This window comes from Thermovenabulum sp., from assembly GCF_049701175.1.
In the GTDB taxonomy this organism is placed as follows: Bacteria; Bacillota; Thermosediminibacteria; order Thermosediminibacterales; family Thermosediminibacteraceae; genus Thermovenabulum.
Window position 1 is genome coordinate 57,672 of sequence record NZ_JBNATW010000002.1, and the last position, 57,671, is coordinate 115,342.

Consider the following 57,671-nt stretch of genomic DNA (forward strand, 5'->3'; position numbering starts at 1 on the left):
GATAATGGCAAAAAGTTCGAAATCCCCCTTAAAAATAGCGAATTTACCCATGTTTTTATCCATTCTATACAAAAGACCCCTGTTTTTGAAGATTTCAAGATAGAAAAAAGTGATGATCTGCATTTAGTTAAGACAAGGTATTATTCCCTTGGAATAGGTCTTCCTTGTTATGAAGAAGGAAAATTTGAAAATAAAAACGGCGAATTCATTATGGAGATGAACAGAACCTTTAAAACTCTCCAAATAAGGGTTTCTCCTCTTAAGGGGCATGGGATAATTATCGACGGAATTATGTACAATTTTCTCGATTTTTCCAAACCTAATGATTTAATCGAAATCAGTGCAAAAAAACACTGGACTATAAGAAAAATAAATTAATCTAAAAGGAGGGAAACTTTAGATGACTGAAAAGTTGCACGAAGAAGCTGCAGTTGATAGCCAGGAGATATTAAGAAAATTTGATAAAGAATCGGACTACAGGGTTCTAAAAGGTTTTGCTGCAAAGATTATAAGCGCTATTGCCATCACTTTTTCCCTTTTTCAGCTTTACACGGCAATGTTTGGCGTGCTTGATGCTATGATTCAGCGCTCCATACACGTTGCCTTTGGACTTTGCTTGATTTTCCTTTTATACCCCGCAAAAAGCGACTGGCCAAGGGACAGAATACATCCTGTTGATCTAATACTTTCTGTATTAGGTGCAGCAGTGTCCCTTTACATCACTGTTTTTTACAAGCAGCTGGTTTTAAGGGCTGGAACAGTCACAACTACAGACTTTATAATAGGTGCAATCGGTGTTCTGCTCGTTCTTGAAGCTGCAAGAAGGGTTGTAGGAATCCCCATGGTCACAATTGCTACCTTATTTATAATTTACGCCCTTGTAGGTCCTTATATTCCGGGTCAGCTTGCCCACAGGGGTGCAGATCTGCCAACACTTGTTCAGCATCTTTTCTACACAACGGAGGGAATTTTCGGCATACCCATAGGAGTTTCATCGACCTTCATCTTCCTTTTCATACTGTTTGGCGCTTACCTTGAAAAAACAGGTCTCGGGCAGCTTTTCATTGACCTTGCCAATGCAATAGCAGGTTGGGCTTCCGGCGGTCCTGCAAAGGTAGCGGTATTATCCAGCGGCCTTATGGGTACAGTTTCGGGAAGCTCTGTAGCAAACGTAGTAGGTACCGGAAGTTTCACCATCCCCATGATGAAGAGGTTGGGCTACAAACCCGAATTTGCAGGAGCCGTTGAAGCAACGGCTTCCACCGGCGGACAGCTAATGCCACCTATAATGGGTGCAGCAGCTTTCTTAATGGCAGAATTCACAAAAATCCCTTATTCAAGGATTATCGGTGCTGCTGCTATACCTGCACTGCTTTATTACTTTGGCGTATGGACGGGTGTGCATCTTGAAGCAAAACGCTTGGGGCTTCGCGGCTTAAGCAGGGAAGAACTTCCGAGATTTAAAGATATAATCTTCGAAAGAGGTCATCTCATAATACCTTTAGTCGCAATTGTCTATCTTTTAGTTACTGGGTTTACTCCCATGAAGGCAGCTTTGTACGCCATTTTCCTTTCCATTATTTCAGCTATGCTAAGGAAAAACACGAGAATAAGCTTCAAAGATATTGTAAACGGCCTTGAACAGGGTGCAAGGAGTGCCCTTGGAGTTATTGCTGCAACAGCCTGTGCAGGTATTATCATAGGTGTTGTTACCCTAACAGGGCTTGGGCTTAAACTCGGCACATCCTTAGTTAGCCTTGCAAATGGCAAATTGTTCCTGACATTGTTCTTTACAATGATTACATCATTAATCCTCGGAATGGGCGTCCCCACAACGGCAAACTACGTTATAACTTCAACGATAGCAGCACCCGCGCTTTTGATGCTCAATGTCCCTGTACTTGCTGCCCATATGTTTGCCTTCTATTTCGGAATTATTGCTGACGTTACACCGCCTGTTGCCCTCGCGGCATTTGCAGGCGCGGGTATTGCCAAGGCAAATCCGTTAAAAACAGGTTTAAATGCTTCAAAGCTTGCAATAGCAGCCTTCTTGGTCCCATACATTTTCGTATACAACCCGGCTCTTCTTTTGATTAACGTAAAACCCCTTGAGATAATTTGGATTATTATAACTTCAGTAATAGGAATTATCGGTGTTTCCTCTGCAGTTTCGGGATTTTTGTTAACAAATCAGAACTTCCTTGAGAGAATTATCTTCTTCGTGGGAGGCATCCTCCTAGTTACACCGGGATTGAAAACGGATATTATAGGTGCTGTACTGCTCGCCATTGGATATTTAATGCAGAGGAGCAGATATTCCAAAGCTAAAGCTTTAAAAGCCCAATAAAAGTTAAATTAAGTAAGTAGGAGGTAAAAACTTTCCTCCTACTTTTTTTCTCACATTAACAAAAATATATATCATCAACGCTTTTATTTTATAAAAAAATTTATTAAAATGTTTTTTGAGAAAGGAGGAGGTCTTTTGAACGAAATTATTAATGTCATAAAAACCCGCAGAAGCATCAGACGGTTCTTGCCGGAACAGATAAAAGATGAGGAAATACAAACGATTATCGAAGCGGCAATTCATGCCCCAAGCGGCCATAACGAGCAACCCTGGCATTTTACCGTAATACAAAACAAGGAGCTTATAGACCATTTCAGCAATGTTATTAAAAAGCTAATGGCTGAATCCGAAGTAGAATGGATAGCATCTATGGGGCGCAATGAGAAACTGCACATATTTTACAATGCACCAACGGTAATCGTGGTATCAGGGAGGAAAAACGCCTATTCTGCCCTAATCGACTGCAGCGCTGCTACGCAAAATATGCTGCTGGCTGCCCACAGCATTGGACTTGGTTCGTGTTGGATAGGCTTGATAAGATTCCTATTTAAAATAGAAGAGGAAGTGCGAAAGCTTGCTCTTCCCGAAGGTTACGAACCTTTTTTTGCCGTAGCCTTAGGCTATCCTGACCCTACAAAACAGCCTCGCCCCATAGAAAGAAAAAGAGATGTAGTTAATTACATAAAATAATAACGAAAAAATAATATTGCCCGGGAAAACCCGGGCTTCATTCATTCAAAATAAGCAAAAGGCCTTCTAAAAACTTTTTTACATTGACCTTTCCTCTCTCCTTTGACTTACCACGTAAAAAGTCCATTTCCTTTTTAACCTCTTTGTATTCAAATAAGATATTGGCGTACCTGAGGAGCTGTTCATTGTCGTAATTTTCGATGCTCTGCATGGCAAGGGTGCTTAATGCTTTGGATATTGCCCTCCTCATCCTCATTTCTATTGCTTTTAAATCGCTTGATTTTTTAGAACCCATCTTTTCGTAGTAGTCGCTTAAAAACTGATATATCTCCTGCATTCCCAGATTGTTTCTTTTAATAAAATCGTAATTTTCTATAAGTGTCTTTATATCCTCAGCCCCAGTTTCAGCAAGTATACCGATATCGGCTAATATATAATCTATTTTTTTAGTGGAAGGGCATTTCCCCTGTTCAATCTTTTTATTATCTACAATAGCCATGGTCTCTTTTATTTTATCAAGGGTGTTTCTCATTTTTATCAATTCTTCAATCTTTGAAATAACTTTTACCGTTTCTATCACATTTATCGGTTTTTTTATGAAGAATTCTATTCCGCTTTCGTAGGCCTTGCCTACCATGCTTTTTGTTTCCACCTGGGAAATCATTATAAAATAGGTATTAAGGCCCCTTTCCTTTACTTCTTTGACAATTTCCACTCCATCTTTCCCTGGAAGCAAAAGGTCAATAAGGACAATATCGGGCTTTAATAGAAGGATTTTCCCAAAAGCCTCATCACCATCTTCCGCTTCCGCTACGACCTCTCCCAAATGGTAATTTTCTACAATACCTGATAATATCCTCCTTACGGCTTTGTCATCATCAACCACCATTATCCTAAATTCCAATATAAACACTCTCCCCCCTGCATTTTCCCAAAATATTTTTCGTCAAAAGGAATTTCTATTATAAAACGGGTACCTTTTCGAGGATATGTTTTTACATTCACCCTGCCTTCCATTTCTTCTACAAGATTTTTTACATGGGTCAAACCAAGGCCTGTTGAAAGTTCTCCATTTCCCAGCACTTTTGTGGAAAAACCGGGATCGAATATATAAGGCAGGTCCTTTTTATCTATCCCGTATCCGTTATCGGAGACAATAAGATAAATTTTGTTTTTGTTATCATCTAAATTCACTGTCACTTCTATAATGCCCGTCTCATTGTCAACCGCATCTAAGGCGTTTGAAATCAAGTTCCCGATAATGGACAAAAAAGCAAAATAGTTTTTAATTATAAAATTTTTATTGTACTTTAATTTTAATGAAACCCTCTTATTGTTGGTTTTCATCCACCTTTCGGTATTTATTTTAACCACATCAAAAAGGGAACTTAAAGATATGCCTTCCTTTTCTTCATCAGGGATTATCTGAGAAAAACCTGAGCTTATCCTGAGGTAGTCCTTTTTTATTTCATGTATTTCCTTCGCAAGGTTTAAAGCCCTTTTTTTTATCTTGCTAATTTCTTCTTTCCCAATCTCCTCATGGAGGCTGTTGTATATCTCGTACCCTTCTTTCATCGCGTTCTCTAAATCCTTAGTAGACTTTTTTAAAAATATAAGTTCTGCTTTAAGCTGTGAAAGCAGATCCAAAAGCTCCGCATACCTTCTCTCGTGTTCTTCTTTTAAAACGATATTTTTATACCTTTCCAAAAGCCAGTAAAGGGAAAAGGTAATTACAGCCCTTAAAACCCCTACTCCCACCAAAAAGGTAAAAATATCCTGAAAATACTTTAGATTAAGCTCCCTTCTTATTAAAAGCTCCACAATGTTCCCCGTTATGTCAGCCAAGCTCATAGCAGCAATAAAGTTGACCGGTAATGTCAAAAGGTCTTTTATCTTTAATAACTTTAAAAATACGCCATAGGCAAAATAAAACATCATTGCTGGGAAATGGATTTTAACCGCTAACATAAAGGGTATGCTCTTAAATATAAAGCTTAATAACACCCTGAATATAAATACAGTCAAACCTGCGAAACAAACAAGTAATGTTTCATCTATTTCTTTAAAATAAAGCATTAAAAAGGAGACACCCACAACCCCTATGGTAAACCGGAACGCAGTGCCAAAGGGGTAAAAATAAACTTCCCCGAGGATTGCGGTGAGCCAGCCAACTATCAAAAGTTCCTTTTTATACTGCTTAATAGAATTTATAATTTTTTTATAGCCTTTACGTTGGAACAAATTTTTCAACAGTTTTTATCCCCCTATGCACATAATACTGATAGGATTTTTTGCACGCCCTTATTAAATTATACTGCAATTTCTATTTTTAAAAAATAATAAAAAATACCGGCATTATGCCGGTTATACCCATGACTTTAAAAGTTTTTGGTTTACATTACTTATTACCGCATGGGATACTAATAAACCTTCTTCTACCGCTTGAATACCACTATTAACTGCGGATTTTACCGCACTTACTTCACCTAAAATAATGACAACGGATTTTCCACCCATCCCCCTCGCAAGTCTTACTTCAGAAACTACTACATTTCCACCTTTTGCTGCTGCATCTGCGGCTTTAATCGCCGAAGCAACACTAAATGTTTCTATAAGCCCTAAGGATTGTTTTTCTAAATTTATTTCTGATGTACCGGATAAAGCTGAAAATAATGATTCGTGTGGATTTGGAATTAAAAGTTCATCTATTACTCCATCTTTAAACTCTTCTTTGCCCGCTTGCAAAGCATTTTTTACAGCACCAACTTCACCAGTGATTAAAATAACAAATTTTCCAGGGCAAACACTTGTTGCAGTAATAAGTTCTACAGGTGCTGATTTTAGCATGATATCGGAGGCAACAAGTCCCCTTGTAATTTCTCTGAATTCTAAAAGCCCTAAAGCTTTCATATATTAATTTCCTCCTTATTCACTTTTAATTACTATAGAGGTTTCGTCTATTTTTACTACAGTGCCATCGATACTGGCATGAATATTTGCACCAAGCTGCCCCTCTTGAACTTTAGCAATGACATCATTTTTATTTACTCTATCCCCTAATTTTACTACAGGTGTTGCGGGGCTTCCTGCATGTTGTTTTAATAATAATTTAACTTCCCTTATTTTTATTTTTATATCAGTATAATCCACATGTTGATAATAATCCGATAAACCTAACCGTATAAGTAGTTTTTTGGCTGAAAATTTTCTACTTTCCCTTTCGGGTCTTTCTACTTCAACTGATGTTTTATTATACCTTACTTTTTTCTCTGAAAGTATTTTCTTGATAGTTGCATTTATACTCCTTGGACTTAGCCCCATTGGACATGTTACTTCACAAAGTCCACATTCTGAGCACAGCAAAGAATTTGTCACAGATTCTGCATCCATAAGTCCAAAAGAAACAGTGCGCATTATTTTATGGGGTTCCAGTTTATGGCCCAATAAGTATCTTGGGCACAAGTCAGTACATATCCTGCACTGGCAACAAGCGGTTCTTGCTCTTTTCAGCTGTACATCTATTTTAATTCTTCTTGAATTGTAAGGTAGGGTATTAACGGGTACAACCAGAAGGGCTGATGTTGTTTTTGTTACTATATCATCAAGCCCTACTTCTTTCCCCATCATCGGGCCGCCGTCTATCAATACAAAATCCTTTGTTATAGGCCCTCCCGATAAATCGAGAAGTTCATTAAACTTCATTCCTATAGGTACTTTTAATGCCATAGGGTATTTAACTGCTCCACCTACGGTAACAAATTTTTCAGTTACAGGTAATTTATCATAGTAAGCTTTTTTAATGTTAAATAGAGTTTCCACGTTGTGAACAACAACTCCTACATCTAAGGGTATACCAGCCATCGGAATTTTTTTCCCTAAAACTTCATTCACGATTACATGTTCATCCCCTGCAGGATAAAAATCGCTTAACTCAAAAATTTCCATATTATCGTAGTTTTTGATTTTATCCAAAAGCACTTTTCTACAATCTTCATACTTCTTTTTTAATGCAATTACCCCTTTTTTTGCTCCAGTAGCTTGCATTGCCAATTGTAAACCTTTTAATACTTCATCAGCATACGTCAAAATTAATGCCTGGTTTGTAAAAAGCATGGGTTCGCATTCAGCAAAATTAGCAATTACCACATCACATTTACTGTTTAATTTAATATGGGCAGGGAAGCCTGCGCCCCCCGCCCCTACAACTCCAGCATTTTTTACCTGTTCAATTATTTCATTATTATTAATCATTTTCCATCAATCCCTTTTATTTAGATGATTCTAAAAGCATCTACCAATACGCATCTTCTTTGCCTTGTAAAGTTCTTCGCAGATGTAAGTCCTTCACCGGTGGGCCCTGCTATAGTAAAGGTTGTATAACCTTCTCCGCCTGAACCTATACCCGCATAGGAAGGTGCATTTTTCACAAAAATGGTTGTCTGAATGGCTCTTGCAAAATTTGTCATATTATCAATATTCTTTGAATGCATTATAGCAGTATGCCTGTTTCCTCCCTCTGCTCTAACCGCAAGTTCTATGGCTTCTTCTACATTTGGAACCCTGACAAAAGGCAGTACCGGTATTAATTGTTCATGATGCACAAGTGGATGTTCCGGATCAACGGGCATTACAGCAAGCCTTACATCATTTCCTACTTCTATTCCTATTTGTTTTAATATATAAGATGCATCTTTGCCAATGAGATCTTTATTAACGGTGCAATTTTCGTCAAAAATTAGATTGGTCATTTTATCTATATCTTTACCTCTTAATATATAAGCCCCTTCCCTTGCTAACCTTTCTAAAAGCCTGTCAGCAATGGATTCTACTGCTATCAATTCTTTCTCAGCAATGCACGGAAGGTTATTATCAAAACTTGCCCCACATAAAATGTCATGGGCTGCTTTTATAATATCTGCCGTTTCATCAACAACAACCGGTGGGTTACCCGCCCCTGCACCTATTACCTTTTTGCCTGACTTTAATGCCTCGTATACAACAGCTTTTCCTCCGGTTACGCAAATAAGATTGATCTTTGGATGAGACATTAATGCTTTAGCAGTATCAATTGTAGGCTCTGCAACTGCAGTTACTAAATTCTTTGGCCCTCCCGCCTTCATTATCGCCTCGTTTATAATTTCTACTGCTTTACTTGAACATATTTTAGCAGAAGGATGTGGGTTGAATACTACAGCATTGCCCGCTGCGAGCATACTTATTGAATTATTAATTATTGTTGCAGTAGGATTTGTGACCGGTGTTATTGAGCCTATAACTCCTATTGGAGCCATTTCAACAAGAGTTAAACCGTGATCTCCAGTCCAACAAAAAGGTTTTAAATCTTCTGTACCCGGGGTCTTTTTAGCTGCTAAAATATTTTTGACAATTTTATCTTCAACACGGCCCCTACCCGTCTCTTTTACTGCCAATTCTGCTAAAAACCTCGCGTTATTCATGCAGGCTTCCCTTATAGCCTGAATTATTTCTTCCCTTTTTTCCAAATCTAATATCGCAAACTTCTTTTGAGCCCTCGACGCTGCTTCTACAGCATCATCCAAATTGTTAAATATTCCGTATTCCTCTTTTGAATTATCCCTACTACTCAAATTTAATTCTTCAATTATCCTTTTAGCAATTGTTGCAACAATTTTTTCATCTATCATTAAAATTACCTCCTTAAAACTAAATTACTGAAATTCCAGCTTTTGCAACAATTTCATCTTCATTTACCGTGCCGCCGCTTACGCCAATTGCGCCAATCACCTTTTCATTTTTAATAATAGGAATTCCGCCCCCGAAAGTAATAATTCTTCCATTGCAAGCATTATTTATCCCAAATAATTCTCCTTCCGGCCGGGCAAGTTCTGAAAGCTTTGATGTTTCCATTTTTAGCATCACTGCTGTAAATGCCTTGTTAATAGCAATTTCTATGCTTGCAAGCAATGCTTCATCCATTCTATGAAAAGCCAATAAATTACCTCCTGAATCTACAACAGCAATACACATGGGCTTATTTATTTCTTTTGCTTTTTCTTCAGCCTTTTTCAAAATCTTTAAAGCTAAGTTTAAATCTAAATTTACAGCGATTTCTTTTTGTTCCATAGCATTTAAAACCTCACATGATATTTTCTTTTTAATTTCTTCCAAAGATTTTTTTATTACTTCTTCTTTTTCTTCATAGAGGGAAAGAGTAAATAGAAAATCAGACAACCTGTTCAAATATTTTATGACTTCAGCCCTTATATTTTCTTCTTCTGATAATCTCACAACATGCCTTTCTGCCCTTCTTACAACAGTTCTTGCAATATGCAAAGAAGCTGAAGAGGAATAAGGTCCTGGTATTACAAAATCCTTTTTAAACTCAATTTCCTCCATTAAATCATCTATTTTCTCTTCCAGCCATTTTATATCATCTTCAGTAATCTTTTCTTTTAAAATCCTTTCCGGTTCAGTACAGGCAAGTTCTGCACCTAATTTAAATAGTTCTTTCTCAATCTTTAAAAGGAACTCTTTTGCCTTTTGTGTATTTACATTTGCACGGGCAAAAGCAATTAATGCCAAAACTTCATCTATTGTCCCGTAAGCCTCTACCCTTATATCGTACTTTTTTACCCTCTTCCCTCCGAGGAGACTTGTTTCCCCTTTATCTCCTTTTTTCGTATAAATTTTCATGAACTACCCCTCTTTTTCAATATATTTCGATTTCATCAATAATCCCAATAACCGCAGCATCTACAGGGGCATTTGCATCATTCATAATTTTTGTAGCCGTACTTCCCGTCACTAAAAGAACCGTTTCCCCAATTCCTGCTCCTACGCTGTCAACAGCTACAAGGAATTTTTCTTCTTCTATTAATTTGCCATCCTCATTTTTCTTATTAATCGGTTTAACCACCAAAAGTTTTGCTCCGATAAGCCCTTCATTTTTTTTTGTAGCGACTACATTACCTACTACCTTTGCAATTATCACTTTACCACCTCAGTCTCTATAAATTTTTAAAGAATTTTCCCTTATGTAATCCACTGCAAGAGGAGTAATTACTGCATTTTTAGGAATATGTATTTCATCGTATATCCCTTTATATATGGTAAGGTCTTCTTTTGTAATTATATTTCTCTCTATATATACCTTTTTTATGGGGTTATATTCTGATTTTTCATTCTTTATTTGGCTTCCAAAAAGAGTATTTAAAATTTTATATTTTATTTCAGAGGCTTCACACAAAATTACTCCATATTTCTCTATTTTAGTTAAAATTTCACTATAAGCTTCTCTTAATCCCTTTCCCATCCAAATAAATCCCATATCCTGCCAGGGTTTTAAACACGGATCTGCAGCATCTTTAGTAGCAATGACCGGAATTCCAAGCATCAGCGCATCAATAATTATCTGAGTAGTTAAATTATCTAAAAAAAGATTTGCAACTTTTGATGCGGTATTTCTTGAAAGCACCGCAACGATTACAGCTTTAAATTCCTTTAAAAATTCCTTTACATTAATTTCTTCTTCTCCATCAACAATTACCTTTTCCGCCTCTAATTCTTTAGAAATTTTATCAACGTCATGTATTTTTGCAGCACTTTTAGTAAACAATAGGGAATATGTAAAATCATGTTCTTTTTTAAGGCTTATTAATTCTCTTATTGAAACATCTAAATTTACCTTTCCACCTGTTACAACTACCAGAATTTTTCTTTTATAATATTTCTTTAAAACTTCAATAACAATTTCCCTTATTTTTTCTTCCAAGCCCATAAAAATCATCCCCCTTTAAGGGCAAGAAAGAGCTATTCCTAAAGGAGTAATGAAAAGCGGATATTTTGGAACTACGGCTTTTATGCCAAGGGTATTTTCTACAACATCTTTTAAACCGTAAAGAGCGCTTGCACCCCCAACGAGATAAATCGTTTCCACATTGAAACCTTTTATATGTCTTCTTATAATATCCGTTACCTTTTCCATCGTAGGTTTCAATATAGGAAAAAGCTTTTTTTGATTTTTTCCCTCTAATTTCATGGTTTCTGCTTCATCAAAAGTAATATTAAAGTGTCCTGATAACACCAAAGTAAAATGAGTACCTCCTGTAGGTTCATCCGCTGTATAGATTACCTTCCCCTCTTTCAACACAGATATACCCGTAGTTCCACCGCCGATATCAACAACCGCCCCATCTGAAATCCCGAGAACCTTTGATGCAGCCGTTGGTTCATCGACAATATTTAATACTTCTAATCCTGCTGATTCAACTACATACATAGTTGCTTTTGAATCAGCTATACCAGTTCCGGGAGGTACTGCACAGGCACCACTTAAAAGTTCGGTCCCTAATTCTTCATTTAATTCCTCTATCATTTTTGCCACTATATTTCTTGCCCCAATAAAGTCCACAACGAGCCCGTCTTTTACTACTTGAGCTCTTTGCATTTTCCCGGCAACAGGCTCTCCTCCTTCATCGACAACAGCAACAACTATATTTGCTGTCCCTAAATCAACACCTACTCTGTATTTTGCAGCCTTTTTTAGTGGCCTTGAGTTTACACAGGAAGCAAACATTTCACATAACTTTTCGCCGTATAGATTATTCATAAAATTCTCCTTCCGTCTTTTGAGGAAAGCGTGAAAAATCATTCAATTATTATGAAACCTTTATTACCGCTTTTTACACCTGAAGCATTGGCTTCATCAGTATCAATATGCATTTCTAACACAAAATTAGGAGAAACCCTCGCAAGCACTTTATCAAAAATTACTTTCCTTTCTCCTTCTACTAAAACTTTTAAATAGCTTTTATCTTTGATACCATTCTCCTCTGCAAACCATGTCGGCATATGTATATGCCGCATTGCTGCTATTACACCGTTTTCTATTCTTACGCCACCCATCGGCCCTACTATAACACATCCAGAAGTTCCTTCATGATTTCCCGAATCTCTCACCAAAGGTTCTATACCTAATGCAAAACCATCAGTTTTTGAAATTTCAACCTGAGTTTTTTTCCTTACCGGCCCTAAAATTCTAACATTTTGTAGAATCCCTTTAGGTCCCACTATCATGACCGTTTCCTTTGCTGCAAATTCTCCAGGTTGCATCAATTCTCTCAAGGGAGTTAATTTATAATCCTTGCCAAATAATATTTCCACATGTTCCTGTGAAAGATGAACATGCCTTGCAGAAACATTGATTACGACTTCCTGCATTTTTTTTGATTTAAAACCTACTTCATTTTTAACTTTTTCTATCACTTTTTGAACAATTACATCAAAATCATATTCTTTAAACAATTATTTCACCTCTTCATTAATATCAGTTTTTACATTCTCCTCTCTTTCTTTGAAATGTATGCATAAACTACGCGGTTCACCTTTTTTTCTGGGGCATCTGGGATCTTTGCATAAATTGCACGTAGGTTCTTTATTTTCAAGGTCTAAAAATTCAATCTCAGTTTTTTCATTTTCCTCATCCTTTTCCTTTTCCTCATCCTCTGCATCTATTTCTTTTTCTTTTTCCCTCTTCTTTTCACTTTCTTCAAAGAAATCTTCTACCTGATTATCGGGCCTTGGTATTACATGAACCGCATATACCTTGCCAACCCTTTCAGCCGCTGCCTTGCCTGCTTCCACTGCAGCCTTTACTGCTCCTACATCCCCCGCAAATTTTACTGTAGTTAGCCCCCCACCTTTTGCAAGCTCATACCCTATTAATTTTACATTTGCAGCTTTTACGCCGGCATCGGCGGCTTCAATTGCAGCTACCAAACCTACTGTTTCAATCAACCCTAAAGCCTTTTTTTCTTGCACAATCTCCCTCCTTTATTAAAATTTCAGCGGCATATTTTTAGCAAGCCTCGCAGCATTTGTTCCTAACATTCTATATTCATCCGTAATCCCCAAATTCGGATAAATTTTCATAATAGGCATACTATAAGGCATTTTTGCATGTTGAAGTATGCAAATTCCATCTTTCCCTATGAATATTCCAATATTTATCCTTGACTCTCTTGACGCACTAATAGCCATATATTCCGGCTCTTCTCCGTGTTTTATATTAATTTCAAAAGGCACACCTTCTTCTTCTAATCCTTCACATACTTTTTTCAAAAAAGGCTTTACCGAATCATTATCTTCACAATAAATTTTCACTGCAGGCTTTATTTCTTCAAAAACTCTCATCTTAATTATCCCACCCTGAAAGTACCAGCCCCGTTGCTACCGCGTTTCTCGGGCCTTCTGTCCCTCTTATATTTCCCCTTCCAGCAACTATGCCGTAATTTGCTAAAGTATCCGAAATCATCTCTGGTATTTCAAAATCTAAAGCTGAACCACCTACCATTATTACAAAATCAATCAGTCTTATATTTCCCGAAGGAGCTACTTTAGAAAGAGCCCTAATAGCATTTGTCACAAATACTTTTTTCTTTGCATTCCTTCTTACTTCTCTTATCTTTTCCATATGTAATTCTGCTGGAAGCGGAATTAAATCTCCTTCTTTTAATAGGCATACTCTTGCAAAAGTTTGCGGATCTAAGGGCTTATCAAAAAACCTTACCGTCCCATCTTCAAGTCTTATAGAAAATAGGCTTTCAACTTTTGCTACAGGATAGCGCTTAATATCTTCGACCATTTGCTTATCGGATATTCCCAGCTCCGCCGCAATCAGCATATTTACCATTTCTCCTGCCCCTGCAAGGTGAACACTTACAACCTCTCTTTTTTTATTCATTAAAGCCGCATCAGTAGAGCCTCCACCTAAATCGAGTATTGCAACGGGAACATCGGTCCCTGGGGTGGTTAAAGCTCCTAAAATTGCCATATTAGCTTCTACTCCTGCTATTTCAACGGGAATATTCAATTCTTTTTCTACCCTTTCTGCTACCTTTTCCATAGGCAGTTTTGAACTTTTAACCATTGCCGCAATGGCTACTGCATCTTCTGAAAAAAACTCATTTGCTATTCCTCCGGTCACTTTTTGATGTACAAGGGTATCTACTGCTAAAACATCTTGAATTTTTATTTCCTTTGGATTTTGAAAAGTTACCTCGGCCATTATTTCTTTTACCCTTGAAATAAGGCCACCTACATTTGTAGAGGGAGTTCCTTCCGCATCAACTAAAGGCCAAACCTGTTCTACCGCCTTCATTACTTTTTCAGCACCCTCTTCTAAATCCACAACTGCGTTAGAATTCTGCCCCTTCAATTTTAAGCTCCCTGCAGGAATTTTTCTTTCCTGTACATCACCTTGTGGAGTTTTAATTACAACCGCTGAGCGGTTTCCTATCAGTGCTCTTGCAATTGGAACCACATTTTTAGTTTCTTCAGGGTTTAAATTAAAAACTGAAGCTATTCCATAGGGATTTGAAAGAGTCTTAATAGTAAATCCCTGTTCCGCTACTTCAACACATGCCAGCATGTTTAGCGGTACCTTTTCTATAAGGGATACTTCATCAACAATTGGAATTTTCTTAATCAACCTATTTGAAATTAAAACCCCATCATCCTTTTGTACTATAGCCCCTTGAACATCAACACCTTTTTCTAAAGCTTGGTTGATTATCCTTGCAGCATCTTCATAATCTACATTTTTAGGTACAACAGCTATCACTTTTTCACCGGGTTTTTGCGAAGTTAATTCGAATATGGGGGTAGTTTTCCCTACCCCCAATCCAACTCCCCCCGGTGTCGATGGATTATGCCCAATCATTGTCGATTCGGTAATAATTGTTTCTGTTATTGCTTCCATTGCCACATCAGCTATTACCGGTGTAGCTTCATTTAACCTCAACAGTTTTACTTCCTTCATGTCTATTTTAGCTTTTTTTACTGCATCTTCTAAAGCAAACCTTATTCCTGCAACGTTATCTGGTGTTCCTTTAATGCCTGTTGTTTTTGAAATACCACTTGCTAAAAACACTGGTTTGTTGTTAATTATCTTTGCAAGAGCAATTTCAGTGGTATTGTTTCCAATATCGACACCTGCGATAATCATTTCTATGCCCCCAAAAATTTTATTCGGATAATGATTTATTTTACTCCATACCTTTTAATCTCTTTCTTCTTTCATAGACATCTGCGGCTTCTCTTACAAAAGCAGCGCAAATCGGTGCATTATACCTCTTTTCTAATTCATCAGCTATTGCCAACAACTCTTCTTTTGTTGACCTATAAGGTCTCAACGCGTTGTATATTTCCAATATCCTTTCATCGGGAACCCTTGTGAGTTCTGCTGCCCTTCTCAGGTTATTTGCGAACTGTTTTCTCCCAACCTTTTCTGCAATTTCTGCCTGCATTAAAAGAGTTTCAGGAGAAATCCTTAAATCATCGGCTTTAACATTTCCCTTTAATACTTCTTCAAGAGTTATATTTGTAAAACTTTTTCCCGTAGCCGACTTTAAAAGTTCGGGGTGTTTCTGGGATAAGGGGTAATCTTTGTTAGGATCTAAACCATATCTTTCGCCACATTTTTTCGGTTCTGTTTTAACTTCTTCTTTTTTGCCTCCTAATTCCTTCAAAACTTGTCTTACTATTTCTTCAAGGGATTTTTCATCTATCATTAATTTACGCCTCCTTTGCCGAAGGATACCTTGAGCTCAATGGGTTTTGAACCTGGTTTTACAAACTGGGTTTCGAAGTTATGCATTACAGCAGCTTTAGCTTGGAACTTTGGCCTGGCCATTTGATCATTCATAACAGGTACCGGCGTAGGCGACTCTCCTTTTGCATAAAGTGCTGCATTTTTCCCAATGGCCCTATACGTATCAAGGGTTAAGACAGGACATTGCGGGAAAAGTTCAAGATTGTTTAAAGGCTGTAAATCTTTATGATGTATAACTGTAGTTCCCCTTGATTGAATACCTATTCCTACCCCTGAACCGGAAAGTTTTGCTGCGGTATGAGCGATGAAAGCTACATCAGCGGTATGTGTTACTCTTATTACTCTTGCTTTTAATCCTTCTTCAGCTATACCTGCCATTATTTCCCTCAATATATCCGCAAGGGGAATACCTACTATATTTTCATGGAATTTTACTCCAAAGGCAGGCGAAATTCCTATTACAACCTCATCCTCTTTGGTACCTTTTTGTGCAGGGCCTATTTCTTCTAAAATAAGTTCTCTGCCTTCTTGTTTAAAAGTAGCTGTTTTACCTGCCGAATCTGCTTTTTCAGTTGATAACCTTTTTAATACCTCTTTTACTACTTCTTCAACAAGAACTTCAGTATTTACCATTCCTTACGCCCTCCCTTCCTTTTTATCGAAATCCTCGGGTTTTAAAGCTTGCGGAATATTTTTGATTTCGTTCCATCTCTCAGGTGATAACCTGTATCCGGTTCCTGGTCCTCTATAATCATTGGGATTATTTACAGCTGAGTCAATATTGAAATTCTTATCAAGGACAGCAGAGGTATGTAGATAATCTCCAGCGATTCTTTGTTTCAACATATTGAGTATGTTTTCTGCAACATCTTTAAATCCGCTTTCAACAAGTGCTTTAACTATATCAAGCCCTGTAATTCCTCTATTCATTAGCTCTGTAGCAGCTTTAATATCTTCGTTTACATCTCTTAACGGCATATCTTTCGAACCATGTGCATAAGTAGCAGCTTCAACCTCTTCATCCGTAATAGGTGGAAGCCCAAGCTTTTTAAATACAGCCTGTAAAGCTCTTGCAGCCTTGTTTCTTACCGCAATAACCTCTTCCTCCGTTACCGGCCTTAATCCTCCATCTACCATTAAATCCCTTTGCAGAGCAAGGTAATCATCTACATCTTCAATGTCAAAGTTTGATCCAGCAAACATATTGTCGTAGTTTGGCACTGCGCTGTAGCCGGAGAAAATAAGGTCGGTACCAGGCAGCATCAAGAGCAAAGTTCTAGCAGTACGTCTAATATCAGAATGTGAGAAAGTCTGGTCGCTACCAGAAGCGACTTCAAGGTCGAGCATTGTTGTTATTAAGTTTTCTGCTGCTACTATTCTAATACCTGAAGGAACAGCTCCGGGAACTCCTATGCAGCTTATAGAACCATTCTGTAAACCTTGTACACCTGCTCCTCTTGTTATCATGATACATTTTGCTTCAAGGTAAAGCATGGATTTTCCTTCAGCATAGCCCATCTGAACTTCAGAACCTGTGCCTGAGGTAAACCTCATTTTTAAACCACGAGAAGCATAAGCTGATGCAAGAAATGCTTTAGACCAAGGTGTATCGTCTCCATCTACAAAGACTTGTTCCGTGCCATATACTGAAATGGTTTCAGCATATGATGTAAATCCTCTCATACCAATAGTCAGCTCAAAAGCTTCTTCAAGGGCGCACTGAGTTAAAACTCCCCCCCTGCCGGTTTGAGAACCTATGAGCAATGCTAAAGCGTTAAAGGGAGCATACCTCGTTATACCAACAGTGGTTTCTTCCTCATCAAAACCTCTTAAAGCACCTTCTGCAGCATCTGCTGCTATTAGCACAGGGTTATCCCTTAAATTTGTTACATGGCACTGATTGCCCGGTCTTTTTCTTGCGCGCATTTTTTGAATAGCCATCATGATTTCAACTACGTTTAATTGTTTCACTACATCTACAATCTTTGCAGGAGTCAATCCACTTGCTATTTTTATAACTTCCTCCCTCGGGACATTTATATCAACCAGCATTTTTGCTATCTCTAAACTGTCCATTTTCATTGCTTTTTCAGCCATTTCTACATCTATAGCGTAATCCGCAATAAACTGCTCTATCATATCAAAGTCTTCTCTTTTTTTGCCATCCATTTCAACGATCTTTCCGTTTTCTATCTTTATACTGGGCTTTGGATCGTTGGGGCTATCCACCGCTATTAATCCTACTTCCGGCCATTCAGCTACAAATCCATCTTTATTAACAGACCTTTCGGCTAACACTTGAAAGCGTTTGGATTTCAAGCTAAAGCCCTCCTTCCCTTTACAGTAAAATTAAATGTACGGCACTCCTAAGGATTTTGGTTCTTCTCCTAAGGTAGCAAGTAATTTTTTGCCTATTTCTCTTGCAGCTATCAATGCTTGCCTTACCGCGCCAGAATCACCAGAAATAAATAGAATGGCTTCATTTGTAAAGCTTGTCCCTTTTGCAGGGCTTGCATAACCTACTATATCTACTTCTGCTGCTTTTACTGCAGTATCGCAGCAGACAACACCGATTGCTGCTGGAGCACCTACTATTAAGCCAAATGCTTTTCCAAAGGGAGCTCCAAAAGCTTTTTCAATAGCATAGCTTGCCCTTGCGGTATACTGAAATTCAAGATGACCCGCATCGTTTGCATAAACATCGCCAAACGTCCTTGGAAGTTCCCTTAATGCCACCTCAATTGCCCTTCTTGCATCGGATACTTCCTCTGCGCCGAATATAATTAAACAACCATGACCTGCCCCACCCTTGGTATCCCTTGCAAGTTCTACAGAAATAATTTCGGTATTAGTAGCTTTTACTGCCTCATCTGCTGCCATTATTTGAGGGCCTGCCCCAGTTCTACCGCCTAAAATACCAATTGAACGAAATCTTTTATCAAGACCCATTTTTTCTTGAAGTTCAGAATCGATATTTGCTATAACAAGCCCTATGGTATCACCAATAGAAGTACCTACAAATTCCGTAACGCCAGGATTTGTGAGAGCCGGTCCAGCTGGTTTTTTATCTTCTTTACCTACTTTATCAAGTACCTCCTGCACCACTTTTTTAATCATCAATTCATCCACCTTATTTCACCTCCTGAAAAATTTTCATTAATTTATTCAGCTTTTGGAAGAATTTTCTCAACATCGCTGTGAGGACGCGGAATTACATGAACTGAAACAACTTCTCCAACTTTCCTCGCTGCCGCAGCACCAGCATCAGTAGCAGCCTTTGTAGCACCTACATCTCCGCGTACCATTACCGTTACAAGTCCTGACCCTATCTTTTCATAACCGATAAGTTTTACATTTGCAGCCTTCACCATAGCATCCGCTGCCTCGATAGCAGGAATTAAACCTTTTGTTTCCACCATACCTAATGCTTCACCATTCATTTATAAGCACCTCCAAAAAATTTTTTATTTTATTTGTTAAACTAAACTTTTCAACAATTTTTTTATTAGTCCTCTATATATAATTGACTTATAATGCTGTATTTTTTTTATAAAAAGAAATACCTGCTTTTATATAGAGCAGGTATAGTAGAACTTTTTTTGCCTTATTATAGAATTAATTTGACTTTTTAAAGAATATTTTTGAAATTTTTTGTTTATAATAATAAAAACCGTTAAGCCTACATGATTAGAGATATAAAAAGTTCAAAGTTTTCCACATGATAATGTCAATTTTTTATAGAGGATTTATATATTTTATAGAAAATATTAGAATTCATAAAATCAAAAATGGAGGGATTAAATAATGAGCATAAAAATTCTAATTTCACCATCGCGTTATGTTCAGGGGCCCGGAGCATTAAAATTTCTGGGCGAACAGATAAAGCATTTAGGACAAAAAGCCTTCGTAATTGGTGGGAAAACCGCAATATCTCAAACTCAAGATATCATAAAGAAAAGCTTGGAAGAACAGAACATTTCTTTTAAATTTGAGACATTCAGGGGAGAATGCTGTGACAGTGAGATAAATCGATTAAAGGAGATAGCTGTATCCGAAAAGTGCGATGTTGTTGTCTCCGTTGGCGGTGGAAAGGTAATTGACACAGGTAAAGCACTTTCCGCAATTCTGAAGCTGCCAATAGTTATAGCTCCTACTATTGCTGCTACCGATGCACCCTGCAGCGCTCTTTCTGTAATTTACACAGAAGATGGAGTATTTGACAGATATTTCATACTCCCGAAGAATCCCGACCTGGTGTTATTGGACACTGAAATTATCGCAAAAGCACCCGCAAGATTTCTTGTATCCGGAATGGGCGACGCCCTTGCTACCTGGTTTGAAGCAAATTCTTGTTACCAGTCAGCTTCGAAAAACATCCCCGGCGGATATTCAACGGTAACAGCTCTAAAGCTGGCAAGGCTTTGCTATGAACTGCTTATAGAATACGGTGAACAGGCAAAAATTGCTGTAGAAAAGGGTGTAGTGACCCCTGCAGTTGAAAAAATAATTGAAGCAAACACATTATTGAGCGGCATTGGTTTTGAAAGCTCAGGGCTCGCTGCTGCACATGCAGTTCACGATGGTTTTACTATATTAGAGGAAACTCATAAAATGTATCACGGAGAAAAGGTAGCATTTGGCACCCTTGTCCATTTGGTTTTAGAAGACCATCCGTGGGCAGAAATAAAAGAGGTTTTGGATTTCTGCGTTAAAGTAGGTCTGCCAATCACATTAAAGCAAATAGGTATAGAAAATCCAGACCCTGAGAAAATTATGCAGGTGGCTAAAAAGACCTGTGAGCCCGGTATGATGATACATAACATGCCCTTCCCAGTGACACCTGAAATGGTATATAATGCTATATTTGCAGCAGATGCCATTGGAACAAAATATCTAAATAAAGAATTATAAATTTTTAAGCCCAGCAAGTGCTGGGCTATTCGTTTTCAATTATGCCGATATTTTTCCTATATTCCGTAGGAGTAATCCCAACTACCTTTTTAAAAACCTTACTAAAATAATTAGGGTCCTGATAACCTACTTTTTTTGCAACATCTGCTACAGAAAAAGAGGGATTGGAAAGATATTTTCTCGCCGATTCTATCCTTACCCTTGTAAGATATTCAGCATAAGTGCATCCCACTTCTTTTTTAAATAAACGGCTAAAATATTCTGTATTTACAAATATCATCTTTGTAATATCCTTCAATTTTAAATCTTTATCATAGTTTTCATTTATATATTTTACTACTTGGTTAACTATACTATTATTCTCCTTAAATTTGATATTAAAAGAAAAAATATCGTTTAAAAAGTTTTTTCCACATAAGGTTAATGCAGATAATGATTGAGCTTTGGACAATTTCTTCAAATAGCTAAAATATAGGTGTGAATTTTTATTATCTATCCATCCCAACTGCCTTACAGTCCTCCAAATTAATAACATAATCTCGGCAAGTCTTGTCTGGCAATAAAGTATAGACCCTTTACTTTTAATCATTAGATCACTTATAATTTCTTCAAAAACTTTTACTGCTTCATGATGATTGGCCAACGTTATATAATCTAACAGTTTATCCTCCTTCTCGCTATCGACTTCTTCACAATTTTTAAGAAGTTCTTCCATTTCTTCATTTGTTATAATTTTCCCGCCCAAGAAAAATCTTCCCAATTGAGCATTAGATTTTGCTTCCTCAAAAATCTTTTTATTAACAAAACCTTCATTGTTTTCAGCTATACTTATTGTCACTAAAATTTCCGTTTTCTCATCAATACTTCTTTGAATTAATGAAGCTAACTCTAAAGGATTAGTTTTTTTATTATTTATCCCGATAATTATTGATTCGCCTAAATTCAGTAAAAAGACTTCATCATTGCCCTTTATTAAATCCTCCAGAATCTTTAAGATCTCATATCTTTCATACTCTGCCATAGGTTGAGATTCATCTAAATTAGGTTCGATAACCAAAATAGAATTTGGAAGCGAGGATATATCTAACAGTTGAGCCTGCATTTTTAAAATATTTATCTCTTCTTCAGTTTTTACTTCTCCCATAATTAAGCTTGCAAGGATACCTGCTTTTATCATTTTTTCAGCCTTTTTAATTGTTTTTTTCAACTCTTCTTCCCTTTTGATACTGCTCTTTTCTTTTTCAAATAAAGTTATTAACTTTTTTAATACAGCAACAAACTCTTCAGGCCTTATGGGCTTTAATAAATAATCTACACTTCCTATTTTCAAAGCTTCCTTTACAAATCCAAACTCATCGTAAGCTGTTATTATTATTATTTTAGTATTTGGGAGTAAGTTTTTTATTTCTTCTGAAGCTTTTAACCCGTCTTTCCCTGGCATTTTAATATCCATTAATACAACATCAGGTTTTAATCTTTCGGCCTTTTCAACAGCATCAAATCCGTTTTTAGCTTCGCCAACTGTTTTGAAAGGCAGCCCGGACCTTTCTATAATCAACGAAAGTACTTCCCTTTCTAAAGGTTCATCATCGCAAATTAAAACCTTATACTCCATAATTCCTTTCACCTTTCAACTTTTTTGGGAATTTTTACCGTTACTTTTGTTCCTTCACCTAATTTGCTTTCAATATTAAGTCCGTACATTTGGCCAAAATACCTTTTTATCCTTAAATCCACATTGTAAATTCCAAGACCAGTTGTATGCCCATCAATGGCTTCTTTTGATTGCTTTAAAATTTTTATCATTTTTTCTTCAATCCCTATGCCGTCATCGATTATTTCAATATAAATATCAGAATTTTTTTCGTAAGCATTAATTTTTACCTCCCCACCTTCTTTTTTCTTTTCCAAGCCGTGAACTATAGCATTTTCTACAAGGGGCTGAAGGCTCATAACAGGTATTAGGTATTTTTCCAGCTCTTCCGGTACATCGATGCTTGCTTTTATATGGTCTTTATACCTGATTTGCTGAATATAAAGATAATATTTAATACAGGAAATTTCCTCCTTTAATGTTACTAACTGATTTAAATTTCTCAAAGAATAATGCAAAAGGTTAGCCAAAGAATATATGATTTCAGCAGTTTTGTTCGCATTTTCTAAATATGCAAGCCTTGCCGCAGTATTCAAAGTATTAAACAAAAAGTGGGGATTTACCTGTGACTGGAGCGCCTTTAATTCTAATGATTTGATAGCATTTTCGTATTCGGAACGTCTTTTTGTTTCTTCTAAAAGCCTTTCCTGAAATAACCTATTTATACCAAGTTCAATAATGTAATTTGAAATTATATGCAACATTTCTCCCGCAGTGTATATATATTTTTCTGGTACAATTTCTATTTCAAGAAAACTTTTTAAGTACAAATCGGGATCTATTCCAAAATTAATAGCTCTTTTTCTTGCTCTTTCAATTTTTTCTTCATCGGGAGGTTTCAAAAAAACCTGGCCGCACAATATATAACCCAAGCATTGACCTTCAACAACCAAAGGAGCCGCTAAATCCACGAGTTCACAATGACAAACCGATGTTGCAGGTCCACCCTTTTGCAATGATAATTTGCCAAGTTTTGCATCGGATAAATAGCAATACTTTCTTCCTTTTTCTGTACTTCTAACTAAATTACAGTGATTTGTAAATTTACTCGGCGCAGTAATATTTACTCCATCTTTATCCGCAATAATCGCTGCAAGGCCAGTAGCTTCTGAAAATTTTTTTAATATTTCTTCAAGCTTATCTTTATTAATAACATCCTTTAGTTTATATTTTGGCAAAATCTTCACCTCTTTAATTTTTTTCTAAATATTATTAAATATTAGTTGCTATTAGTTTTTTATTCTATAACTATTATTTCAAATCCTTCTTTGTAAGAATTATTTTTTAATATTTAACACATTCTAACCATTTTAATAATACTAATTAACATAAAAATCATGCCTGCAAAAAAGTCAGCCTTTTTTTCGTCTAATTTTTTGTTACTTTTTTTACCTAATAAATGACCAAAGTAAAGGAATAAAAACTCAAAAACCGCAATTAAAAAGCTAGTCAAAATAATGGAAAATCCGGATGCCGCAGCTCCTAAACCCGCTGCAACAGCATCAATAGCTAAAGCCATACCCAAAAATACGGATTCTTTTAAGTCTATTTCTCCTGATACATTCATATCCGCCGATTCGGGCTCCTTTAATATTTTTATTATTATTCCCAAAGATTTTATGCTAAAAGTTGCTATCGTATCCTTGTGGCAGTATTTCAAGTTGGCTTTTAATAAATAACTACAAGCAATTACAAAAAAAATAAAGCTGCCCAATGTTTCTGCAAAACTTTCCGACAAAAATGACCGCAAAACGCTACCCATTACCATAGCAATAAAAAATACCGTTCCTGAAAAAAGTGCTATAACAGTTTGTGAAAACACGGGAATTTTTATGTTTCGCATGCCGTAAATTATTCCAAAACTTAAGCTGTCAATGCTCACAGCTACTGCAAGCAGCATAATAAAAGTAAATTCAAACATTCTTATGCACCCCTCTATTCTTCTCTGCTTTTTTTACCTCTTCTTCTAAAAGTTCCCATATATTCCTGTAAAGCTCATTATAACGCGAAGATGTCCTGAGTTTTAGAATTTCCCTCGGCCTTTCTATATCCACTTTTAACACTGCTTTTATTCTTCCGGGGTGAGCAGTCATCACTACTATCCTGTCCCCTAAAAAAAGGGCTTCGTCTATGCTGTGGGTTATAAAAATCGTGGTTTTTTCGCTTCCCTCCCAGATCTTTAAAAGCTCCTGCTGAAGAATAAGGCGGTTTTGCTCATCAAGGGCGCCAAAGGGCTCATCCATTAAAAGTATCTCCGGGTCGCTGACAAACGCCCTTGCTACATTCACCCTCTGCTTCATGCCGCCAGAAATCTGATGCGGATAATATTTGGCAAATTTGGTTAAACCCATTTTATCAAGAAATTCCATAGCTTTTTGACGCCTTTCCTTAGGTTCAACCCCTTTTAATTTCAATCCGTACTCCACATTTTCCAAAACGCTCATCCAGGGAAAAAGGGATTCTCCCTGAAAAACCATAGATGTAATAAGCCCGGTGCGTCTTTTTGACTTAATGTATATCTTTCCCTCCGTTTGTTTCTCAAGTCCAGCGAGAATCCTAAGAAGGGTGGTCTTGCCACAGCCTGAAGGTCCTAGCAGACATAAAAACTCACCATCCAGTACGGAAAGATTTATATCTTCAAGGGCTACCAATGTCGTATTTTTGTTTTTGAAAGTTTTTTTTAGACCTTCAATTTTGATGATCTCTTCTGGAAGCATTTTAATCTTCCTTCCTTTAACGGTTTTTCCACGGTATTGCTATCTTTTCCAAAAATTCCAATGCATATGAAAATACATAACCCAAAAAAGCAAGCACCAGTAATGCGCAGAACATCCTCTCTATGTCAAACATGTCGTACGCACGCCAGATCATCCACCCCACACCCGCCTTTGCTGCTGAAAGCTCTGCGGCAACTATAAGCAGTAGGGCGGTTCCCATTCCCAATTTGAATCCCGCAAATATCATCGGCAGTGCACCGGGAATAGCCACCGTTTTATAAATTTGCCCAGGCTTTGCCCCAAAGCTTTTTGCCACATCGATATAAATGGGTTCTATATTCATGACGCCCGCCATGGTGTTAATTAGCACTAAGAAAAATACGCCAATCGCTATAGTAAAAATTTTCGAGGCTTCGCCAAGTCCGAAGACTATCAAAATCAAAGGCATTATGGCAAGTTTTGGAATAGGGAATATTACGGAAACAAGCGGCATCAATGCAGCCCTAACCGCCGGAATAAGTCCCATAATTATACCGAGCACTACCGCAGGCAGAGAACCAACCAAAAAACCTAAAAGTATCCTTTTAATGCTAATTAAGGTATGATAAATTATTTCACCGCTCAATATTAAAGGAACAAAGGTTTTAAAAATCCTTGAAGGGCTTGAAAAAAGCCTTACATCTATCAAATGCCGTCTTGCCATAAATTCCCATATTAGTAATAAAATCAACGGTGTCACTACCGCTATTAAATTTTGTTTCTCAAGCATTATTTCATTTTTTAGGTCCTCTGCACCTTTATCCACCATTATGTTCATCGTAAATTACCTCCGCATTTTTGAAATTTGGCCGAAACGCAAGGTTTCGGCCAAATTTTTATTCATATTTTCCGAGCACTGAAAGGGCATAATCTACGAAGCTATTGTCTACGACATCTTCAGCCTTTATATCCCCTGTTAAAAGTCCGTATTTCTTGTACCAGTCGATATCTGCTTGAATTCCTTTCATCCTCACATAACCGTTGGGGTTTAAACCAACGGGGTACATCTTATTGTAAAGTTCTTTGTCCTTTACTGTAGAGTATTCAGCAAGTATAGAGATTATCTCATCTTTCCCTTTATCCTTGAAGAAAGCGTCGTTGTAGTCCCTTAAGGATTTTATATACGCAAGCATGAACCTCTTTGCCACTTCCGGTTTTTCCATCATGCTTTTACCGTAAACAAGGAGGGCAATTTGAGCATCCGGGTCGTATTCCGAAGGATCCTTCCAGGGATCTGCTATTCCCTTTTCAACAGCTGAAGTAACGAAGGGTTCTATTACCATACCTCCATCTATGCTCTTGTTGCTCATTGCAGCAACTATATCCGGAAATGCTCTGATTACTTGAAGGTCCACATCTTTTGTAGTAATTCCTGCCTTATTCAATACCCTATCAAGGCATATTTCATCCAAAGAGGCTGTGCCTACAACTGCAAGCTTTCTTCCTTTTAAGTCACTAAAATCTTTTATTTCATTCACAAGGTCCTTCCTTATAATAAGCCTGTAATAGCCCTTGCTGGGTACATTTATGCCCTTATCTGCAACTATTTTTATAGGTATTCCCCTCAGCATCGCATTAAAAAGCCCTGAAGAAGTGACTGTGCATCCAACATCCAACTGTCCCGCCCCAAGGGCGTTGATCATTTCCTGCCCCGTATTGAACTGAACCGGTTCAATTTCTATGCCGAGCTCTTTATAATATCCCTTTGCCAAACCTATTAGAACACCCGCGTCGGAAACCACCTGCTTCATACCCACCGTAACCTTAACCGCCGGAGATAAGGGAGTGACCCCCGGGAAATTTTTGTTTTTATTTTCACCGGCAGTTGTGCTGCTTGAAGTTGAAGAAGTGGTTTTACCGCACCCCCCAACCAAAACTAACACCAAAACGAAAACCAGCAAAAGCACTAAACACTTTTTCATTTTTCTATCCTCCCCTTTAACTTCAAAAAGGTTTTGCCATATAACTATAATATTTATTGGGACATGCAGTGGTTACAAAGTTATTATGTATATAAAAAAAAGTTATTTGCTTAAATAAAACTAAAATAGTATTATGTATATTGAATTTTGATTCCATTAATACTATTTTGACTGGAGGTCTTAGCTTTGGAGGATTTACTATTAGGGCTAAAGAGCCTTTCTGTTCAAAACATAATAATGTTCATCATCGGTGGAATCCTTATTTACCTTGCTATTGAAAAAGAATACGAACCCATGCTCCTTTTGCCCATAGGATTCGGCGCTATTTTAGCAAACATACCCCTTTCCTCTGCAGTAGGGCAAGACGGTTTTTTAACACTTCTTTTTAAAGCAGGTATTTTAACGGAATTATTTCCCATCCTTATTTTCATAGCCGTAGGAGCCATGATAGATTTCAAACCCCTTTTAAAACAACCTTTTATGCTGTTTTTCGGCGCTGCTGCACAGTTTGGAATCTTTTTCACAATGTCCATGGCGGCATTATTGGGATTTAGCTTAAAAGAATCCGCATCCATAGGGATAATCGGTGCTGCCGATGGCCCTACATCCATATACGTAGCCACCAAGTTCGCAAGGCACCTTTTAGCACCGATTTCTGTAGCCGCATACTCCTATATGGCTTTAGTCCCTATAATTCAGCCGCCGGTAATAAAGCTTTTGACAACACCTGCTGAGCGAAAAATAAGAATGAAACCAAATTTTGACGTACCCATATCAAGGACGGTAGAAATTTTATTTCCCATAACGGTGACAATAATTGCCGGTATTATAGCTCCAATTAGCGTTGCTTTGGTGGGTTCTTTAATGTTTGGAAATCTTATTAGGGTTTCGGGGGTTTTGGACAGGCTCACCAAAGCAGCCCAAAACGAGCTTGCAAACCTCGTAACATTATTACTGGGAATAACCATAGGCTCCACAATGTCCGCTGAACAATTTTTAAACCCAAAAACCCTGTTAATTATAGCAATGGGATTGGTTGCATTTATCTTTGACACTGCAGGTGGAGTAATTTTTGCAAAGATTTTAAACCTATTTTTAAAGGAAAAAGTAAACCCCATGATAGGTGCTGCGGGAATTTCCGCCTTTCCTATGTCCGCAAGGGTAATACAGAAAATAGCTCAAAAGGAAGACCCTTCAAACTTCATATTGATGCAGGCTGTAGGAGCCAATGTGGCAGGACAAATAGGTTCCATCATTGCTGGAAGCCTTGTGCTCTTGCTTGTAAAGTAAAGGTTTAATTGGGAGGAATAAATGATGGAGGTTTTCTATGAAACTTTGCAAATAATGGGAATCAGCATGCTTGGAATTTTTTCCTCAATAACCCTTTTTTACGTTTTAATAAAAATCTTGATAAAGGTTTTCCCGCAAAAACAAGATGAAGAATATAAACCGGAATGAAAAACAGGCCAAAAAAAATCCGGGGAAAAATCCCCGGATTTTTTTATCCTATATAACCTGCACCCTTTAATACCATTATAGCCTTTTCTAAATCTTCTTCTGCAACAAGTATCACCGGCCCTGTGCATCCCATCCCGCTTTCGGCATAAATTCCCTTTTTCCAAAGGGTTAATACCGCATTTTCTATTTCAAGAACATCAATTCCTGAAATTTCTTCGGTTACTCCTTTTTTAGGCGGTGGAGCAACCTCTTTTTCCGCTTCCTTTTCCTCCTTTTTCCCTCTTATTTCCTCTAAGATCTCTTCAAGCCCCGCTTTCTTTGCTTTTTCAAATTCTTCTTTGGCTATCCTTTTGATGTTCCCTTTTACGAGCTCTGCTGCAAACTGTATTGCTCCCTCCACTACAGGCGCACCTGACGCTCGTGAAAGTATGAGGATAAGCCTTTCGTAATTCTCCCCAATCCCCGGGCCGTAGCCCCAACCGAGGGCTTCATAATCTCCGCCTGTAGTGAAGGCCGAAAAGATTTTTATTAAGAGATTCCCCGTAAGCGTATCGGTCACCATAACATCGCAGGAACCCGATAAAAGGTCGTTCCCGCGCATAATAGTGCCGCCATCCGAACGAATGGAAGAAGCAAAATTAATATCATAACCTTTTTCCGACAGTCTTTTTAAAGCCCTTTCCACTTGCCTTGCCCCGTCCACATTCAAAATTCCAATGCTCGGATTTTCTATCCCGAGGGCTTTTGCCGTAATTATACCGTAAACAGCGTTTTTAACCATCGCCTCTACCCTGTTAGGGGAAGAAGTCCCCGTGGTTGTAGCAATAAGCATGGATTTTCCCCTTGCCGGTGTTATCACCCTGCCTACTGTTGATACACCAATAGGAAAATTGTAGTGCATGGTTACTGCTGCATCTATTTTATCGCTGTCAAGAAGACCTTCCATTACCCTATGGGCCTCTTCCAAACTTTCAGCCCTTTCAAAAGAAAGCCCCGCTTTTTTTGCAATATCTTCCGGCCCTATAGCAATTACTTTTATCCCTAAAGCCTTTTCTACCCTTTTGGAAGCAGTTGCTATCATCTCGGCAGGATGTTCGCTTCCCAATAAGGTGATTCCTATTACTGCCTCTTTTTTTTCGATTTTATTCTCCAAAGCATCGGCAAGGCTTTTAAAAAAAAGCGCCTTATCAAGTGGCATCGGCCTTCCCCCTCTTTTCTAAGTAATCGGCAAATTCTCTGAAAGCCTCTGCCACATAAGAGGTAAGGTCAATCCTATCTACATCCTTCTTAATGCCCGGGTTTTTCTCCATAATAAAGGAAATGCCGTCAAAGAGGTTGGTCATTCGGGCAAGGAACAGGCTTCCCTTGCCAATTACCATAGCCCTTGTCATCTTGCCTTCCAATATTTTATCCCTTGCATGTCCGATTACTGGAACCCCCGAAGGTATGTGCCCCTGTGTAGGCGCAAAACCAGGCACTCCGTGTTTTTCAATAAAGCTATCCATTTCTTCTCTCTTTATTTCTCCTCTTTTGACACCTATTGCAGCTATCATTTTGTAGTTGGCCTTAGGCACATCTCCCGCCCCAGCCGGTTCCGTTATTTCCGGGTTTTGAAGCTCGGGTGCGAATTTATCCACATCTGTTGCCTTAAGCCCTATCCTGTCGAGGGGGTCGTAAACCACGTACTGCATAACAGCCTGAGGTGATGCTCCTGCGGAAATAGTGTGTTTTCCGATAGAATCCAATCTTATGACAGGGTTTATGCCATCGTTTTCCGAAACAAGAATGGCAAAACCACCCAATACATCCTCCAAAAGGGGCATTCCTTTAGCTACATGGTCTCTTCCATTCATCCCAAGCTTTGCGGTGGCACCCCCTGCCACGACTGCTACCTTTTTGTAAATTCCGCAGCTCACAAGGGCAGCAGCAGCTATAAGTGCATGGGTAGGCCCTGCGCAAAAGCCCCTCATATCCGCGCCGGTTGCATTCAAGCAACCTGCTATTTCTCCGATGGCCTTTGCAAAGTTTCCTCCTCCCCTTTGGTTCATATCGCCGCAGGCTTCTTCCGAACATTCTATGATGTAGTCTATTTCCTCAGGAGCAGTGCCTGTGATTTTTAAAAGGTGCTTTAAAGCAAGAACCGCAGATGCCTTTGTGGATATGTTTTCAATCATAACGTGGGACGACAGGGTTTCATCCCTATCGTGAGCTTTTCTCACACAGCCTACCAATTCTCCATCTGATTTTAATTCTACAGCCCCTTCCTCTATATATTTTTCAATAACCTCCCTGGGCTGACCTGCCTTTAAACGTTTAAGGTCGTTTTCGTTAATAAGGGGATGTTTGGAAAGTTTTTCCCTAATCCTTTCTGCAAATTCCTTTTCCAGTATGACAAGGTCAAAAACATCCGAAATGGCCATAAGGCCGAAAAACTCATCTTCCGGCATTATTTCACCGTAGCGTCCAAATCTTTTTGCATCCGAAAGGAGATTTTCATACCAAGGCCTTTTTATATTCTTCAAATCATCAGGGTAAATATTGCCTATATAGGCTTGATTGGGCGCGTAGGCTACCGCATCCTCATACTTTCTTATATGAGAAAAAGCCCTTTTATAATATTCAGAACGGGGATTTTCCTTTTCTAAAAGCTGGGTGGTGCCAGCCACCATCATTATGTGTGGGACGTGCACCAATATGTAGCTGGCACCAGAAATAACAGCACCGGACATAAAAGCCCTCCTTACTCAAATACAGTCTGTCTTTCTACATCCACGGTCAAGGCGTTCAAAGCTTTCAAAATGAGCTTTCTTCTTAATTCCTTTTCCTGTTCCTTTGTAAGCGCAGGATTACCGAGGGGATGAGGTATTGCAACTGCCGGAACTATCCTGTTTGCCCCAACGGTAAGGGAAATGGGAACAATGGTGCACACGTGAACCGTGGGAAGCCCTGCCCTTTCCAATTCCTTTACCATCGTTGCGCCGCAACGAGTGCAGGTGCCTCAGGTGGACGTAAGTATAACCGCCTGTACTCCGTCAGCCACAAGCTCCTTTGCAATTTCCTGTGCAAACCTTTTTGCATTCGCTACGGATGTTCCGTTTCCTACAGTGGCATAGTAATACCTGTGAAGTTTTCCTATGACACCTTCCTTTTCAAGTTCCCTCATGACATCTACCGGTAATACCCTGTTGGGATCCTGATTGGCATAGGTGGGATCGTATCCGCCGTGAGCAGTCTGGAACTTATCGGGGGTTAAAACATCTACACCTTCTATATCGTATTTTCCAAATTTTGATGCGCTTGAAGCTTCAATTCTGTCGGGATTCCCCTTTGGCACAATGCCTCCAGATGTCACAAGCGCAATTTTTGCAGATTTTAAGTCTTTTATTGCAGGTGCAGGTGTCACCCTGTCAAAGTCAGGCATGGGGTATTCGGTGACAAAGGGCTCTCCCTTAAGTTTTTTTACAAGCATATCAACAGCCCTTTTGGCTCCGTTTTCCTCTACGAAAACATTTTTCCTTATACCCCTCGGGATATACCCTTCCTCTTTGGGTAAACCCACAGGTTCGCCTTTTACCAGCTTTAAAGCAAGCCTTGCCATTTTAGGGACGGCATCCCTCATACCTGCAGCTGAACCTGCTGTTTCAACAATGTAGACATCCTTTTTATAAACCTCCACACCGGGGTTTTCTGCAAACATACCTGTAACCGCAGGTATATTCAGGCTTTCCTTAACCGCTTTACAAACCCTTCCGCAGGCCATGCCGTAGCGCCCTGCATTAAAGGCAGGCCCGGCTATCACAAAATCGGGTTCGTATTTTTTTATCCTTTCTAAAACATCCTTTAAAGCAGTATCGGTATTCTCGTTAAAGTAACTGTCGCCGCAAATGACGGTACCTACTATTTCCGCTTCTCCGGCAAAAGCGGCATTAAAAGCTGTCCCCGGCCCTACAGGCCCTTCCTTATCCATAGGAGGAATATCGGCTTTTTCCTCTCCTCCTATCTGTCCAAAAAACTGATTTATATAATGAACCACTCTAAATTTTTTCATAAAGGGCAACCCCCTTTAAGCTTTATATTTGGAGTACTGCTCCCTGTACTTTTTAACTTCCCTGCAGATTCCCTCCACGTCGAGAACCATCTCCATGATGCCCACATTTTCTTCATAAACGTTCTTGTCCACAGCCTCTTTTACTTCAGGTTCAACTATATGGTAAACCGCAAGTCCCAAAGAAACCCCTGCCAAAGGCCCTGCAAAGGTGGGATCTCCATTGGTAACGGTTTCGGCTGCGATACCAGCAGCTTCGGGTTCCGCTCCTCCCAAAATTACTACTACGTTTTCCGGACCATACTTTTCTGCAAATTCTTTTATTCTTTTTTGGACCTCCAGGTCCATCGCTCCCGCAGCGGTTCAGACAAAGCATTCGGTGGTGGCAAATACCACTTCACCCTTCGTAGTCTTCATGCACGCCTCTATTGCAGGCCCCGGAACTCCGTCCCTGTCGCCAACGATTACAATCTTTTTGCCTTCAAACATATTTGTTCCTCCCTTTCCTACATGGTTTTAATTAATAAGTCACCGCACTTAACTTGGTAAATCCTACTTCTGAAGTAGCACCGGTGATGGCTTGTATCTCAATTTCGATGCTGCCATCATCCCTTAGAGATTTCTGAGAGCCTCCAGCGATTAACGTTGCAGTATCGATAAGCCCTATTATCTTCTTCATCGGCGGAAGCACTATAACTTCGTTGGCATTTCCGCTCGTTACAACCGCATCCGCTTTCGGGTCTGCGTCAGCGAGGGATTGAGATGCTCCATCCCTTCCGGCATATTCATCGGTTATAAGCACCGTTTTTACGCCTTTTTCTTCAATCTTTCTGCAGTTCATAATCAAATCCGTATCGGGGTTTCCGAATCCTTCCTCGGTAATAATTACTCCGTCAAGCCCTAAAAATTCAACCAATTTTGCCGTATAATCCGAAGACCTTTCTTTATCCGCAAGGGTGACGTTTTCATTGGTGATTATTATCCCGATAAAGTTAATATCTTTACCGTGGCGGTTGTAGAGTTCTTCCACAACCGGGTTATTCTGGTGGACGTAAGTAGTATTCTTATCACAGGCAGATACGCAGTTGCCGCTCACAATGGCTCCATCCATCAGTTCCGTCGGATAAATAAGGGTGGGAATTATCTTCTTAGCATCAACACCGTAAACATAGGTGTCATGCAGTAGCCCTTGGCTTTGAAGCTGATAAACATATGCGACTTTGGGCAGATTCGGGTATTCAGCAAGGGCTAAAGGAAGGGGTTTTGTCTCGTAAACCTTAATCTCTTCCGGAGTCTTGTCCTTTACGCATTTTGCCAAGAAAGATGCAGCCTTTAATCCCGCAAGCCTGATGGCTTCTTCATGTTCGTGCTGGGTAAGGCCTTCTACAGGGTTTGCGACAACAACCAAATTTGTCAATTTAGAATAGGGGGTATATTCCGCACCGGGCCCGGTCATGTCGATAATTCCTTCCTGAAAACCTACAATCCTACCGCAGGTAACAACCGCCATACCCTTTAAGACGTGGGTCCTGCCTTCTCCCACTGTCAAAGGCTTCCCTAAAAATCCAGGGAAAACAGTCCCTTTCCCGCTTACCTTTACACGAGGTTCAATTACATCTTTTACCGGTATAATTCTTACCTCTTCCCCGGGGCGGGCAATATCAAGGTGAACGTCTTTAATCCTTTTGTCTTCCATTAAATATTCGACAAGCCCCTTTTCATCTACCGTAAGGGTGCCGTTTTCAAATTCCGTCCTGTCGCCCAAAACCACATCCTTGACGTAAAAATAACCTAATTCCAATTTCATCCTTTCACCCCCGCAAATTAAATATTCCTCTTAATCATCTCTTCTATCATCTCAACCGTAACATCTTTTGTAACCTGATCTACCTTCTCCCCTCCTTTGTAAATAATTATTGTCGGAAGGCCCATGACTTTTTGGCTTATCGCAAGGCGCATATTTTTTGATGTATCCAATTTGCAAAATTTAACCTTGTCGCCGTATTTCTTTTCCAGCTCTTCAACGTGGGGCATCAATGCTTTGCAGGGCTCGCATTTTGGCCCCCAAAAATCCACAAGTACAGGCCCTTCGGCTTTCAACACCTCCTGTTCAAAGTTTTCCGCAGTAAGCTCGATCATCCTTACCACTCCTTTCCCCTTATATTTTATTTTTTGACAAATTCCCCCTGTTATGCCGAAAAAAATAAAAGAGGAATAAAACTCCTTTAGAGTCTTATTCCTCCCTGTAGCCTTAAAAATTTTTGTGATAATTTTCCTTTAAGGCTTCAAAATTACCCCGTTTACTGGATTAACTCCAGGGGCTGTCGGGGTGCAGTCCTTTTGCCTGAGAGTTTCGCGAATCCTCGCTTTCCCCTTCGGCGCCCCAATAGGGGTCTCTCCTACACCCTTCATCCAATTATTCAATTTTTCTTTTAAACCGGAAAAATCTATTTAAATTTCCAATAATATTATATATAAAGGTGATAACAAAATCAAGAAGATTTTTAATTGGAGCTTTTTGCTTTGTACCATTTTTTTTAATTTCTATCACAAATTTATTGCATTATTTTCCCTCTATTGAAAGTACCAAAAAGAATTTTTTGAAGCCATAAGGCAGCATGTTTTTTATTTCCATATTTTTCTAACCAAAAAAAGGCAACACTAAAGTAAACCACTGTTTTTGTGGCTTCTTTGTTTTTTTTTGCTTTTTACAGTTAATTGCTTATTTTTATGCAGCAGCCGATTTCTCTTTTCTTTGAACTGGTTTTATAAGACTACGCATTTCACCCGCTTGTTTTTCTTTTATCCTTCCTAAAGCCATTGCAAGCATTATACATAGGGCTATACCGCATTTTATTTCCATTTTCTTTTTTCCTCTGATGTAGTGTTTCTCAAACCCAAAAGATTCATCTAACCTGCTGTTTACTCTTTCTACTGCTGTCCTTTTTTTGTAATACCTTCCCCATTTGTAGCTTGAACGGTCTATCGGGGTAAATATCCTCCTGTCTGTTTTTATCGGTATCCTTATTCCATTTTTTGCTTTGCATTCTTCCATGCATTTGCATTCTATCCCATATTGTTTGGCAGGACAAAGTTTCCTTATTGTGTTCCTGTCTCTTTCAAAACCTCCAGAAGGCATTTGCCGCTTTTTACCGGTTTTTAAGCAGTAGCAGTATACTTCTCCTTTGTAATCATATACTATATTCTCTTTGCCTTCTAACTGCCGGGTCTCTTCAGAATCTTTCCACATGTTTCGTATATCTATTACCGGCTTTATTTTGTATGTATCCCATAATTCGGTTATTAATTTTGTGTCATCGTATGCTTTGTCTGCTTGTAATGTCTCGCATCTTTGTATTATTTCTCTATGCTCTTTGTTTAGTTTCTCTATTAATTTATGGGCTTGTTTTACATCTGATTGGGAGGCTGTGGTAACACAATATGCTACAGGTAGTTCATAGTTTGAATCTACTATTAGGTGAAGTTTGTAACCAAACCATTTCACTATCTTTTCCCACATGGTGCCATCTTGCCTTTGTCCTCTATATTCTTTTCTACCCCAGTCTGCTTCTGTATCTCTTCTACCATCAGGTTTTTTGTTTTTGTTTTCATGTTTTGCCAGTGATTCTATAGCTTTGCTGTCTATGGCTAAGTCTTTGCCATAATCCGGCAGTATTTTTGATATTTCTCTCACTAATTGGTTAAACATTTTTTCTATTATTTCTTCATTTACAAATAGTTTTTTTAGGAATCTCGTATATACCCAGGCCGGTGGAACGGGTGTTTCGTAAAATCCACACATTAGCCTTAGCTGCCCATTCCTTGAAAGTTCTCTTCTTAAGCTTTCTATGGATGGATGTTGATATACTACACCGGCAAGTATTGAGTTCCACATTGCTCTAACAGGATAATCGTCTCTACCTTTTCCCCTTTGTTTTTCTAATGTCTGCATCAGTTCTTCATCGGGCATATATTCTATTACGAGACGTAATCTTTCAAGATCCCCTAAATTTTCTATTTCATCCCATACAAAAAATGTTTGTTGTGGTATAATAGACATAGGTGAAACTCCTTTCTTTGGTGTGTTTTGTTTGTTTTTTTTTTGTACAATTCTAATATACACCAGAAAAGAAAGGGTTTCACCTGTTTTTTTATGTTATGGGTGTAATTTTTGATATTGTATAAATTTATTATTATGAGAGTCCCATTTTTTCGCTTTTTTATGGGAGAAATTATTTTTTCGGATGCCCTAAAATCGCTATTTCATCTGTTTCTCTGATCATCGCAATTTACTCTAATTTATTGATTTAGCAAGATAAAAATGATATTAAATCGCGTTTATTCCTCCTTTCCGTTTAAAGATAATAAATATTAAAAAGCATAACCCCATAACCCATGCATTATATATAATTATCTGCCTCCAGGTAATATTCCCGATAAAAATTCCGTAAAAACCTTTAAAGGACCAATAGACAGGAATCCAGTAAAGGAAAATCTGCTTACCTTCGGGAAGCATCAAAGCCCCTACCACGGAACCGGATAAAATTATACCGAGCACCTTTAAATTTGCAATCCCCGCAATTTGATTACTACTTAAAGAACCCACTATAAAACCTACTAAAACGGCTATTATGGTTCCGCATAAAGTCATTACAAAAAGTTTCCCTGAATCTACATTTTTTATCCCAAGAAGCCATATAAGAACATACCCCAAAATCAACGGAATCAAAATTCCAATTAAACTTTTCCCGATAATGTATTCATATCCTTTCATCGGAGTAACAGATAAAGCACTTAAAGTCTGGGATTCTTTTTCTTCAATTATATTAAAACCTATTACCGCTCCGCATAATGCAAAAAGCATTAAAAAAAGCGATGCGGCTTCAACTACCGCCACGGGCGAATTCTTCCTCCCCAAATCCTTTACCATGAAATTTACTTCAATATCTTTATGATAAAGGATATCCTGCATTATCATTTGAGAAAGTTCTTTTGTGTCATTAGATTCATTCCCTTCAAATATTATTCTGTACTCATCCCCGACCTTTATTATCCCCGCAATATCATCCGCACCCCATATCCTTTTTTCAACACCTTTCCCGTCGTCAAAAACTTCCACGCTGCCGTATTTTCTCAATTCTTCAATTATTTTCCCTTCAACATTTTTATCCACTGCAAACTGCAGTGCCGCAGTATCAGCCCCGGCAATAAAAAACCTTAATACCAAAGCTAAAATAACGGGTGCCGCTATCATATACAAAAGCAGCGAATCCCTTAAACTGCCGGATAAATCCCTTTTAAATATATTAAAAATTCGTCGCATTTTTTCACCTCCTATTCCCATAGCAGGTATTTTTCATAAAGTTTTGCGGTAAGGATAAAACCAATAATATTGAAAATAACCAGACCCATAATCCCCGCATATACAATACCGGAATTCCCCGTTGGAAAAATAATTTCTTTTGCAGTAAAAAGCAAATAATAGGTAGGAATAACCTTTACCAGATTAGGAGTAAAACTGGGATAAAAATATGAAAGAAACGGCAGGGAAAATAATACGCTTACCGCAATTATCCATACACTGGCCTGAGAAATGTTGTCAAAAAAGCTTGCCAATATCAATCCCAGCAAAGCCGCAGCAATACTCCCCAGAACCAAATAAATCATTAACCAAAAATAATTTACCGTATTGCCCATCGTAAGAAGTGTTAAAATTAAGCAAGAAATAATCCCAAGGATTACCATTAAAATTATTTTAGAAAAAAGATATTCGGTAATTTTTGCCGGTGCAACAAAAAGCGCCTTAATGGTCCCTTCTTCTTTTTCCATAAAAATTAAAGCAGCAATCAGGAAATAACCCAGCAATATGGATTCCATTACAATAAAAGCCGGAATCATTATTTTATTAAAGGGGATTTCTTCTACGACCCTGTATTTATTTAAAGTTTCGGTCAATACTTCAGGCATACTTATATTCATATTTTTCAATATTTCCTGTTTAAAAGACAACAGCAAAGCATTTCTTATTTTTTGATTTTCATGTCCTTGAAAGATAAATTCTATTTCTGGTTTTTTAGAAGGATTTTTTATTATTATACCTAGGCTGTTGAAATCCCTGTTCATTTTTTCTTCCAATTCTTTTATCGAATTTACCTCAAATATTTTGTTATTTTCAATCTTGGCTTTTTCAATAACACGGTTAACGGCTTGTAAAGAACTGCTTTTATCCTCTATATAGTAAAAAACCTTGGGCTCTATATTTATTTTTTGTGGAAATACGTAATTTGTTAATGCCGCAAAAAGTAATGCAGTAGCCACAACGATCAAAAAAAAGAAATTCCTGTACGCAATTTTTAAATCCTTTTTGAGCAGGGTGCAAAATCTTTTAAACACCTTAACTCAACCCCCTACCCGTCACCTTAATAAAGATCTCTTCAAGGGTTGCTTCCTGAGAGTGAACCGTCTCGATATCTTTTTCCCTTATTAAATAATTTAATCTTTCTTTGTCTTCATCGTTTTCCATTGACAGCAATTCCCTTTTTAAAACTCCCTCTTCCTTATATTCTACCCTTACCATGTTTTTCCCGTATTTCAATTTTAAGTTTCGGGGAGCATCTATAAGGACTATTTTCCCGTCATTAATAAAAGCAACTCTATCGCACAGTTCATCCGCAATATACATATTGTGGGTTGTCAAAAAAACGGTAACCCCTTCCTTTTTCTTCTGCCATATTATATCCTTTATAATACTTGCGGTATTGGGGTCTAAACCGGAGGTTGGCTCATCCAAAAACCACATTTTGGGGTTATTTATCATAGACCTCACGAAAACCAACCTCTGCACCATACCTTTTGAATATTCCCCGGCCCTTTTTTTTGCGTCCTTCTCCAAACCCACCATCCGAAGAAGTTTAATGGGATCTTGTGTAGGTACGCTGAACATTTTTCTGTAAAATTCCAGATTCTCCAATCCTGTTAGCTTTTTATAAACATTGGGCTGTTCAAAGCATACCCCTATAATATTGAAAAATTCCTCCGTAGGTTTTTTAATGTTGATTCCTGCAATGCTTGCTTCACCCTTTTGTAAAGGAAGAAGCCCGGTTAAAATCTTTTGGGTGGTGGATTTGCCGGCACCGCTGGGTCCTAAAAATCCGAAAATTTCTCCCTTTTCAATTTCAAAGCTCAAATCCCGAACCGCATAATGTTCGTCACCGGTATAAGAAAAATAAAGATTTTTTACGGAAAGCATTTTAATTCCCCTTTCCTTTTGCCTTAATACCGTTTTCAATAATATAAAGCATCTTATCCACCAGGTTGTATATCCCCATGAGGTCTTCCCCTTCTCTTGTCTTTAGATAATACTCCGAAATATCAATGCTTAAAGAAGTAATGAGCATGGATACTAAGTCTACATCAATGGCAGGATCCACCTCCCCTTTTTCAATCCCTTTTATCAAAAGGTATTTGAAAAAATCCCCGCTTTTTTTCCTTGAATCTTCCATAATTTCGTCAAATAACTCGCTATCCTTTTCTTTTAAAAATCTAACCCCGATAGAAAAAGGCTTGGGATTATCTTTTGCATACTTTATTCCAGCAATATAAAGTTCGCGTATAAACTGAAAAATGTTAAGTTTATCAAAATCCTTCATAATATGCTGCATATACATTAACTTTTGTTGAGCGCTTATTTCGATAATGTATTTATACAGGTCTTTCTTATCCTGAAAATACTGGTAAAAACTTCCTTTAGCTATCCCCGCTTTTTCAACTATCCTGTTTACGCTCGCCTGTTTATAAGGGTGTTCGGAAAATTCATCAACAGCCGCTTCAATAATTTTTTGCCTTTTATCCTCCGGTAAATTAAAAAAAGTTGATTTTGGCATTTGATACCTCCTTTGAAAATTTATGACCAGGCGGTCATATTATATTAAAAAAAATATGACCAAAAAGTCACATGACCTCTTGGTCATATTATATAATAATAGAAAATTTTTGTCAATTTAAATATCTTTTGTTTTATTTTTTAAAAAAGGCATACACAAAATCAATATCCACTCCTCCTATAGGCGCTCTTACGAGATTCTGCAGTTCACCCTTTTTCACCCATACGTTCTGGGTAAAATAAAGAGGCACCATCGGAGCTTTATCTAAAAGATATTTTTCAGCTTCAAACATAATTTCTGCCCGTTTTTTAAAATCAGTTTCTTTCCCGGCATTTTTAATCATACCATCGTAGATCTGATCCTCCCACCCGCTGTTTTTCATATTCTCATCGGGAAGCCAGTATTCAAGATAAGTCATGGGATCATTGTAATCCGGCCCCCACCTCGTTATCATCACTTCGTATTCTCCCTTTCTCATCCGCTGCAGCCTTTCTTTGAAGGTTACCGTTTTTACCTCAATGTCTATACCTAAATTTCTCCTCAGCATATCCTGTATAATTTCTACACCGTTCTTGGTTCCGGAAGTGTCATCCACCATGAGTTCAAAACCGAGCTTGTTTGCTTCGGAAATGCCAAGCTCCTGCATAGCTTTTGAAAGGTATTCCTTCGCTTTTGTTACATCAGCTTTGGACGGGTAATACTCCATAGGAAACTCATGTACGAATTTCTTTTCCACTCCGTTCACATCCGGCGGTATAAATCTGGTAGCAGGATAAGCAGCTCCTTTAAATGCCATTTTTATAAAATCTTCCCGGTCAAGGGCATAACCTATTGCCTTTCGGAAGTTTTCGTTGGCAAGCCAGGGTTTATCTTTGGATTTCATATTGTATCTTATGAAATATACCCTGCCTGTGTTGTATTTTTGCGTATTTTCCCCGGAAATTACACTTTCTATAAGAGCCTCCGGAACATCGGCAAAATCAACCTGCCCCTTTTCAAACATCTGATAGGCGGTATTTTTATCACCAACTATATACACCCTTACCTCGTCTATTTTTATTTCATCTTTATTCCAGTAATTAGGATTTTTCTCCAGTACCAATTCCTGCTCATGCTTCCATTCTTTCAAAACAAAGGGCCCGTTGTAAAGAGCTTTATCGGCATCAGCGCCGAATTTTTCCCCCATTCTTTCTACAAAATCTTTTTTTACAGGCATAAATGAAGCCATTCCTAAAAGACCGTCGAAATACTTCGTAGGAGCTTTTAATGTAATTTTCAAGGTTTTGTCATCCAGCGCCTTTACACCAACCATTTCAGGATCGGAAATTTTCCCTGTATTAAATTCCTCCCCGTTGAGTATATAATATCCGATGAAAGCGTAATTTGATGCCGTTTTGGGATCTAAAAGCCGTTTTATTGCGTACTCAAAATCGTAAGCCGTTACCTTTGACCCATCGCTCCATACCGCATCCCTCAAATGGAAGGTATACGTGAGCTTGTCGTCCGATACATCCCAGCTGCTGGCTATGCCGGGTAAAACCCTGCCATCGTGTACCCTCACCAGCCCCTCGTAAAGGGCATTGGCAATGCTGAAGCTAAAAGAATCGGTCATTTGCTGGGGATCAAGAGTTGCAAGGTCCGTAGTAATCGAAAATTTTAGCTGACTACCTTTTGATGTACTTTCTCTGCTTTGAGCACAGCCTTCTAAAATTAAAGAACCCATCAAAAAGAGAATTATAAAAAGCGCAAGAATTCTTTTTTTTGCCATTCATAACCCCCCTTAAATTTAAAATTTTATTTTAGATTTTATTTACAATCCTCTCATAGGTTCCGTCCTTTTTGATTTCTTCAATACCCTCCTCGAATATTTTTTTATACTTGCTTAAATCCTTTTTTTTGCTGAATCCCAGCCGGATATCCGACGAGGTTTCTTCTATCATTTTGTATTTGTTTTTCCTTACTACCTGATTCAGTTTCTTATTTTTCAGGTAATAATCTCCTATAAATTCGTTTAATATAACAGCGTCAACAATACCTTTTATCAATTTCGTAAAAAGTATATCTTCGTTTAAACTTTTATCTTTCAATATAGAGTTATCGTTCAAGAATTTTTCATCATAGTTGTATCCCTGTATTATGCCGATTTTGTATTTCCGTAAATCATCATACTTTTCAATGCTCACACCTGAACTTTCAAGGGAATAAACGGCTTTGTAAATTTTGCCGTATTCTTTAGAAAAATCGATGAAATCTTCCCTTTCTTTTTTGTAAGATACGGTTGGTATCAAGTCTGCCACGCCGCTCTTTATGGCTTTCAGAGACATATCCCATGTGGTTACCCTGGTCGTTACATCTATATTTCTTCTATTGAATATTTCCTTTATAATTTCTATGTCTATGCCCTCCAGCTCGCCTTTTTCATCGTTATAAATAACGTATGGTTCGTAAGGAGAGCTTACAAGTATCAATTTTTCTTCCTTTTCTTGCAAAAATTCGCTTTCATTAATTTCAGAAGTCAACTCTATGTAATTGTCCTCCATTTTGCTGATGATATCCAGCAGTTCGCTTATATAATCCTTTTGCTCTTCGATGGCTTTATTAACCTTAAAGGTCGAGTTTTCTATTTCTATAATTTCTTTTGATATATTTTCTATAAAGCCATTTACTTCATCAGCTCTGCTGAAAATATAGGATATCTCTCTTTCAATATTCCCGCTCTCTTTTGTTGAATCATATACGTATTTTTCTATATCGTTTATATAGTTCACTATTAAGCTCAGCTTATCAAAATTCTGGGTGATATTTTTTAAGACTTCGATAATGGAAATACTGATCATGTTGCTTATTTCCTTAATTTGATTCAAAAGTGTACTTACTTCTTTTGAAACTTCCTTCGTATTGTAAGAAAGTTTACGTATTTCGGATGCCACCACTGAAAAACTTTTGCCCCGTTCTCCGGCATGTGCGGCTTCTATAGTCGCATTGAGCGCAAGTAAATTAGTCTCTTCGGAGATGTTTTTAACCGATGAAATTAATTCCTCCGCACGTTTTGACCTTTCTTCAAGGTTTTTTACAGCGCTTTCGGCAACTTCTAGTTTTTTCTTTAGAGTATTTAGATTTTCCATAATGGATATAACTTCAACCTTTTTTGCCGCAATATTTTGATAAATTTTGTTTGAATTATCACCCACCGTTTTTACATTTATACTGGTCTTTTCTATTTTTTCGTACAGGTCTTTTGTAAAATTTTTCGTCGAAAGAATGTTAGAGGTTTGTTTTTTTTGCCGCTTCCGAGAGCACTCTGGTCTGCTCTACAATGCTCCTCATCGCAATGGAAATCTCCTCAACGGAAAAGGAAAGACGGCTGAGCAAGCTCAAATATTTTTCGGCTTTTCCCTTAATACCTTTAATCCATTCTTTAATCCTATTTACACTAAAAGAATTTTCCGGTTTAAAAGAAGGATTTTCAACACTCAATAGATCATTTTTTAACACATTTACTGCTGACTTCCATTTAAATATCATAATTTTATCAGCCCCTCATTATCGGTAAAAAGTTTGCCTCAAAAATACCCGATGCGGCCCGTTTTTTAAAAACCGGGCCGCTATCTATATATATTTCAGTAGGGCGTGATCTTCAAATATTCGTTTATTACGGTGTAAGAACTATCGCCATCTATTCTCTGCCAGTAACCGTAAGTATCCGAATATCTATCCCATCTTAACCTGAAACCAAGTTTTGCTTTCTTATCATATTTTTCTCCTATCGCATAAATTTCAGTTTTGCTGTCCACAAGTTTTACGAAACAATCGTAAGCGGTATATGGATCAAAAACTGCATTTGTGTAAATCGTTCCGCTGTAATACTCATTGCCCCTCAAATTTATCTTTACAGGATTTGGCGTGATGTTTTTAGTTGAAAGATTAAAGGTATCGCCCTTCGAAATATAATGCATTTTAATTCCAAGTAGGCTGAAGTTCCTGTAGCTGTAATCTCTATAAGCATTGGTTAGGTCTATTATAGTAATCCCCCTCTTCCCCAAGGCCGTTATGGTATTACCTAGTTATACCCTATAACATGAGCTATAATTACGAATATGCTGCCCAGGAGGAATAAAAAGCCCTGCATTTTAATCTGCCATTTTGCCCATATGCTCCAGTCAAGCCTTGCAACACCCAGGACGCCCATAAGACACGCGGAAGTTGGCACTATTACGTTTGTAAGGCCGTCGCCCAGCTGGAATGCGAGAACGGCGGTCTGCCTGGTAACACCCACAAGGTCTGAAAGCGGAGCCATTATCGGCATCGTAAGGGCTGCCTGCCCGGAGCCGGATACAACGAAGAAATTGAATACTGACTGGAACAAATACATGAACCATGCGGAGAGCAAAGAGGGGAATTTCCCTATGCCCTGGGACACGGCATTAAGGATGGTATTTAGTACGGTCGGGTCAGAGGGGCTCGTGCCTCCCAACACTATAAGTATTCCTTTTGCCATACCCACCACGAGCGCTGCTCCCGTAAGGTCCGATGCCCCTTTAGCAAAGGATGAAGCTATATCGTTTACCGTCATGCCGTTTAGTTTGAAGATTACTCCTATTATGCCTGCCACAAGTCCTATAACAAAAAATTGAGAAGCAATTTCTGGAATGTAATAGCCCTTTTTGGTTACACCCCATACAACCCAAATTATACCTATCAAAAGGGTAAGTAACACTAACTTATGCCCGGTGGTGAATTTAACTTCTTCTTTTTCAGTTTCGGAATTAACCTTCACCTGATTTCTGAAATACTCGTCGGACTCATAAGAAATGGAGTTTAATGGATTTTCCTTAACTCTCACGGCATACCTCCAGGTGTACCATAAACCCGCTGCGGTAAATACAGTCCACATTATTATCCTGAAAGGTGCCCCGGAAAACACCGGCACATCGGAAACTCCTTGAGCTACAGCAAGGCTGAAAGGATTCATCCAGGACGTGGCAAAACCTATCTGGCTTGCAACGTAGGTTATGCATATGCCCACTACTGAGTCGTAGCCCATAGCGATAACCATCGGAACCACAATCATAGCAAAGGGTATAGTTTCTTCGCCCATCCCGAAAACGGCTCCGCCTAAGGAAAACAGGACAAATAAGACGGGTATTATTAAAGACTCCCTTCCCTGCGTTCGGCCAATCATCGCCATTATGCCAGAATCCACAGCCCCCGTTCGCAAAACTATGCCAAAGGCTCCGCCGATAACAAGAATAAAAGCTACCACACCTACAGCAGATCCCCATTTATCCCCCGTTACCAATCCTTCAAATACGTAATTGAGAAAACCGTAGCCGCCGAAATCCTCTGTACCCCATATCTTAGCAGGCTTTTTAACAGGCATGCCTTTTTCGTCGAGTTCATACTGGAAGGACCCGGGAACGACTACCGTCTTAGTTTTTTCCTTTCCATTTTGAATGTATGTCTTTTTTGCCGTTTCAAATTTTCCTACCGGCAAAAGCAAGGTCAAAATCCACGCCGCCAAAACCACATAAAATATGATTACATAAGTATGAGGCATATTTATGTTTTTAAACTTACCCAGCAAGTTTAACCCTCCCTTTTGATTTTTAGCTTTTTTAATACTTTTCAAAGGTTCCGAAAACTTCTAAAACGCCTTCCCTTACCATCCACCTCCCCTTTGCCAAAACGCTTTCGATTTCCAGATTTTCATTTAAAACCACCAAATCCGCATCCCATCCCTCCTTTATTTCTCCTTTCCCTTTTAACCCGTGTATAGTTGAGGGATTTTTCGTCACGGTGCAAAGGGCAATTTCCAATGGAATTTTGTATTTAAAAAACATTGCCTGAACGCTTTTTATCAACGCGGAAACGCTCCCCACACCCAATCCCACTAATCTTTTTTGGGAGTCAAATACGGGTAAACTTCCGTTTCCGTCAGAACTTATGGTGAGGTTATCCGCAGGTACTCCGGCCTTTATCGCTTCATATACGGCTTCGGCTGCCGTAACTTCATCCTCATCGTATACCTCCTCTCCTGCGGTATAATCACAGTATCCTCCTTTCATACCAAATTCAAAGGACTCCTTCATCAATCTGCGGTTCCTGTTTAAATGCGTGGGCTGAAATTGAGAAAGGGGAATATCCGCATAATCGGCGGCATCGTATATAATTTTCAAGCCCCTTTTCCCGTCTCCCACGTGTAAATGCACCTTACCTTTTTTGCCGCCAATCATACCACCTACGCGGGCTTCTCCTGCAATTCTTGCAAGTTCCTCAGGCGAGATCCCGGAAGACCGGTGATCGGATATTGCCACCTCTCCTACCCCCACAACCTTATCTATAAAGATTAAATCGGATTTAACGCTGCCCGTCAGGGTTGGAAGCGGAATTTGATAAGCCCCTGTATATATATAAGTAGAAACACCTTCATTTTCCAGGGATTTGGCTTTACTGTACAACCTTGCCATTGACCTGGTCACACCATCCGTGCCGAGACAGCCTATAACCGTTGTAACGCCGTTTTTTGTAAGTTCGGAAAGCCAAATTTCAGGAGTGGATGTCTCCGGCCCTCCTTCTCCGCCGCCTCCCGTTATGTGAACGTGCTGATCGATAAATCCCGGACAAAGGTATTTTCCTTTTAAATCCACAATTTCCAAATTAAAAGGCCCACTTATTTCGCATTTCTCCCCCACATAAATTATCCTTCCAGCTTCGATTACAACATCGCATATTCCCTTATCTTCGGGTGCATAAACATGAGCATTTTTAATGTGAATCATAACTTTCCTCCTTAGCTAATAGGCTTTAAATTGTTTTTGTTTAATTTTATATTTGCATTATTCATGCCATAATTTTGATTATTTTTAAATCCCAAAAATATAAGAAAAACTTTAAACTTTTTATTTTGTACAAAAAATATAGGCTTCAATGGGCTTAATTTAAAACCCATTAAAGCCTATTTTTCACCAATTAATGCCCTTCCCTGAAGCGTTAGCGCGGTACCCTGCCTTCCCCTGCCGGAAATTATATATCCCTTTTCCTTCAGATCCTGCAAAAGTTTTCTCACCTTTGAAGGCGTCACGTTAAATCCCCTCTCGCACATCAGGCGGGCTATGCTGTTTCTGCCTAATTTTATACCCTTCACCTCTCCTTCCCTTATGATTTCAAGCACATTAATCAAAAGGTCATTTATTTTCGTTTCCCGTAATAACGAATCTTTATTTTTCCCGTCCTTTAAAGTTATAATATCGGGTAAATCGTAGACTTTTGGAATACCCTGAGCCATTGTCAAAAGGTACTCCACGCAGTTTTTTATCTCCCTCACATTGCCGGGCCAGGAATAATCGAGCAGAATGTTTTTCACCTCTTCGGATAGATCCTTCCAGTGCCAGGGCGGTACGGTACGGGTTTGGTTTATAAAGTAATCAAATAAAAGCGGTACGTCTTCCACCCTTTCCCTGAGCGGTGGAAGAAATAAAAACAAAGGGGTTAACCTGTAAAAAAGGTCTTCCCTGAATTTATTTTCTTTCACGAGTTTGAAAGGATCTTGGTTTGTCGCAGCTATTATTCGGACATCCACAGGCACCATTCGGTAGCCGCCTATTCGCATTACTTCCTTTTCCTGCAGCACTCTAAGAAGCCTTGCCTGTATTTCTACAGGAATTTCGCTGATTTCATCCAAAAAAACGGTACCGCGATTGGCCATTTCGAAAATTCCCGGTTTGCCTCCTTTTTTTGCTCCCGTAAATGCCCCTTCTTCATAGCCGAACAGTTCACTTTCCAGCAAATTTGCCGGCAGCGCAGAACAATTTATCGCAATAAAAGGAAATTTGCTCCTTTTAGAGGCGCTGTGTATTGCCTGTGCGAATATTTCCTTACCCGTACCCGTTTCTCCGTATATTAGTACATTTGAATCACTTGAAGCAATTTTCTTAGCTTTCTCTATTGCTTTTAAAATAGCCGGGCTCTTACCTACGATATGATCAAACGTGTATTTTGTAAAAAAACCCTTTTCTTTTGCCTCGATGCGAAGTTTTTCTTCCATCTCGGCTATATCGCTGGCAAATCTTAGGTGTATGACCAAACTTTTCCCCAGTGAGACCTGAGTCATTATCATTTTTTCTCCTTTAAAACTTACTATATCATTTCCCATTCCTGTATTAACAATTTTTTCTACTTCGATCTTTTTTAATATTTTTCTCGCTTGATTGTTTGCGAATATTATTTTCTTATCCTCATCCAAAGCGAATATTGGGTCCTTAACAAGGTCCAAAACCGCCTCTATCTGCTTTTTCGAGTTTATTACATCATCCCGGGCAGAAATTAGATTTTTATTTAATTCAACTAATTCTCTAATATACCTTGCCGAAAGGTAGTTTGCCCTTTCCTCCAGCAAACCCAGTTCCCTTAAAATTTCTACCATCGTCGTAAGGTCTATCAACCTGCACCCTATATCCACCACTTTTTTTATGTAATTCGGAACATAGCTGGATTCCCCGGGCGTAACAGCAATCTCCGCTTCCGGGAATTCCTTTGCTCCAGGATAATACGGAATAAAATTTATATGATTTATTCCCAGTTCTTTAATTTGATAAACCGTCTCTTCAGCGGTAATTTTTGTATCGTTTACGAGTAAAACGGGCAAATCGGAAGAAAGCTGCAAGATAAGGTCCAGGTATTTGTAATTAATAGACCTTTTTGCGAGCATGACCTTTCCGTCAAAATTAATATCTAAATCCTCCAGCAAGGTATAATGGGTAAGTAAAATAATATCCGCTTTTAAATCCCTGGGGATACCTTTTTCCATAGAATGCGCCTCGATGGTTATCAAATCACCGATAATATCCTTTAGCTGATTTGTCAACATTCGGCTTGTATTTTCCCCCTGAGATACAAGTACCACTTTTTTCAAAAAAATCACCTCTTAGAGTTGTCCCAAAAAATTCCCCAGTTTCAGACCCTTTTATGTTATTATAATAATTATAATATTTTTTATTCTATGTTAAAAATTGAAAATCCTTTTAATTTATTGAAAATCGGATAAATAATACAAAAAAAAGAGACTTAAAAAAATTTTTTAAGCCTCTAAAAAGTAGGTTTCTTAAATTTTTCTTTCTAAATCAAATAAACTATACATTCAATTCCAGCTCTGCCAATTTTTCTTTTGTTGGAATTCCGTTTTTATCCCAACCCTTTATTTCATACATTATGTCAAGAAGCTTATCCTGATCAACCACTTCTCCTTTCCCGGGGCCGTCTTTTGCAGGTTCTTTGCTAAATCTCTCAGGGAGATAATCATCTTTTCTTGAAAATCCTTCTCTTATATTAAACATCCTTTCAAGGTTTATTACCCTTTCACTTGCTTTAAATAAATCTTTATAAGAAAATTCATAGCCAGTAGCATAAGACAAAAGTTTTGCCCATGTCTTACCTTTAACTGCGAGGGTAATGCTGGTAAATAGGCAAACCCCCAATAAATTTGTAGCCATAGACAATTCTTCCAGTGATTTTACCCAGGCTTTATTCTCTTCTTTTAACGGATCAACCCTTTCCATAACGCCCAATTCCTCTTCTAAGTATCCGAAGGCATCTATCGTAGAAGCGTAAGGCCTCAAATGATCCGCTCCTCTAGGCGAAAGCATATGAGATACCGCTTCTCCCTTGCTTGCCCTTACATTATCAGCAGCCATTTCAAGCCCCTTTACATGCATCACGTATTTTTCAGCTTCTTTCCCTATTTTCCTTGCTGCTCTCAAAGAACCCTCTCCTAACAGGGTGGCAAATTCCCCTTCTCTTTTACCAATTCTTTTTACCAGTTCTACTATTGCATCTTTATTGCCCCAATCAAGTTCCAGCCCTTCGGTTATTTCTCTATCGATTATGCCTTTTTCATACCATTCCATAGCCGTAGCTATAACCTGTCCCGTTGAGATAATATCGAGCCCCAATTTGTTCGCAGTGTGATTTGCAGCCGCAACAGAATAAATGTCGGGGTTACCCAGTTTTTGGCCAAAGGCTGCCAGAGATTCGTATTCCGGTCCCCCGCTTTCCATTCCTTCATATTTGCCCGCCGGGATTCTCGTATGTCTGCCGCACCCTATAGGACAGTTGAAACATCTATACTGCTTTACTTCCAGCTTTTCGTGATAAGCTTTGTAGCCCAAACGGTCGTTGAAATCCGTGACATCGTGCTGCCAGTTGTAAGCAGGGACAAGCCCAAGGTCATTCATTGCATCGAAAAAGGAGGGAGTCCCATACTTCATCATTTCCTCTCGCACAAAATACTCATCGTTTAGCTCCTTTAAAGCCTTTTTTACAGATTCGGTAAATTTTTCGGGATTTTCTACTTCAGACCTCCTTTTTGAGCCAAAAATGGCAATTGCTTTTAAATTTTTTGAGCCCATTACAGTTCCACCGCCGCCTCGCCCCGCTGCCCTATGGCCGTCCACCATTACTGCCGAAAATCTGACCATTTTTTCTCCGGCTTCTCCTATGCACGCTATTTCTGCTTTAGGATTATTATGTCTTTCTCTTATAGCTTCCTGTGTTTCCTCGGGAGTAAGTCCTCTTAAATTGTCCGCATCATAAAATTCCACATTACCATCGTAAATGTACAAATACTTAAGCGATTTTGCTTTTCCGTGAATTACTATCATATCAAAGCCGCATCTTTTTATGTGAGGTCCAAAATACCCGCCAACATTTGATGCACAAATTGTACCCGTTATGGGTGACTTAAACATTACAACAGTTCGTCCCGATGTAGGAGCTGTGGTATCTGTTAAAGGACCTGTTATAAAAAGTATTTTATTTTCTTCCGTTAATGGATCGATATGTTCTTTTAAATTGTCATAAAGATATCTTGCACCAAATCCTTCTCCACCTATGTATTGAGAAAACCACTTTTCCGGCATTTCTTCTTCCCAAACTTTTTCCATAGCTAAATCAATATGAAGCATTTTTCCATTATAGCATTTTGGTATCAAAATAACCCCTCCAATAATTTTGATATATTTATTATATTATTATTTTTCGTTATTGTAAATATTTTAAGAAATTTTACTCCCAAAAGTATATTTGAAATTGCATAAAATATCAAAAAATCGAGTAGGAGGTAGGTAATTATTTTAACTACCGTCCTCTCACACCACCGTACGTACCGTTCGGTATACGGCGGTTCATCAGAATTTATTATGCCATTGAAAGTCTCTTCGTCAGACTTAAGAAGCCTTCCCTTTCAAGGTATTCATTCGTTATAGAAGTGGATAATACCTGGCTATGGGATATCCTCCTGTAGCCTTTCCTTGTGTTTGCATACTCCCACGCCTTCACATCGTCTACCCCTAATTTCACTAAGTTATCGTGTTTCGTTTTGATTTTCTTCCATTGCTTCCAATAGCACATCCATATTCTCCTTTTTATCCATCCATCAAGTTCCTTCGTCGTTTTCTTCATACACGCTAACTTGAGCACCCTCTTGTCCCTTACTTTCCTTGCTACCAGCGACATCAGTTTGTCATGATTTATTCTGTCAAAGAACTTCTCTAAGCCTATGTCCACTACCCAATGGCTGCCTTGCTTTATGTGTTCAAAATCCATAGCTGCTTTTTGAAAAGCTCGGGTCAAATATTTTCGTGAGCACCTGAATTATCGCTTGTTGTATCATCCTGTCAAGCACCGTCGGTGTTTCAACTAGGCTAACTCCTCCATCAGGTTTGGGTAACTTTCTTCAGATTCCACCTTGCAATGGACACCCTTTCCTTCAGCTAACGGTTGGTGCTATCAACCCCCGCAATGGACTTTCACCATCAAGGTCGCGGGCATGCCGCGTGCACATTAATTAAGGGCAGGCATTTTACTAAAATGCCTGCCCCAATTATTGATATAAAGCTTATTTTTTACATACCTATTTATTTTACTCTTTTAACTTTTTTTCAACACCCATTACCTTATCTTCAAAATCATTGCATAAATTAACAAAATTATTACTCAAAAATATAAGAGCAATTACATTTGGAATTATCCACAATCCAGTTACTACATCTACTACCGTCCAAGCAAACTCAGTTGTCTTTCCTAAGGTTAGAAATGGGGGAATTAAATAAATAACCCTAAACAATTTAATTGCATTAGATCCAAACAAATATTTCACTGCAGTTTCAAAATGTATTGTATACCCAATCATTGTCGAAAATGCAAATAATAATACACCAATCCCTACTATATATGCTCCAAACGAACCATATAATTTTGAAAATGCAGCAATAGTTAAATCAGCACCAGTTAAACCACTACACCATAAATTTTCACTTGATGTTAATATTACCAAAGCAGTCATGCTACATATAACAATAGTATCTACAAAAACTTCAAATATTCCATATAATCCTTGGCGAATAGGGTGATCTGTTATTGCAGTAGAATGTACCATAGAGGCGCTTCCCATACCAGCCTCATTAGAAAATGTACCACGAGCAAAACCTTTCTGCATTGCAAGTTTTACTGTGGAACCTACAAAACCACCTATAGCAGGTGCAGGATGAAATGCATACTTAAATATCATGCCAAAAGCCGCAGGTAACTTACTTATATTTGCAACTATAATCCCTATTGCTGCCACTACATATATTGTAGCCATTAAAGGAGTTAATTTCTCGCAAAACTCTCCAATCCTTTTAAATCCCCCAAAAATTACTATAGCTGTTATTACTACAGAAGTTGTGACAGTAATAACTGGTGGAATATTAAAAATATTTTTCATTGCTACAGACATTGTTTGAGGTTGAACAAACACTGCAGTTCCTAATGCTCCTATTACCATAACTACTGCATAAAACTTTGCTAATAATTTCCATTTTGAGCCTAATCCTCTTTCTATATAATACATAGGGCCTCCATAAAAATTCCCATTACTATCTTTTTCCCTATATTTAACTCCTAAGGATATCTCCGCCATCTTAGTAGTCATTCCCAAAAAAGCAACCACCCACATCCAAAATACTGCACCTGGTCCTCCTATAGCAATAGCTGACGCCACTCCCGCAATATTTCCATTTCCTACACAGCTCGCTAAGGCTGTTGCTACTGCTTGAAATGGTGTCATCACACCTTCACCTTTAAGGTTATCTTTCTTAAAAGCATTTCCTAAGGTATTTTTTAAAGCATAACCTAAATTTCTTAGAACAAAAAATTTAGTTCTGATAGTTAAATATAAACCTAACAAAAATAATACCGTTATTGTAGGTGCTCCCCATAAAGTACTCGCAAACCAATTAAAAAATTTTTCCACTCTTATAATCCCTCCTTAATAATCTTAATAATATTTTTAATATAATTCTATTCTTAACTTAACAAAGCCTTAATTATCCCATAATACCCACGAACGGCTTTTAACAACTGGTCTATCTCTATATATTCATCATCAATATGGGCAAGATTTTCTTTTGAAGGGCCAAAACCGATCGTTTTTATGTTAGCTTCTCCAGCATAATGACTTCCATTAGTGCAGAATGAATAATGAGTAATGGCAGGTTCTAAACCTTGTTCTTTCAAACCTTGGTAAGCCTTTTTTACAAAATCTTCTTCTACATCAAAAAGCCATGCAGGGAAAAACCTTTCAGCCATGATTTTTTCTCCGGTATAGCACCTTTCTTCACCTTTTGCAAAATAAACTTTTGCTTTAAAGTTTGGATCTTCATTCTCCATCTGCACAATAATTTCTTGAATTGGCTTCAAAACGCTTTCAGGAGTTTCTCCTACTAAAAGCCTTCTATCGAAAGTAACCCTGCAAAGCGATGGCAATACGGAAGCCCCCGGATACGGCGACGATATAATGTCAGTCAATTCTAATATCCCATCTCCTAAAACTTCATGATGATTGACCTTAATCTTCCTGATTTTTTCCAGCAATTTCATCATATTATAAACTGCATTTATTCCATTTTGCGGATTTGAAGAATGCGCAGCTTTGCCATAGGTTTCTACTACTATTTCGGCCCTTCCCCTTTGCCCACGCTTTAAATTGCACTCTGACGCTTCCCCAATGATAACATAATCTGGTTTCACCTTTTCACTTATTTTCCTTGCAGCAACTCCTTCAAAGCATTCCTCATGAACAACACCTGCTACGTAAATATCTCCATTAAAATCTTTCTTCATATCTTCAGCAAAGTAAGCAGCCGCACACACCATTGCACTTACTGCACCCTTCATATCTGAAGCACCTCTACCGTAAATTCTCCCACTTTCAATTTCTCCACCAAAGGGATCTTTAGTCCATTTTGATTCGTCAACTGGAACAGTGTCTATATGACCATCAAGTAAAATACATTTGCCACTATTTTTCCCTTTTATATGCCCTATTACGTTGCCATAGCTATCGATAAACGTTTCATCAAAACCCATTTCTAAAAAAGTATTCTTTAGTTTTTCAGCCAACTCTCCCTCCTCTCCAGAATAACTTTTTATTCTAATAAGCTCCTGACATAAATTTATTACTTCTTCTTTTCTTTTTTCTGAAAGCAATTTAAAACACCTCCGTAATTTTTTAAGATCCTAAATTGATGGAAATGCTCCATCCCAAACTATTTTTCGATAATTTACGGGATCAGTATCTCCTTCTGTACTTATGCAAAGTACTATCGATTCATCATTTAGATTTAATAAATCTTTCATTTCTTTTAATTCTCGTCTTTCCAATATCAAACTCAAAAGCCCCAAACCGACAGCACCTGATTCGCCCGAAATTATCTGAGGATCACCCTTTATTGGGCTTCCCAATATCCTCATACCTCGTGCAGAAACATAATCTGGACAAGATACATACATATCAGAATAATCCCTCAATATTTTCCAACTAATTGGATTTGGCTCACCACAAGCAAGCCCTGCCATAATTGTAGCCAAATCTCCCTTAACCGCATGAGGTTTCCCATCATTGTGTTTTGCAGACTCATAAATACAAGCGGCGTTCTCGGGTTCTACGATAACCGTTATAGGCCTTTCATTTCCGTATAATGAAGCTAAGTAACCCTGAACAGCACCGGCGTATGAACCTACCCCAGCTTGTAAAAACACGTGAGTAGGTTTTTCTATACCCATTTCTTTCATCTGTTCTAAAGCTTCATCTATTAAAGTGCAGTAGCCTTGCATAATCCATAGCGGGATATCTTCATACCCTTCCCAAGCAGTATCCTGAACTACAACTCCCCCTATTTCCTTCGCACGCTCAATTGCATACCTTACCGCATCATCATAGTTATAATCGGTTATATATGCTTCAGCCCCCTCATTTATAATACTCTGCAACCGCATTTGGGATGAACCCTTAGGCATAAATACAAGAGATTTTTGACCTAATTGGGTAGCAGTCCAAGCAACACCCCGTCCATGATTACCATCAGTTGCCGTAACAAATGTTATTTCTCCTATTTTCTTTTTAATTTCCAGAGAACGCAATTTTTCAAAATTTACATCGTTCATCCCCAACATTTTGCTTAGATACTTACATATAGCGTAGGAACCTCCTAAAACTTTAAAAGCATTGAGTCCAAACCTATACGATTCATCTTTTATTAGAATCTTTCTTACCCCCAACATTTTTGAAAGTCTATCCAAACTGGAAAGGGGAGTCGGACTGTATTGGGGAATGCTTTTATGAAACTCTCTTACCTTTCTTATTTCTTTTTGTGACATATCTTCAACAGAAGCTTTTTCTTTAAAATTTTTTCTTGCACCTTCATTAAATATAAATTTGATATTTAATTTTTCCACCGATTATTTCACCTCTTATATTTTTTTATTATTTTTGCCATTTTGTATTTTTTGTTTTTTTATTTAATTGCAAGTAATATACCAACTATTCCAAAAATGGCTCAGTCGATAAAAACCGCAAAAAATAAAAAAAAGCCTCATGCCATTTCGAGCCATGAGAATAGTTTTTTTATCAATTTGATAAAATTAAACACTAATTCTTAATTTATATTTAACAAAGGAAATTTATCAATATGATAATATTTATCATTATGATAAATAAACAGGCTATTCCATATTGTAATTTTTAATTTTCCTGTAAAGAGTCGCGATTCCAATCCCTAATGCCTCAGCTGCTTTCCTTTTTCCTTCAACATTATTCCCAAAGATGTCCAATGCCCTTCTTATCATTTCCCTTTCTAGTTCTTCTAATGGCACTATAGCATTATCACTTCTATTTTTGCTATGACGAACTTTTAGTGGCAATAACTTACTATTCAGAACTCCTTCACTGTCAAGCATATTTATCATATATTCTACAACATTCTCTAATTCTCTTACGTTTCCAGGCCAATCGTATTCAAAAAAGTAATCCCAAACATCTTTTTCAACACCAAAAACTTTCTTTTTTAATAAATCCGCATATTTATTCACGAAATATTCCGTCAGTACTTTTATATCTTCTTTTCTTTCCCGTAAAGGCGGAATTACAAATGGTATTACATTTAACCTATAATACAAGTCCTCCCTAAACATTCCTTCTTTTATCATTTTTTCAAGGTTTTTATTCGTCGCAGCGATTATCCTTACATCAACCGGTATGGGTTTGTTAGAGCCCAATCTTACCACTTCTTTTTGCTCTAATACCCTTAACAGTTTTGCTTGCAAATAAAGAGGCATATCTCCAATCTCATCCAAAAATAACGTTCCTTTATTCGCAAACTCGATCTTTCCTATTTTACCTTTGGGATCTGCACCTGTAAAAGCTCCTTTTACATACCCAAAAAGTTCGCTTTCTAATAAAGTATCAGGAATTGCCGCACAGTTAACGGCAACAAAAGGATTATCCTTCCTTTCACTTTCTAGATGGATTGCCCGAGCAAATAATTCCTTTCCCGTTCCACTTTCGCCAGTTATCAAAACTGTAGAAGACGACGACGCAATTCTTTTTACCTTTTCTTTCAGCATTTTTATACTTTCAGACTCTCCTATTATATATTCGAGTCCTAAGTTTTCTTTAGAATTTGCCACAGAAAACAATTTCTGTTTTAAAGAATTTATCTCCGTAAAAATTAAGATTTTGTCATATTTATAACCATTTTTTAAAATTCTATATTCCTCTCCAATAACACTGTAATGTTTGTCATCAATAGATAATTCGTACTCCTCCATATTTAAAAACGTTCCCTTTGCTTGTTTTATCGTCACCCTTTTGCCATCAACCTTTTGTATTCCTATCATTTTTTTAGCCACGCTATTTGCCTGAACTATTATATCCCTTTCATCTATAATCAATACTCCTTGATCAATTTTATCAATTATATGATTTAACATTTCAATTACTTCTTTCATGTTTTCCTTTTCGATCTCTTCCTTTGCTTTTGAAGAAATAAGATCCGAAATCTGTTCCAAAAAATCCATAAAAGTATCAAAATTATTCAATATA

53 protein-coding genes, 1 pseudogene and 1 riboswitch (2 of these 55 cut by a window edge) are annotated in these 57,671 nt (G+C 38.1%); of the genes and pseudogenes, 6 read left to right on the top strand and 48 right to left on the bottom strand.

The window, feature by feature from the left end; translation table 11 throughout:
* From ACPLVF_RS00985 to ACPLVF_RS00995, 3 genes are all read left to right on the top strand, one after another.
* A protein-coding gene (locus tag ACPLVF_RS00985; RefSeq protein ID WP_424905953.1) for a DUF1850 domain-containing protein crosses the window boundary here: on the top strand, positions 1-378 show its 3' portion. The gene continues 108 nt to the left of window position 1, outside the view; only the last 378 of its 486 coding nucleotides appear in the window; its start codon lies off the left edge, out of view; it ends in the stop codon at positions 376-378.
* Between the two features lie 22 nt (positions 379-400).
* Positions 401-2,347, top strand: coding sequence for a TRAP transporter permease (locus ACPLVF_RS00990; protein ID WP_424905954.1), 1,947 nt, complete (start codon positions 401-403; stop codon positions 2,345-2,347).
* 135 nt (positions 2,348-2,482) lie between these two features.
* Complete coding sequence (locus ACPLVF_RS00995) at positions 2,483-3,037, top strand: nitroreductase family protein (protein WP_424905955.1); 555 nt, start codon at positions 2,483-2,485, stop codon at positions 3,035-3,037.
* A 37-nt stretch (positions 3,038-3,074) separates the two neighbouring features.
* On the opposite strand, the gene ACPLVF_RS01000 is transcribed toward ACPLVF_RS00995, so the two are convergent.
* From ACPLVF_RS01000 to eutM, 18 genes are all read right to left on the bottom strand, one after another.
* Positions 3,075-3,941 carry a DNA-binding domain-containing protein gene (locus tag ACPLVF_RS01000; protein WP_424905956.1) on the bottom strand — a complete coding sequence of 289 codons (867 nt, stop codon included), beginning with the start codon at positions 3,939-3,941 and terminating at the stop codon, positions 3,075-3,077.
* Positions 3,926-5,287 carry a sensor histidine kinase gene (locus ACPLVF_RS01005; protein ID WP_424905957.1) on the bottom strand — a complete coding sequence of 454 codons (1,362 nt, stop codon included), beginning with the start codon at positions 5,285-5,287 and terminating at the stop codon, positions 3,926-3,928. Before ACPLVF_RS01005 ends, ACPLVF_RS01000 begins: the two co-directional genes overlap by 16 nt.
* A gap of 114 nt (positions 5,288-5,401) precedes the next feature.
* Complete coding sequence (locus ACPLVF_RS01010; protein WP_424905958.1) at positions 5,402-5,947, bottom strand: BMC domain-containing protein; 546 nt, start codon at positions 5,945-5,947, stop codon at positions 5,402-5,404.
* 15 nt (positions 5,948-5,962) lie between these two features.
* Complete coding sequence (locus tag ACPLVF_RS01015) at positions 5,963-7,288, bottom strand: 4Fe-4S dicluster domain-containing protein (RefSeq protein WP_424905959.1); 1,326 nt, start codon at positions 7,286-7,288, stop codon at positions 5,963-5,965.
* Between the two features lie 20 nt (positions 7,289-7,308).
* The gene (locus ACPLVF_RS01020) at positions 7,309-8,700 is read right to left on the bottom strand and encodes an aldehyde dehydrogenase family protein (protein ID WP_424905960.1); all 1,392 of its coding nucleotides are present in this window, start codon (positions 8,698-8,700) and stop codon (positions 7,309-7,311) included.
* 19 nt (positions 8,701-8,719) lie between these two features.
* A complete protein-coding gene (locus tag ACPLVF_RS01025; RefSeq protein WP_424905961.1) occupies positions 8,720-9,709 on the bottom strand; it encodes a cob(I)yrinic acid a,c-diamide adenosyltransferase in 990 nt (329 codons plus the stop codon).
* A gap of 16 nt (positions 9,710-9,725) precedes the next feature.
* The gene (locus ACPLVF_RS01030; protein WP_424905962.1) at positions 9,726-10,007 is read right to left on the bottom strand and encodes a EutN/CcmL family microcompartment protein; all 282 of its coding nucleotides are present in this window, start codon (positions 10,005-10,007) and stop codon (positions 9,726-9,728) included.
* 9 nt (positions 10,008-10,016) lie between these two features.
* Positions 10,017-10,793 (bottom strand): flavoprotein, encoded by a 777-nt coding sequence (locus tag ACPLVF_RS01035; RefSeq protein ID WP_424905963.1) that lies wholly within the window; start codon positions 10,791-10,793, stop codon positions 10,017-10,019.
* A gap of 15 nt (positions 10,794-10,808) precedes the next feature.
* The gene (gene eutJ / locus ACPLVF_RS01040) at positions 10,809-11,624 is read right to left on the bottom strand and encodes an ethanolamine utilization protein EutJ (RefSeq protein ID WP_424905964.1); all 816 of its coding nucleotides are present in this window, start codon (positions 11,622-11,624) and stop codon (positions 10,809-10,811) included.
* A gap of 38 nt (positions 11,625-11,662) precedes the next feature.
* Entirely contained in the window at positions 11,663-12,235 is a 573-nt protein-coding gene (gene pduL / locus ACPLVF_RS01045) for a phosphate propanoyltransferase (RefSeq protein ID WP_424906017.1), read from the bottom strand.
* Positions 12,236-12,319: 84 nt separating this feature from the next.
* Entirely contained in the window at positions 12,320-12,835 is a 516-nt protein-coding gene (locus ACPLVF_RS01050; protein ID WP_424905965.1) for a BMC domain-containing protein, read from the bottom strand.
* Between the two features lie 15 nt (positions 12,836-12,850).
* Positions 12,851-13,207 carry a glycerol dehydratase reactivase beta/small subunit family protein gene (locus ACPLVF_RS01055; RefSeq protein WP_424905966.1) on the bottom strand — a complete coding sequence of 119 codons (357 nt, stop codon included), beginning with the start codon at positions 13,205-13,207 and terminating at the stop codon, positions 12,851-12,853.
* Position 13,208: 1 nt separating this feature from the next.
* Positions 13,209-15,020, bottom strand: a complete 1,812-nt coding sequence (locus tag ACPLVF_RS01060; RefSeq protein ID WP_424905967.1) for a diol dehydratase reactivase subunit alpha — start codon at positions 15,018-15,020, stop codon at positions 13,209-13,211.
* Positions 15,021-15,060: 40 nt separating this feature from the next.
* Positions 15,061-15,585 (bottom strand): diol dehydratase small subunit, encoded by a 525-nt coding sequence (locus ACPLVF_RS01065; RefSeq protein ID WP_424905968.1) that lies wholly within the window; start codon positions 15,583-15,585, stop codon positions 15,061-15,063.
* Positions 15,585-16,259 (bottom strand): propanediol/glycerol family dehydratase medium subunit, encoded by a 675-nt coding sequence (locus tag ACPLVF_RS01070; RefSeq protein ID WP_424905969.1) that lies wholly within the window; start codon positions 16,257-16,259, stop codon positions 15,585-15,587. The genes ACPLVF_RS01065 and ACPLVF_RS01070 overlap by 1 nt, the downstream gene beginning before the upstream one ends.
* 3 nt (positions 16,260-16,262) lie before the next feature.
* Positions 16,263-17,945 carry a propanediol/glycerol family dehydratase large subunit gene (locus tag ACPLVF_RS01075; protein ID WP_424905970.1) on the bottom strand — a complete coding sequence of 561 codons (1,683 nt, stop codon included), beginning with the start codon at positions 17,943-17,945 and terminating at the stop codon, positions 16,263-16,265.
* A gap of 30 nt (positions 17,946-17,975) precedes the next feature.
* On the bottom strand, positions 17,976-18,755 hold the full coding sequence (gene pduB, locus ACPLVF_RS01080; RefSeq protein ID WP_424905971.1) for a propanediol utilization microcompartment protein PduB: 780 nt from the start codon (positions 18,753-18,755) through the stop codon (positions 17,976-17,978).
* Between the two features lie 32 nt (positions 18,756-18,787).
* Positions 18,788-19,066, bottom strand: coding sequence for an ethanolamine utilization microcompartment protein EutM (eutM, locus tag ACPLVF_RS01085; RefSeq protein ID WP_073258493.1), 279 nt, complete (start codon positions 19,064-19,066; stop codon positions 18,788-18,790).
* 364 nt (positions 19,067-19,430) lie between these two features.
* Between eutM and ACPLVF_RS01090 the strand changes: the two genes are divergently transcribed.
* Positions 19,431-20,537: a glycerol dehydrogenase gene (locus ACPLVF_RS01090; RefSeq protein WP_424905972.1), complete on the top strand. Its 1,107-nt coding sequence runs from the start codon at positions 19,431-19,433 to the stop codon at positions 20,535-20,537.
* A 25-nt stretch (positions 20,538-20,562) separates the two neighbouring features.
* Here the strand turns inward: ACPLVF_RS01090 and ACPLVF_RS01095 are convergent, their stop codons facing one another.
* The 6 genes from ACPLVF_RS01095 to ACPLVF_RS01120 all read right to left on the bottom strand — a co-directional run bounded on the left by ACPLVF_RS01095 (position 20,563) and on the right by ACPLVF_RS01120 (position 26,869).
* On the bottom strand, positions 20,563-22,152 hold the full coding sequence (locus tag ACPLVF_RS01095) for a response regulator (RefSeq protein ID WP_424905973.1): 1,590 nt from the start codon (positions 22,150-22,152) through the stop codon (positions 20,563-20,565).
* An 8-nt stretch (positions 22,153-22,160) separates the two neighbouring features.
* Positions 22,161-23,378 carry a sensor histidine kinase gene (locus ACPLVF_RS01100; RefSeq protein ID WP_424905974.1) on the bottom strand — a complete coding sequence of 406 codons (1,218 nt, stop codon included), beginning with the start codon at positions 23,376-23,378 and terminating at the stop codon, positions 22,161-22,163.
* A gap of 104 nt (positions 23,379-23,482) precedes the next feature.
* Positions 23,483-24,112, bottom strand: coding sequence for a sporulation membrane protein YtaF (ytaF, locus tag ACPLVF_RS01105; protein WP_424905975.1), 630 nt, complete (start codon positions 24,110-24,112; stop codon positions 23,483-23,485).
* A complete protein-coding gene (locus ACPLVF_RS01110) occupies positions 24,105-24,908 on the bottom strand; it encodes an ABC transporter ATP-binding protein (RefSeq protein ID WP_424905976.1) in 804 nt (267 codons plus the stop codon). Before ACPLVF_RS01110 ends, ytaF begins: the two co-directional genes overlap by 8 nt.
* Before the next feature lie 16 nt (positions 24,909-24,924).
* Positions 24,925-25,725 carry an ABC transporter permease gene (locus ACPLVF_RS01115; RefSeq protein ID WP_424905977.1) on the bottom strand — a complete coding sequence of 267 codons (801 nt, stop codon included), beginning with the start codon at positions 25,723-25,725 and terminating at the stop codon, positions 24,925-24,927.
* Positions 25,726-25,783: 58 nt separating this feature from the next.
* Positions 25,784-26,869 (bottom strand): ABC transporter substrate-binding protein, encoded by a 1,086-nt coding sequence (locus ACPLVF_RS01120; RefSeq protein WP_424905978.1) that lies wholly within the window; start codon positions 26,867-26,869, stop codon positions 25,784-25,786.
* A 186-nt stretch (positions 26,870-27,055) separates the two neighbouring features.
* On the opposite strand from ACPLVF_RS01120, the gene ACPLVF_RS01125 reads away from it, so the two are divergent.
* Positions 27,056-28,159 (top strand): sodium ion-translocating decarboxylase subunit beta, encoded by a 1,104-nt coding sequence (locus ACPLVF_RS01125; protein WP_424905979.1) that lies wholly within the window; start codon positions 27,056-27,058, stop codon positions 28,157-28,159.
* A gap of 21 nt (positions 28,160-28,180) precedes the next feature.
* Positions 28,181-28,327: a hypothetical protein gene (locus ACPLVF_RS01130; protein WP_424905980.1), complete on the top strand. Its 147-nt coding sequence runs from the start codon at positions 28,181-28,183 to the stop codon at positions 28,325-28,327.
* A gap of 43 nt (positions 28,328-28,370) precedes the next feature.
* On the opposite strand, the gene grdD is transcribed toward ACPLVF_RS01130, so the two are convergent.
* The 24 genes and pseudogenes from grdD to ACPLVF_RS01250 all read right to left on the bottom strand — a co-directional run.
* A complete protein-coding gene (gene grdD, locus ACPLVF_RS01135) occupies positions 28,371-29,525 on the bottom strand; it encodes a glycine/sarcosine/betaine reductase complex component C subunit alpha (protein ID WP_424905981.1) in 1,155 nt (384 codons plus the stop codon).
* Positions 29,515-31,056 (bottom strand): glycine/sarcosine/betaine reductase complex component C subunit beta, encoded by a 1,542-nt coding sequence (grdC, locus tag ACPLVF_RS01140; RefSeq protein WP_424905982.1) that lies wholly within the window; start codon positions 31,054-31,056, stop codon positions 29,515-29,517. Before grdC ends, grdD begins: the two co-directional genes overlap by 11 nt.
* A gap of 11 nt (positions 31,057-31,067) precedes the next feature.
* Positions 31,068-32,375 carry a glycine reductase complex selenoprotein B gene (gene grdB, locus ACPLVF_RS01145; RefSeq protein WP_424905983.1) on the bottom strand — a complete coding sequence of 436 codons (1,308 nt, stop codon included), beginning with the start codon at positions 32,373-32,375 and terminating at the stop codon, positions 31,068-31,070.
* A 15-nt stretch (positions 32,376-32,390) separates the two neighbouring features.
* The gene (gene grdA, locus ACPLVF_RS01150; RefSeq protein WP_424905984.1) at positions 32,391-32,861 is read right to left on the bottom strand and encodes a glycine/sarcosine/betaine reductase complex selenoprotein A; all 471 of its coding nucleotides are present in this window, start codon (positions 32,859-32,861) and stop codon (positions 32,391-32,393) included.
* A 31-nt stretch (positions 32,862-32,892) separates the two neighbouring features.
* Positions 32,893-34,179, bottom strand: coding sequence for a glycine/sarcosine/betaine reductase component B subunit (locus ACPLVF_RS01155; protein WP_424905985.1), 1,287 nt, complete (start codon positions 34,177-34,179; stop codon positions 32,893-32,895).
* 17 nt (positions 34,180-34,196) lie between these two features.
* Positions 34,197-34,511 (bottom strand): thioredoxin TrxA, encoded by a 315-nt coding sequence (gene trxA / locus ACPLVF_RS01160; RefSeq protein ID WP_424906018.1) that lies wholly within the window; start codon positions 34,509-34,511, stop codon positions 34,197-34,199.
* Between the two features lie 183 nt (positions 34,512-34,694).
* Positions 34,695-34,784, bottom strand: a riboswitch (glycine riboswitch).
* Positions 34,785-35,100: 316 nt separating this feature from the next.
* Positions 35,101-36,432 (bottom strand): transposase, encoded by a 1,332-nt coding sequence (locus tag ACPLVF_RS01165; protein ID WP_424905986.1) that lies wholly within the window; start codon positions 36,430-36,432, stop codon positions 35,101-35,103.
* Positions 36,433-36,699: 267 nt separating this feature from the next.
* Positions 36,700-37,695, bottom strand: a complete 996-nt coding sequence (locus ACPLVF_RS01170; protein WP_424905987.1) for an ABC transporter permease — start codon at positions 37,693-37,695, stop codon at positions 36,700-36,702.
* Positions 37,696-37,706: 11 nt separating this feature from the next.
* Positions 37,707-38,765 carry an ABC transporter permease gene (locus tag ACPLVF_RS01175; protein ID WP_424905988.1) on the bottom strand — a complete coding sequence of 353 codons (1,059 nt, stop codon included), beginning with the start codon at positions 38,763-38,765 and terminating at the stop codon, positions 37,707-37,709.
* 1 nt (position 38,766) lies between these two features.
* Complete coding sequence (locus ACPLVF_RS01180) at positions 38,767-39,621, bottom strand: ATP-binding cassette domain-containing protein (RefSeq protein WP_424905989.1); 855 nt, start codon at positions 39,619-39,621, stop codon at positions 38,767-38,769.
* A gap of 1 nt (position 39,622) precedes the next feature.
* Positions 39,623-40,255 (bottom strand): TetR/AcrR family transcriptional regulator, encoded by a 633-nt coding sequence (locus ACPLVF_RS01185; protein WP_424905990.1) that lies wholly within the window; start codon positions 40,253-40,255, stop codon positions 39,623-39,625.
* A 133-nt stretch (positions 40,256-40,388) separates the two neighbouring features.
* Positions 40,389-42,023, bottom strand: coding sequence for a peptide ABC transporter substrate-binding protein (locus tag ACPLVF_RS01190; protein WP_424905991.1), 1,635 nt, complete (start codon positions 42,021-42,023; stop codon positions 40,389-40,391).
* Between the two features lie 31 nt (positions 42,024-42,054).
* On the bottom strand, positions 42,055-43,380 hold the full coding sequence (locus ACPLVF_RS01195; protein WP_424905992.1) for a methyl-accepting chemotaxis protein: 1,326 nt from the start codon (positions 43,378-43,380) through the stop codon (positions 42,055-42,057).
* Between the two features lie 139 nt (positions 43,381-43,519).
* Positions 43,520-43,780 (bottom strand): hypothetical protein, encoded by a 261-nt coding sequence (locus ACPLVF_RS01200; protein WP_424905993.1) that lies wholly within the window; start codon positions 43,778-43,780, stop codon positions 43,520-43,522.
* Between the two features lie 95 nt (positions 43,781-43,875).
* The gene (locus tag ACPLVF_RS01205) at positions 43,876-44,298 is read right to left on the bottom strand and encodes a hypothetical protein (protein WP_424905994.1); all 423 of its coding nucleotides are present in this window, start codon (positions 44,296-44,298) and stop codon (positions 43,876-43,878) included.
* Between the two features lie 17 nt (positions 44,299-44,315).
* On the bottom strand, positions 44,316-45,812 hold the full coding sequence (gene yfcC, locus ACPLVF_RS01210; protein ID WP_424906019.1) for a putative basic amino acid antiporter YfcC: 1,497 nt from the start codon (positions 45,810-45,812) through the stop codon (positions 44,316-44,318).
* A gap of 58 nt (positions 45,813-45,870) precedes the next feature.
* Positions 45,871-47,034, bottom strand: a complete 1,164-nt coding sequence (iadA, locus tag ACPLVF_RS01215; RefSeq protein ID WP_424905995.1) for a beta-aspartyl-peptidase — start codon at positions 47,032-47,034, stop codon at positions 45,871-45,873.
* A gap of 176 nt (positions 47,035-47,210) precedes the next feature.
* Complete coding sequence (locus tag ACPLVF_RS01220) at positions 47,211-49,157, bottom strand: sigma 54-interacting transcriptional regulator (protein WP_424906020.1); 1,947 nt, start codon at positions 49,155-49,157, stop codon at positions 47,211-47,213.
* 226 nt (positions 49,158-49,383) lie between these two features.
* A complete protein-coding gene (locus tag ACPLVF_RS01225) occupies positions 49,384-51,240 on the bottom strand; it encodes an aldehyde ferredoxin oxidoreductase family protein (protein WP_424905996.1) in 1,857 nt (618 codons plus the stop codon).
* Between the two features lie 205 nt (positions 51,241-51,445).
* Positions 51,446-51,980: pseudogene (locus ACPLVF_RS01230) on the bottom strand (reverse transcriptase domain-containing protein); the annotation flags it as partial.
* Positions 51,981-52,169: 189 nt separating this feature from the next.
* A complete protein-coding gene (locus tag ACPLVF_RS01235) occupies positions 52,170-53,543 on the bottom strand; it encodes an alanine/glycine:cation symporter family protein (protein ID WP_424905997.1) in 1,374 nt (457 codons plus the stop codon).
* A gap of 53 nt (positions 53,544-53,596) precedes the next feature.
* Positions 53,597-54,778 (bottom strand): YgeY family selenium metabolism-linked hydrolase, encoded by a 1,182-nt coding sequence (locus tag ACPLVF_RS01240; protein ID WP_424905998.1) that lies wholly within the window; start codon positions 54,776-54,778, stop codon positions 53,597-53,599.
* A 30-nt stretch (positions 54,779-54,808) separates the two neighbouring features.
* Complete coding sequence (gene dpaL, locus ACPLVF_RS01245; RefSeq protein WP_424905999.1) at positions 54,809-56,026, bottom strand: diaminopropionate ammonia-lyase; 1,218 nt, start codon at positions 56,024-56,026, stop codon at positions 54,809-54,811.
* Between the two features lie 267 nt (positions 56,027-56,293).
* A protein-coding gene (locus ACPLVF_RS01250; RefSeq protein WP_424906000.1) for a sigma-54-dependent Fis family transcriptional regulator crosses the window boundary here: on the bottom strand, positions 56,294-57,671 show its 3' portion. Its footprint extends 359 nt past the window's final position; 1,378 of the gene's 1,737 nt are visible here — the last part of the coding sequence; its start codon lies beyond the right edge, outside the window; the stop codon is at positions 56,294-56,296.

Excerpts from the sequence above, each read along its gene's own strand:
- ACPLVF_RS00990 (WP_424905954.1), top strand. The coding sequence starts at position 401 with ATGACTGAAAAGTTGCACGAAGAAGCTGCAGTTGATAGCCAGGAGATA.
- ACPLVF_RS01010 (WP_424905958.1), bottom strand. The coding sequence starts at position 5,947 with ATGAAAGCTTTAGGGCTTTTAGAATTCAGAGAAATTACAAGGGGACTT.
- ACPLVF_RS01015 (WP_424905959.1), bottom strand. The coding sequence starts at position 7,288 with ATGATTAATAATAATGAAATAATTGAACAGGTAAAAAATGCTGGAGTT.
- ACPLVF_RS01020 (WP_424905960.1), bottom strand. The coding sequence starts at position 8,700 with ATGATAGATGAAAAAATTGTTGCAACAATTGCTAAAAGGATAATTGAA.
- ACPLVF_RS01025 (WP_424905961.1), bottom strand. The coding sequence starts at position 9,709 with ATGAAAATTTATACGAAAAAAGGAGATAAAGGGGAAACAAGTCTCCTC.
- ACPLVF_RS01035 (WP_424905963.1), bottom strand. The coding sequence starts at position 10,793 with ATGGGCTTGGAAGAAAAAATAAGGGAAATTGTTATTGAAGTTTTAAAG.
- eutJ (WP_424905964.1), bottom strand. The coding sequence starts at position 11,624 with ATGAATAATCTATACGGCGAAAAGTTATGTGAAATGTTTGCTTCCTGT.
- pduL (WP_424906017.1), bottom strand. The coding sequence starts at position 12,235 with ATGCAGGAAGTCGTAATCAATGTTTCTGCAAGGCATGTTCATCTTTCA.
- ACPLVF_RS01055 (WP_424905966.1), bottom strand. The coding sequence starts at position 13,207 with ATGAGAGTTTTTGAAGAAATAAAGCCTGCAGTGAAAATTTATTGTGAA.
- ACPLVF_RS01060 (WP_424905967.1), bottom strand. The coding sequence starts at position 15,020 with ATGATTATCGCAGGTGTCGATATTGGAAACAATACCACTGAAATTGCT.
- ACPLVF_RS01065 (WP_424905968.1), bottom strand. The coding sequence starts at position 15,585 with ATGATAGATGAAAAATCCCTTGAAGAAATAGTAAGACAAGTTTTGAAG.
- ACPLVF_RS01070 (WP_424905969.1), bottom strand. The coding sequence starts at position 16,259 with ATGGTAAATACTGAAGTTCTTGTTGAAGAAGTAGTAAAAGAGGTATTA.
- eutM (WP_073258493.1), bottom strand. The coding sequence starts at position 19,066 with ATGAATGGTGAAGCATTAGGTATGGTGGAAACAAAAGGTTTAATTCCT.
- ACPLVF_RS01090 (WP_424905972.1), top strand. The coding sequence starts at position 19,431 with ATGAGCATAAAAATTCTAATTTCACCATCGCGTTATGTTCAGGGGCCC.
- ACPLVF_RS01095 (WP_424905973.1), bottom strand. The coding sequence starts at position 22,152 with ATGGAGTATAAGGTTTTAATTTGCGATGATGAACCTTTAGAAAGGGAA.
- ytaF (WP_424905975.1), bottom strand. The coding sequence starts at position 24,112 with ATGTTTGAATTTACTTTTATTATGCTGCTTGCAGTAGCTGTGAGCATT.
- ACPLVF_RS01110 (WP_424905976.1), bottom strand. The coding sequence starts at position 24,908 with ATGCTTCCAGAAGAGATCATCAAAATTGAAGGTCTAAAAAAAACTTTC.
- ACPLVF_RS01115 (WP_424905977.1), bottom strand. The coding sequence starts at position 25,725 with ATGAACATAATGGTGGATAAAGGTGCAGAGGACCTAAAAAATGAAATA.
- ACPLVF_RS01120 (WP_424905978.1), bottom strand. The coding sequence starts at position 26,869 with ATGAAAAAGTGTTTAGTGCTTTTGCTGGTTTTCGTTTTGGTGTTAGTT.
- ACPLVF_RS01130 (WP_424905980.1), top strand. The coding sequence starts at position 28,181 with ATGATGGAGGTTTTCTATGAAACTTTGCAAATAATGGGAATCAGCATG.
- grdD (WP_424905981.1), bottom strand. The coding sequence starts at position 29,525 with ATGCCACTTGATAAGGCGCTTTTTTTTAAAAGCCTTGCCGATGCTTTG.
- grdC (WP_424905982.1), bottom strand. The coding sequence starts at position 31,056 with ATGTCCGGTGCTGTTATTTCTGGTGCCAGCTACATATTGGTGCACGTC.
- ACPLVF_RS01155 (WP_424905985.1), bottom strand. The coding sequence starts at position 34,179 with ATGAAATTGGAATTAGGTTATTTTTACGTCAAGGATGTGGTTTTGGGC.
- trxA (WP_424906018.1), bottom strand. The coding sequence starts at position 34,511 with ATGATCGAGCTTACTGCGGAAAACTTTGAACAGGAGGTGTTGAAAGCC.
- ACPLVF_RS01165 (WP_424905986.1), bottom strand. The coding sequence starts at position 36,432 with ATGTCTATTATACCACAACAAACATTTTTTGTATGGGATGAAATAGAA.
- ACPLVF_RS01170 (WP_424905987.1), bottom strand. The coding sequence starts at position 37,695 with ATGCGACGAATTTTTAATATATTTAAAAGGGATTTATCCGGCAGTTTA.
- ACPLVF_RS01180 (WP_424905989.1), bottom strand. The coding sequence starts at position 39,621 with ATGCTTTCCGTAAAAAATCTTTATTTTTCTTATACCGGTGACGAACAT.
- ACPLVF_RS01185 (WP_424905990.1), bottom strand. The coding sequence starts at position 40,255 with ATGCCAAAATCAACTTTTTTTAATTTACCGGAGGATAAAAGGCAAAAA.
- ACPLVF_RS01190 (WP_424905991.1), bottom strand. The coding sequence starts at position 42,023 with ATGGCAAAAAAAAGAATTCTTGCGCTTTTTATAATTCTCTTTTTGATG.
- ACPLVF_RS01195 (WP_424905992.1), bottom strand. The coding sequence starts at position 43,380 with ATGGAAAATCTAAATACTCTAAAGAAAAAACTAGAAGTTGCCGAAAGC.
- ACPLVF_RS01200 (WP_424905993.1), bottom strand. The coding sequence starts at position 43,780 with ATGATATTTAAATGGAAGTCAGCAGTAAATGTGTTAAAAAATGATCTA.
- yfcC (WP_424906019.1), bottom strand. The coding sequence starts at position 45,812 with ATGCCTCATACTTATGTAATCATATTTTATGTGGTTTTGGCGGCGTGG.
- iadA (WP_424905995.1), bottom strand. The coding sequence starts at position 47,034 with ATGATTCACATTAAAAATGCTCATGTTTATGCACCCGAAGATAAGGGA.